This window comes from Burkholderia sp. BCC0405, assembly GCF_902833075.1.
GTDB lineage: Bacteria > Pseudomonadota > Gammaproteobacteria > Burkholderiales > Burkholderiaceae > Burkholderia.
This window is the reverse complement of the sequence record NZ_CADFEO010000008.1, coordinates 167656-225326: the sequence shown is the minus strand read 5'-3', so window position 1 is coordinate 225326 and position 57671 is coordinate 167656. Positions and strand designations below refer to the sequence as shown.

Annotated in this window: 48 protein-coding genes and 1 pseudogene (2 of these 49 only partly in view); 28 read left to right on the top strand and 21 right to left on the bottom strand. The window is 68.1% G+C overall.

The features are described from left to right. Together HWX36_RS16000 and HWX36_RS15995 are read right to left on the bottom strand one after the other, a co-directional pair. Positions 1–493 carry the start of a porin gene (locus HWX36_RS16000; RefSeq protein ID WP_175953014.1) on the bottom strand. The gene continues 590 nt to the left of window position 1, outside the view, so 493 of the gene's 1083 nt are visible here — the first part of the coding sequence; it begins with the start codon at positions 491–493; its stop codon lies off the left edge, out of view. Positions 494–693: 200 nt separating this feature from the next. Beyond that, positions 694–1584, bottom strand: coding sequence for a CoA ester lyase (locus tag HWX36_RS15995; RefSeq protein ID WP_175953013.1), 891 nt, complete (start codon positions 1582–1584; stop codon positions 694–696). Positions 1585–1817: 233 nt separating this feature from the next. On the opposite strand from HWX36_RS15995, the gene HWX36_RS15990 reads away from it, so the two are divergent. From HWX36_RS15990 to HWX36_RS15975, 4 genes are all read left to right on the top strand, one after another. Continuing rightward, a complete protein-coding gene (locus tag HWX36_RS15990) occupies positions 1818–2582 on the top strand; it encodes an IclR family transcriptional regulator (RefSeq protein ID WP_175953012.1) in 765 nt (254 codons plus the stop codon). A 59-nt stretch (positions 2583–2641) separates the two neighbouring features. Beyond that, positions 2642–3922, top strand: a complete 1281-nt coding sequence (locus HWX36_RS15985) for a CoA transferase (RefSeq protein WP_175953011.1) — start codon at positions 2642–2644, stop codon at positions 3920–3922. Positions 3923–3978: 56 nt separating this feature from the next. Then, positions 3979–4998 carry a cyclase family protein gene (locus HWX36_RS15980; RefSeq protein WP_175953010.1) on the top strand — a complete coding sequence of 340 codons (1020 nt, stop codon included), beginning with the start codon at positions 3979–3981 and terminating at the stop codon, positions 4996–4998. 75 nt (positions 4999–5073) lie between these two features. Beyond that, positions 5074–6525: an MFS transporter gene (locus HWX36_RS15975; RefSeq protein WP_175953009.1), complete on the top strand. Its 1452-nt coding sequence runs from the start codon at positions 5074–5076 to the stop codon at positions 6523–6525. Between the two features lie 22 nt (positions 6526–6547). Here HWX36_RS15975 and HWX36_RS15970 read toward each other — a convergent pair whose 3' ends face one another. The 5 genes from HWX36_RS15970 to iolC form a co-directional block, all read right to left on the bottom strand. Continuing rightward, positions 6548–7042 (bottom strand): heme-degrading domain-containing protein, encoded by a 495-nt coding sequence (locus HWX36_RS15970; protein ID WP_175953008.1) that lies wholly within the window; start codon positions 7040–7042, stop codon positions 6548–6550. 82 nt (positions 7043–7124) lie between these two features. After that, entirely contained in the window at positions 7125–7940 is an 816-nt protein-coding gene (gene iolB, locus HWX36_RS15965) for a 5-deoxy-glucuronate isomerase (RefSeq protein ID WP_175953007.1), read from the bottom strand. Positions 7941–7968: 28 nt separating this feature from the next. Next, on the bottom strand, positions 7969–8898 hold the full coding sequence (gene iolE / locus HWX36_RS15960) for a myo-inosose-2 dehydratase (RefSeq protein WP_175953006.1): 930 nt from the start codon (positions 8896–8898) through the stop codon (positions 7969–7971). 61 nt (positions 8899–8959) lie between these two features. Continuing rightward, positions 8960–10843 carry a 3D-(3,5/4)-trihydroxycyclohexane-1,2-dione acylhydrolase (decyclizing) gene (gene iolD / locus HWX36_RS15955; RefSeq protein ID WP_175953005.1) on the bottom strand — a complete coding sequence of 628 codons (1884 nt, stop codon included), beginning with the start codon at positions 10841–10843 and terminating at the stop codon, positions 8960–8962. A gap of 45 nt (positions 10844–10888) precedes the next feature. Then, entirely contained in the window at positions 10889–12847 is a 1959-nt protein-coding gene (gene iolC, locus HWX36_RS15950; RefSeq protein ID WP_175953004.1) for a 5-dehydro-2-deoxygluconokinase, read from the bottom strand. A 317-nt stretch (positions 12848–13164) separates the two neighbouring features. Between iolC and HWX36_RS15945 the strand changes: the two genes are divergently transcribed. The 8 genes and pseudogenes from HWX36_RS15945 to HWX36_RS15910 all read left to right on the top strand — a co-directional run bounded on the left by HWX36_RS15945 (position 13165) and on the right by HWX36_RS15910 (position 22187). After that, positions 13165–14091 (top strand): sugar ABC transporter substrate-binding protein, encoded by a 927-nt coding sequence (locus tag HWX36_RS15945; protein ID WP_175953003.1) that lies wholly within the window; start codon positions 13165–13167, stop codon positions 14089–14091. Between the two features lie 68 nt (positions 14092–14159). Further along, positions 14160–15743, top strand: a complete 1584-nt coding sequence (locus HWX36_RS15940) for a sugar ABC transporter ATP-binding protein (RefSeq protein WP_175953002.1) — start codon at positions 14160–14162, stop codon at positions 15741–15743. Positions 15744–15769: 26 nt separating this feature from the next. Then, positions 15770–16795, top strand: coding sequence for an ABC transporter permease (locus tag HWX36_RS15935; RefSeq protein WP_175953001.1), 1026 nt, complete (start codon positions 15770–15772; stop codon positions 16793–16795). A 76-nt stretch (positions 16796–16871) separates the two neighbouring features. Further along, positions 16872–17783 carry a sugar phosphate isomerase/epimerase gene (locus tag HWX36_RS15930; RefSeq protein ID WP_175953000.1) on the top strand — a complete coding sequence of 304 codons (912 nt, stop codon included), beginning with the start codon at positions 16872–16874 and terminating at the stop codon, positions 17781–17783. A 59-nt stretch (positions 17784–17842) separates the two neighbouring features. Beyond that, the gene (locus tag HWX36_RS15925) at positions 17843–18856 is read left to right on the top strand and encodes a Gfo/Idh/MocA family oxidoreductase (RefSeq protein ID WP_175952999.1); all 1014 of its coding nucleotides are present in this window, start codon (positions 17843–17845) and stop codon (positions 18854–18856) included. 32 nt (positions 18857–18888) lie between these two features. Beyond that, positions 18889–19825: pseudogene (locus HWX36_RS15920) on the top strand (TIM barrel protein). 32 nt (positions 19826–19857) lie between these two features. Further along, on the top strand, positions 19858–21030 hold the full coding sequence (locus HWX36_RS15915; protein ID WP_175952998.1) for a Gfo/Idh/MocA family oxidoreductase: 1173 nt from the start codon (positions 19858–19860) through the stop codon (positions 21028–21030). A gap of 272 nt (positions 21031–21302) precedes the next feature. After that, on the top strand, positions 21303–22187 hold the full coding sequence (locus HWX36_RS15910) for a MurR/RpiR family transcriptional regulator (protein WP_175952997.1): 885 nt from the start codon (positions 21303–21305) through the stop codon (positions 22185–22187). 59 nt (positions 22188–22246) lie between these two features. Here HWX36_RS15910 and HWX36_RS15905 read toward each other — a convergent pair whose 3' ends face one another. Further along, positions 22247–23767, bottom strand: a complete 1521-nt coding sequence (locus HWX36_RS15905; RefSeq protein ID WP_175952996.1) for a CoA-acylating methylmalonate-semialdehyde dehydrogenase — start codon at positions 23765–23767, stop codon at positions 22247–22249. A gap of 115 nt (positions 23768–23882) precedes the next feature. Here HWX36_RS15905 and HWX36_RS15900 point away from each other — a divergent pair, with 115 nt between their 5' ends. The 7 genes from HWX36_RS15900 (at position 23883) to HWX36_RS15870 (ending at position 31147) form a co-directional block, all read left to right on the top strand. Beyond that, entirely contained in the window at positions 23883–24818 is a 936-nt protein-coding gene (locus tag HWX36_RS15900; protein ID WP_175952995.1) for a LysR family transcriptional regulator, read from the top strand. Positions 24819–24935: 117 nt separating this feature from the next. Further along, entirely contained in the window at positions 24936–25163 is a 228-nt protein-coding gene (locus HWX36_RS15895; RefSeq protein WP_175952994.1) for a sulfurtransferase TusA family protein, read from the top strand. 192 nt (positions 25164–25355) lie between these two features. After that, complete coding sequence (locus HWX36_RS15890) at positions 25356–25769, top strand: peptidase (RefSeq protein ID WP_175952993.1); 414 nt, start codon at positions 25356–25358, stop codon at positions 25767–25769. A gap of 265 nt (positions 25770–26034) precedes the next feature. Then, positions 26035–26739: a response regulator transcription factor gene (locus HWX36_RS15885; RefSeq protein WP_006490421.1), complete on the top strand. Its 705-nt coding sequence runs from the start codon at positions 26035–26037 to the stop codon at positions 26737–26739. Continuing rightward, positions 26736–28097, top strand: coding sequence for a FecR domain-containing protein (locus HWX36_RS15880; RefSeq protein WP_175952992.1), 1362 nt, complete (start codon positions 26736–26738; stop codon positions 28095–28097). The genes HWX36_RS15885 and HWX36_RS15880 overlap by 4 nt, the downstream gene beginning before the upstream one ends. Before the next feature lie 10 nt (positions 28098–28107). After that, a complete protein-coding gene (locus tag HWX36_RS15875) occupies positions 28108–30495 on the top strand; it encodes a CHASE2 domain-containing protein (RefSeq protein WP_175952991.1) in 2388 nt (795 codons plus the stop codon). A 37-nt stretch (positions 30496–30532) separates the two neighbouring features. After that, entirely contained in the window at positions 30533–31147 is a 615-nt protein-coding gene (locus HWX36_RS15870; protein WP_175952990.1) for a DUF4136 domain-containing protein, read from the top strand. A 63-nt stretch (positions 31148–31210) separates the two neighbouring features. On the opposite strand, the gene galU is transcribed toward HWX36_RS15870, so the two are convergent. Both galU and HWX36_RS15860 read right to left on the bottom strand, forming a co-directional pair. After that, on the bottom strand, positions 31211–32095 hold the full coding sequence (galU, locus tag HWX36_RS15865; protein WP_175952989.1) for a UTP--glucose-1-phosphate uridylyltransferase GalU: 885 nt from the start codon (positions 32093–32095) through the stop codon (positions 31211–31213). 87 nt (positions 32096–32182) lie between these two features. After that, a complete protein-coding gene (locus HWX36_RS15860; RefSeq protein ID WP_175952988.1) occupies positions 32183–35050 on the bottom strand; it encodes a valine--tRNA ligase in 2868 nt (955 codons plus the stop codon). Between the two features lie 235 nt (positions 35051–35285). On the opposite strand from HWX36_RS15860, the gene HWX36_RS15855 reads away from it, so the two are divergent. Together HWX36_RS15855 and HWX36_RS15850 are read left to right on the top strand one after the other, a co-directional pair. Next, the gene (locus HWX36_RS15855; RefSeq protein WP_175952987.1) at positions 35286–37649 is read left to right on the top strand and encodes a UvrD-helicase domain-containing protein; all 2364 of its coding nucleotides are present in this window, start codon (positions 35286–35288) and stop codon (positions 37647–37649) included. Further along, on the top strand, positions 37646–38443 hold the full coding sequence (locus HWX36_RS15850; protein WP_175952986.1) for a 5'-methylthioadenosine/adenosylhomocysteine nucleosidase: 798 nt from the start codon (positions 37646–37648) through the stop codon (positions 38441–38443). Before HWX36_RS15855 ends, HWX36_RS15850 begins: the two co-directional genes overlap by 4 nt. A 73-nt stretch (positions 38444–38516) precedes the next feature. Here HWX36_RS15850 and HWX36_RS15845 read toward each other — a convergent pair whose 3' ends face one another. Beyond that, positions 38517–39755, bottom strand: coding sequence for an MFS transporter (locus HWX36_RS15845; RefSeq protein WP_175952985.1), 1239 nt, complete (start codon positions 39753–39755; stop codon positions 38517–38519). A gap of 407 nt (positions 39756–40162) precedes the next feature. On the opposite strand from HWX36_RS15845, the gene HWX36_RS15840 reads away from it, so the two are divergent. Beyond that, positions 40163–41836 (top strand): methyl-accepting chemotaxis protein, encoded by a 1674-nt coding sequence (locus HWX36_RS15840; protein ID WP_175952984.1) that lies wholly within the window; start codon positions 40163–40165, stop codon positions 41834–41836. A gap of 89 nt (positions 41837–41925) precedes the next feature. Here the strand turns inward: HWX36_RS15840 and HWX36_RS15835 are convergent, their stop codons facing one another. From HWX36_RS15835 to HWX36_RS15820, 4 genes are read right to left on the bottom strand one after another with little or no spacing between them, the layout of a single operon-like run. Continuing rightward, a complete protein-coding gene (locus tag HWX36_RS15835; RefSeq protein WP_175952983.1) occupies positions 41926–42801 on the bottom strand; it encodes an HlyD family secretion protein in 876 nt (291 codons plus the stop codon). 12 nt (positions 42802–42813) lie between these two features. Beyond that, complete coding sequence (locus tag HWX36_RS15830; RefSeq protein WP_011351756.1) at positions 42814–43017, bottom strand: DUF1656 domain-containing protein; 204 nt, start codon at positions 43015–43017, stop codon at positions 42814–42816. Beyond that, positions 43014–45215: an FUSC family protein gene (locus HWX36_RS15825; protein ID WP_175952982.1), complete on the bottom strand. Its 2202-nt coding sequence runs from the start codon at positions 45213–45215 to the stop codon at positions 43014–43016. The genes HWX36_RS15830 and HWX36_RS15825 overlap by 4 nt, the downstream gene beginning before the upstream one ends. 14 nt (positions 45216–45229) lie before the next feature. Continuing rightward, on the bottom strand, positions 45230–46822 hold the full coding sequence (locus tag HWX36_RS15820) for an efflux transporter outer membrane subunit (RefSeq protein ID WP_175952981.1): 1593 nt from the start codon (positions 46820–46822) through the stop codon (positions 45230–45232). Positions 46823–46979: 157 nt separating this feature from the next. Between HWX36_RS15820 and HWX36_RS15815 the strand changes: the two genes are divergently transcribed. Further along, positions 46980–47921: a LysR family transcriptional regulator gene (locus HWX36_RS15815; protein WP_175952980.1), complete on the top strand. Its 942-nt coding sequence runs from the start codon at positions 46980–46982 to the stop codon at positions 47919–47921. Positions 47922–48038: 117 nt separating this feature from the next. Continuing rightward, the gene (locus tag HWX36_RS15810) at positions 48039–48191 is read left to right on the top strand and encodes a hypothetical protein (protein WP_163008969.1); all 153 of its coding nucleotides are present in this window, start codon (positions 48039–48041) and stop codon (positions 48189–48191) included. 59 nt (positions 48192–48250) lie between these two features. On the opposite strand, the gene HWX36_RS15805 is transcribed toward HWX36_RS15810, so the two are convergent. From HWX36_RS15805 to wrbA, 4 genes are read right to left on the bottom strand one after another with little or no spacing between them, the layout of a single operon-like run. Further along, positions 48251–49081 carry a metallophosphoesterase gene (locus HWX36_RS15805; protein WP_175952979.1) on the bottom strand — a complete coding sequence of 277 codons (831 nt, stop codon included), beginning with the start codon at positions 49079–49081 and terminating at the stop codon, positions 48251–48253. A gap of 25 nt (positions 49082–49106) precedes the next feature. After that, positions 49107–50525, bottom strand: a complete 1419-nt coding sequence (locus tag HWX36_RS15800; RefSeq protein ID WP_175952978.1) for an FAD-binding oxidoreductase — start codon at positions 50523–50525, stop codon at positions 49107–49109. Positions 50526–50546: 21 nt separating this feature from the next. Beyond that, on the bottom strand, positions 50547–50939 hold the full coding sequence (locus HWX36_RS15795; protein ID WP_175952977.1) for a DUF2069 domain-containing protein: 393 nt from the start codon (positions 50937–50939) through the stop codon (positions 50547–50549). After that, positions 50936–51547 (bottom strand): NAD(P)H:quinone oxidoreductase, encoded by a 612-nt coding sequence (wrbA, locus tag HWX36_RS15790; protein WP_175952976.1) that lies wholly within the window; start codon positions 51545–51547, stop codon positions 50936–50938. Before wrbA ends, HWX36_RS15795 begins: the two co-directional genes overlap by 4 nt. A gap of 145 nt (positions 51548–51692) precedes the next feature. Here wrbA and HWX36_RS15785 point away from each other — a divergent pair, with 145 nt between their 5' ends. Next, the gene (locus HWX36_RS15785) at positions 51693–53024 is read left to right on the top strand and encodes a YihY family inner membrane protein (RefSeq protein ID WP_175952975.1); all 1332 of its coding nucleotides are present in this window, start codon (positions 51693–51695) and stop codon (positions 53022–53024) included. Positions 53025–53040: 16 nt separating this feature from the next. Here the strand turns inward: HWX36_RS15785 and HWX36_RS15780 are convergent, their stop codons facing one another. Next, the gene (locus tag HWX36_RS15780) at positions 53041–53358 is read right to left on the bottom strand and encodes an Mpo1-like protein (protein WP_175952974.1); all 318 of its coding nucleotides are present in this window, start codon (positions 53356–53358) and stop codon (positions 53041–53043) included. Positions 53359–53516: 158 nt separating this feature from the next. Here HWX36_RS15780 and HWX36_RS15775 point away from each other — a divergent pair, with 158 nt between their 5' ends. From HWX36_RS15775 to aroC, 3 genes are all read left to right on the top strand, one after another. Next, complete coding sequence (locus tag HWX36_RS15775; RefSeq protein ID WP_006488504.1) at positions 53517–53972, top strand: CBS domain-containing protein; 456 nt, start codon at positions 53517–53519, stop codon at positions 53970–53972. Positions 53973–54114: 142 nt separating this feature from the next. Continuing rightward, entirely contained in the window at positions 54115–56049 is a 1935-nt protein-coding gene (locus tag HWX36_RS15770; protein WP_175952973.1) for an MFS transporter, read from the top strand. 264 nt (positions 56050–56313) lie between these two features. Further along, positions 56314–57414, top strand: coding sequence for a chorismate synthase (aroC, locus tag HWX36_RS15765; RefSeq protein ID WP_175952972.1), 1101 nt, complete (start codon positions 56314–56316; stop codon positions 57412–57414). 136 nt (positions 57415–57550) lie between these two features. Here the strand turns inward: aroC and HWX36_RS15760 are convergent, their stop codons facing one another. Beyond that, positions 57551–57671: the 3' end of an electron transfer flavoprotein-ubiquinone oxidoreductase gene (locus HWX36_RS15760; protein WP_175952971.1), read on the bottom strand. It continues 1553 nt past the right edge of the window; only the last 121 of its 1674 coding nucleotides appear in the window; its start codon lies beyond the right edge, outside the window — the gene reads right to left on this strand; it ends in the stop codon at positions 57551–57553.

The window sequence follows — 57671 nt, the reverse complement described above, 5'->3', positions numbered from 1 at the left end:
CGAGCTTCGCCAGGTATTTGACGACGTTGTTCTCGCGATAGTTGATGCCGACGATCGCGCCGTCCGGCTCGTACAGCGTCGAATAGGCGCCCGTCGGCGAATAGCGCTCCATGATGTCGAACAGCGTCGTGTACTGGCGGCCGAGCCGCAGTGCGCCCCAGCGATCGTGCTGCAGCGCGACCCAGGCGGAGCGGTCGAAGCCACCCGAGCCGGCGCCGGTGCCGTTGGTCAGGTTGATGCTGCTCTCGACGCGCAGCGCGGCCTGCCAGCCGTCGCCGAGATCCTCGACGCCCTTCAGGCCCCAGCGCGAACCGCTCTTGCCGCCCGAGGCCATCCGCCCGAGCGACGCCGACGATTTGCCGTCCGGCGCGGCCTGGCCGGTGAGAAATTCGGTGTAGACGTCGGCGACGCCGTACAGCGTGAGGCTGGTCTGCGCGCAGGCGCCGGCCGATACGAGGCCCAGTCCGCACAATGCGGACATTCGCTTGCCCATGGGGCTGTCTCCTTGTTTTGGGTTGTTGTTCGCGATGTGCGCCGCGCGGGTCGAGGGGCGCGGCGCTGGCCCGCTATCCGGGGCGGAAGGCGAACGGGGCGTGCCGTGCCGGGCCGCTCGCCCGCGTCGTGCGGCGCGCGCGGGCGACGCCCGGCAGCGGGATCGGAGGATGGGGTGGGCGCATCGTCGGGTCGCGCGGGTCAGCGCGCGCGGGCTCGCACGGCCGCGTCGCGCGCGAGCACGCGCGCCGCTTGCGCGACGCCGGCGGCGTCGACCATCCGGCCGTCGACGCGCAGCGCGCCGCGACCGTTGGCGCGAGCGTCGTCGTATGCGGCGAGTACGGCGCGCGCGCTGCGCACCGCGTCGTCGTCGGGCCGGAACGCGCGGTTCAGCGCATCGACCTGCAGCGGATGGATGCAGGTGGCGCCCGCATAGCCGAGCGCCGCGGACGCGTGGGCGATGCGCTCGAACGCCTCGAGGTCGCGCAACTCGTCGAGACCGTCGATCAGGCCGAGCGGCAGGATGCCGGCCGCTCGCGCGGCGATGATCAGCAACTGCTTCGGCACGCGCAGCACGTCGGCGCCGGTGCCGCTTTCGCAGTTCAGCGCGAAGTCGCCGCCGCCGAGCATCATCGCGACGACGCGCGGCGATGCGCGCGCGATCCGGTCCATCGCCTGGAACGCGCGCGGCGTTTCGATGATCGCGACGATGCGCGTGCTGCCGGGCGCGGCGCCGGCTTCATCCTCGAGCGTGGCCAGCAGTTCGTCGATCGCCTCGACATGCGAGCCGCCGCGCACCTTCGGCAGCACGACGCCGTGCACGCCGGCCCGCACGGCCGCGCGCAGGTCGGGCACCAGCAGGTCGAGCGGGCCGTTGGCGCGGACCAGCACGTCGCGGCCGGCGGCGCGCAGCATCGGCACGGCGTCGGCGAGGCCGGCGCGGGCGTCGGGCTTGCAGGCGAACGGGACGCTGTCCTCGAGGTCGAGGATCAGCGCATCGGCCGTGCTGGCCGCGGCCTTCGCGACGAAGCGGGCGACGTGGGCGGGGACGTAGAGAAGCGAGCGCCAGACCGGTTGGGAAGAGGAATTCATCGTTGTTCTCGAAAAATGAAAGCTACTTTCATTTTTGTGATCGATTGGGGTATTCGTCAAGATTATCGTTAACGCCTATATTTGCGAGCAATTGAAAGAAGATGAACGCATGAGGTCATGCGAATTCATGTTGATGTCATCGTCTTCATGCGTATAATGAAAGTGACTTTCATTGTTTTGATGACCCTGGGCGATGCGGGTTGCGTCGTCGCCTGGCACGGTACGAGGCGGACATGAGCAAGGTGGAGACGAACAATCAGGCAGAAGGCGGCGTGGCCGCGGTCAATCGCGCGCTGACCGCGCTGCTCGCCTTCGCGGGCGCGCCTGGCGGGCTGATGCTCGCGCAGGTCAGCGATGCGACCGGGCTCAACATGAGCACGCTGTTGCGGATGTTCGAATCCCTCGAACAGTTCCGCTTCATCAAGCGCCTGCCCGACGGGCGCTACGTGCTGGGGCCGGCCGTCTTCCAGCTCGGCGTGATGTATCGCGAATCGTTCCAGCTGCGCGAGCACGTGATGCCGATCCTGTCGACGCTGTCGGCGCAGACCGGCGAAACCGCCGCGTTCTACGTGCGCGAGGGCGACCAGCGCGTCTGCCTGTTCCGCATCCAGGCACAGCGCTCGGTGCGCACGCATCTGCGCGAAGGCGACCGTTTTCCGCTCGACGCCGGCGCGGCGGGGCGCGTGCTGCTCGCGTTTTCCGGCACGCGCGGCGGCGAGTACGAGAAGACGGCCGAGCAGGGCTATGCCGTGTCGATTGCCGAGCGCGATCCGGAGAGCGCGGCGATCGCGTGCCCGGCGTTCGGCGTCGGCCGCGTGCTGAGCGGGGCGATCTCGCTCGGCGTGCCGCGCTATCGCTTCAACAAGAAAGTGCTGGCCGATTACCTGCCGTACGTGCAGGCCGCCGCTGCCGAGCTGACGCACGCGCTCGGCGGCGATCTGCACGCGGCGAGCGCGCCGTTCCCGGCGGCCGACCAGCTTGGCGCGCTGCTCGAATAGCGCAGGCGCGCGGCGCGCGCGTCGCTGATTCACCGACCCATACCAACCAGGAGACAGTCATGTCCGTACCCGACACGCAGGCCGCCCGCGCGGCCGGCGCGCATCGTCGCGCGTCCACCGGCCCGATCCGTCCGAAATCGTTCGACGCAGGCGCGCTCGGACCGCTGTCCGGCGTGCGCGTGGTCGACCTGTCGCGCCTGATGGCCGGCAACATGCTGAGCGTGCAGCTCGCCGACTTCGGCGCGGACGTCGTGAAGGTCGAAAGCGAGCGCGGCGATACGCTGCGCGCGGTCGGCGCGGGCGGAATCAGCACGAACTGGAAGGTGTACGGACGCAACAAGCGCAGCGTGTGCGTCGATCTGCGCACGCCGGAGGGCGTCGACATCGTGCGCCGGCTGGTGCGCGACGCGGATGTGTTCGTCGAGAGCTTCAAGCCGGGCGTCGCGGAGCGGATGGGGCTCGGCCCCGACGACCTGCTCGCGATCCGGCCGGAACTGGTGATCGCGCGGATCTCCGGCTGGGGGCAAACCGGCCCGTATCGCCACAAGCCGGGCTTCGGCACGCTCGCCGAAGGCTATGCGGGCTTCGCGGCGATCAACGGCTTCGCCGATCGCGAACCGGTGCTGCCGCCGATGTTTCTTGCCGACATGACGGCCGGGATGTCCGGTGCGCTCGCCGTGCTGGTCGCGCTGCATGCGCGCGGGTCGCAGCGTGCGGCGGGGCAGGTGATCGACGTGTCGCTGTTCGAGCCGCTGCTGTCGATCCTCGGGCCGGCCGCGGCGAACTACGTGATGACGGGCGAGATCAAGCCGCGCACCGGCAGCCGCTCGACCAACACCGCGCCGCGCAACGCGTATCGCACCCGCGACGGCAAATGGCTGTGCCTGTCGAGTTCGACGCAGGCGATGGCCGAACGGTTGTTCCGCGCGATCGGTCGCGCGGACCTGATCGACGATCCGCGCTATGCCACCAACGTGCTGCGCGTGCGGCATGCGGAAGCGCTCGATGCGATCGTCGGCGAATTCATCGGCGCACGCGATCTCGACGCCAATCTCGCGTTCTTCGAGGAAGCGGGCGTGACGGCCGGGCCGATCCAGGACATCGCGCAGATCGTCGCGGATCGCTACGTGATCGAACGCGAGGCGCTGGTCGAACTGCCCGACGACGATGTCGGCAGCCTGCCGATGCACAACGTCACGCCGCGGCTGTCGGGTACGCCCGGCGCGTTCCGCCGGCCCGCGCCCGCGCTCGGAGAACACAACCGCGAGATCCTGCAGCCGCTGCTCGGCGAGCACGAGTACGCGCGGCTCGCCGCGTTGGGCGTGATCCGTTCGCGGTAGGCGGCCCGCGTACCGACCAATACCGGATGCACCGGACATTGCATGGAGGAGACACCATGAATCCGCGTTGGACCCATCGGCCGCCGGGCTCGAACTGGGGCGATTTCGGCCCGGACGACCAGAAAGGGCGCCTGAACTGGCTGACCCCCGACGCCGTGTTGCGCGGCGTCGCGGAAGTGCGCGAAGGCCGCGTCTTTTCGCTGAGCCTGCCGCTCGACGTGCCGCGCGGCGGCGGATTGAACGCGCGGCGGCGCCCGCCGGCGATCATGCCGGCGCTGATGGGCGACACGCCGTACTTCGGCTATCGCGCGGACGAACAGGTTGCAAACGCAACCGATGTCGTGTGCGACGACGCATTCTGCGTGCATTCGCAGTTCTCGACGCAATGGGACGCGCTGTCGCACGTCGGTTCGCTGTTCGATCCGGCGGGCGATGGAGAAAAGACGCGCGTGTTCTACAACGGCTACCGGATGGACGAGCATATCCGCGTGCCGCAGGCCGGTGCGCCGGAAGGTGGCGCGCAGGCGCTCGGCATCGAGGTGATGGCGCGCACGGGCGTGCAGGGGCGCGGCGTGATGGTCGACCTGCGGCGTCACTTCGGCGACGCGCGGCGCAAGGTCGGTTTCGATGACTGGATGGCGGTGCTGCGCGCGGATGACGTGAGCGTCGAGCGCGGCGATATCGTGTGCGTGCACACCGGTTTCGCCGACCGGCTGCTGGAAGCGGCCGCGCGCGGCGAGACCGGAGCACCGCATGCCTGCTGTGTGCTGGACGGCGCCGACGAGCGCCTGCTGAACTGGATCGACGCGTCGGGGCTCGCGGCGCTCGCGGCCGACAACCACGCGGTCGAGGAGCGCCCGCGCGATGCGCAGCCGTTCGCGCAGCCGGGTGCGCTGATGCCGCTGCACGAGCTGTGCCTGTTCAAGCTCGGCATCCATCTCGGCGAACTGTGGCACCTGACGCCGCTCGCGGGCTGGCTGCATGGGCATCGCCGCAGCCGCTTCCTGCTGACCGCGCCGCCGCTGCATTTGCGCGGGCTCGTCGGCTCGCCGGTCAATCCGGTCGCCACCGTGTGATTGCCCGCCGCGCGGCCCGTGCCGCGCCATGACCGCCGTCCCGCGCGCCGCGCGGGCGACTACCGAGGACACGCCATGTCTGACTCCCTTGCGGCATCGCTCGCCGCGCGCATCGATCGCCTGCCGGCGACAGCCGGTATCTGGAAGCTCGTGCTGTTCCTGAGCATCGGCGGCTTTTTCGAGGTCTACGACCTGTTCCAGATGACCTATCTGCCGCCGGGGCTGATTCGCGACGGCATCTTTCACACCGGCGCACGCGGCGTGCTCGGCATGTCGGACCAGGGCGCGCTCGGCGCGGCGACGTTCATCGGGCTGTTCATCGGCGAAATGTTCGTGTCGCGTCTGGCGGATCGATACGGGCGCCGCGCGCTGTTTACCGGTGCGCTGCTGCTCTATACCGCGGCGAGTCTGATGATGTGCGTGCAGTCGAGCGCGCTCGGCGTGCTCGTGTGCCGCTTTGTCGCGGGCTGCGGCGTCGGCGCGGAGTTGATTACGATCGGCGCGTTCCTGACCGAGCTGGTGCCGAAGGCGGTACGTGGCCGGGCATTCGCCGTCTGCTTCGCCGTCGGCTACCTGGCCATGCCGGTGCTTGCGCTGGTGTCGTGGCTCTGGGTGCCGCGCGATCCGCTCGGCTGGTCCGGGTGGCGTTGGGTCGTGCTGCTCGGCGGAAGCGGCGCGGTGGTCGTCTGGTGGCTGCAGTCGCGCTTGCCGGAGTCGCCGCGCTGGCTGGTCGGCGCGGGCCGGGCGGCCGAAGCCGAGCGCATCGTGCAGCAACTCGAACGCATGGTGGAGCGCGAATCCGGTCGGCCGCTGCCCGCGGTCCGATTACCGGCTGCCGCCGTGCCGCCCGCGCGGCACGCACCGTCGATGTGGGGGGCGCGATACCGCGGCCGCACCGCGATGCTGATTGCGTTCAACGGGTTTTTGAGCATCGGCTTCTTCGGCTTCAGCCAATGGCTGCCGACGCTGCTGGCCGCTCAGGGCGCAACCGTCGCGAAGAGTCTCGGCTATGCGTTCGTGATCGCGTTCGCGTATCCGGTGTCGCCGCTCGTCGCCGGCCTGGTCGCGGACCGGATCGAGCGCAAGTGGCTGATCGTTGCGTCCGCGTTCGGCGTCGCGCTGTTCGGCAGCGCGTTCGCGATGTCCGCGCAAGCGTCGTTCGTGATTGCGTTCGGCCTGCTTGTCACGCTGTCGAGCACGGTGCTCGCGAGCAACGGCACCGCGTACCAGTCGGAACTGTTTCCGACCGCGATCCGCGGGCGCGCGCTCGGTTTCGTGCATTCGATCGGCCGCCTGACCGGGGCGGTCAGCAGTTTCATCGTCGCGCTGCTGCTCGAGCGGGCGGGCGTGTCGGCGGTGTTCGCGTTGATCGGCGGCAGCATGCTGATCGTGATGCTGTCGATCGGTGCGTTCGGGCCGCGCACCAACAACCGGTCGCTCGACGATATCCCGGACGAGGCGGCCGACGCCGCCGTGGCGAAACGGCCGGCGCGCACGCTCGACGCGCTGCCGACGCGCCGTTCGTGACGGCGTGACGGCGCAACGGCTGCTACGTGCTCATCGCCAGCGCGTTCGCGCCGACGTGCCACCGCAGACACTCGACGACGAGCGCATGATCGCGCGCGTCGTCGAGACCCGCGATCGTCATCGCGCCGACGATGCCGCTTCCGGCGAGCCGCAACGGCACGCCGCCGCCGTCGAGCGCATAGTCGTCGTCCGACAGCCCCTGCGACTGCAGCGACCAGCCGGCGCGGCGAAAGCGCTCGCCGACCGCGAGCGAACTCAGGCCGAAGCGCAATACCGTGTTCTGCCGCCTACGGATCGCGTCGCTGTCGCCGGCGTCGCTGCCGTCGAGCGCGCAGTAGAACAGCGGCGCCTGCTCGCCGACGATGCTCACCGCGATCGGCAGCCCGCGGCGCGCGGCAAGGTTGACTGCAATTTCACCGATCCGGCGCGCGATGGCCGCATCGAAGCGCGGCAGCGCCGGGTTCGACGCGTCGTCGTCGAAGGGATGGGGTTCGAGGCGAAAGAGGGTCGTCACCATGGCGGCTCCGTGGCGTCGCCGGCTCTGGGTGCGCGTGCCGGACGTCGCATCGTCACGGGCCGCGCGCGGGCCCGTCTTTCCATCAGCGCTTCGGTGCGTCGAGCATCCACTCGTGCGCGGGATCGTTCTTGAACGCCCACGCGCGGCTCGGCCCGGCCATCACGTTCAGGTAGTACAGGTTGTAGCCGTGCGGCGCGACGACCGGATGGTAGCCGCGCGGCACCATCACGACGTCGTGGTCTTCCACCGCGCATGCTTCGTCGAGGCTGCGGTCGTCCGTATACACCCGCTGGAACGCGAAACCCTGCGGCGGATCGATCCGGTGGTAATAGGTTTCCTCGAGCGACGTCTCGTCGGGCGCCGCGTCGCGGTCGTGCTTGTGCGGCGGATAGCTGCTCGAATGGCTGGCCGGCGTGACGACCTCGACCACGAGCAGCCGGTCGGCCGCCGGGTTGTCGCCCATCAGGATGTCGCATACGTAGCGCGTATTGGTGCCTTGCCCGCGTACCGAGCGGCGCATCCGCTCGCCGTCGAGGCGCTGCACGGGCTTGTCGCCGCTCGCATACGGCGCGGTGCACAGCGCGATTTCCGCATCGCGCGTCGCGACCAGCGTGACCGTCTTGCCGCCCGGCACGTACAGCGCGTCCGGCGACACGTCCTCGAATACGCTGTCGCGCTTGCCGAGCGCGTCGTAGGTCGTGCCGTCGACCTCCGCGCGCACCGTGCCGGTGAGCACGACGACGCACAGCTCGCGCGCGCCGGTGTCGAGCGTTTCGGTGTCGCCGGCCTTCAGGCGCAGCGCACGAAAGCCGACATGTTTCCAGCCGGCGGACTCGGGCGTGACGTTGCAGATTTCGCGGTCGGCAGAGGCTTTGACCAGCAGGGGAGAAATCGTCATGGGGTGGGGCTCCGCAATAGGGTAGGGCTCACGCGCTCAACCGGTCGACGATCGCGCGCAGCGATTCGTAGCCTTTCTTCGCATACGCATAGCTCGGCGCCACGGCCGGATCCTGCTCGGCCTCGACGACGAGCCAGCCTTCGTAGCCGGCGTCCTTCAGCGTGCGCAGCGTCGCCTCGTAGTCGAGCGCGCCGTCGCCCGGCACCGTGAAGGTGCCGTTGATCACGCCGTTCAGGAAGCTCCAGCCGTCGTTGCGCGCCTGCGTGACGACCTGCGGCCGCACGTCCTTGCAATGCACGTGAACGACGCGCGACACATGTTTCCTCAGCAGCGTCACCGGGTCGGCCGCGCCGCCGAAATACGCGTGGCCGGTATCGAACAGCAGGAACACCTTCGCCGGGTCGGTCAGCGCCATCAGCCGGTCGACGTCGTCGGGCGACTCGACGTACGCGCCCATGTGGTGATGGTAGGCGAGCTTGATGCCGTACGCGTCGAGCAGGTGCGCGCCGAACGCGTCGAGGCGTGCCGCGTAGCGCCGCCAGGCTTCGTCGTCGACGAAGCGCGGCCGCTTCGCGACCGGCGTGTCGATGTTGCCCTGGATCGTGCCCGCGCATTCGCCGTAGACCACCACCTTCACGGCGTTGTACTGCAGCTTCGTCATGTGCGCGCGGCAGCGCTCGATTTCCGCGGCGACCGCCTCCGCGTCGCTCATGCCCGGCCCGACCTCGGCGAGGAAGCCCGAATACCAGCCGGACACGCACACGAGCCCGAACTCGGCGAGCTTCGCCTTCAGCTCGGGGCCCGTCTTCGGGAACTTGTTGCCGAGCTCGAAGCCCGCGTAGCCGATTTCGGCGCCTTCCTTCAGCGCCGTTTCGAGCGGCGTCTCGCCGCCGAGCGACGGCAGGTCGTCGTTCATCCACGACAGGGGATTGATACCGATGCGGACGTTCCAGCTCATGACGTGCTTCCTTGGTTCGAATGGGTTTGTCGCGGGGAGGGGTGGTGGGCAGTGCGCGCGATCAGCGCCGCTGCCGGGTCTTCGCATCGAGATACGCGCGGTGCGCCGCGTCGACGCCTGCGCGCGCCGACACCTGCGGCAGCGCGACTTCCCACCATGCGCCGCCGTCGTCGGTCGTGCGCCGGTGCGTGGTGTCGATCACGAGCACCTGGCTCTTCTTCGCCGCGCGGGCGCGCTTCATCTCGCTGCGCAGCTCGCCGATGTCGCGCACGTGCACGGCTTCGGCGCCCATCGCGCGCGCATGCATCGCGAAATCGATCGTCGAGCGCTCGCCGCCTTCCGGCACGCAGTCGTCGAGCATGTTGTTGAAGCTCGCGCCGCCGCAATTCAGCTGCAGCCGCTCGATGCAGCCGTAGCCGCGGTTGTCGAGGATCACGACGATCAGCTTGCGGCCGAGCATCACGGACGTCGCGAGTTCCGCGTTGAGCATCATGTACGAGCCGTCGCCGACGATCACGATCACTTCGCGCTCGGGCCGCGCAAGCTTCGCGCCGAGGCCGCCCGCGACCTCGTAGCCCATGCACGAGTACGCATAGTCCATGTGGTAGTTGCCCGGCACGCCGCTGCGCCACAGCTTGTGCAGCTCGGCGGGCAGCGTGCCGGCCGCGCACACGACGAGGTCGTCGCGCGCGCTGTCGCGGCCCGCGTCCGCGGCGGAGTCGCGCACCGCGCCGATCACTTCCGCGTCATACGGGAGCGTGTCTGTCGGCACGCGCGTCGTCAGCTCGGTCACGCGCGCCTGCCATGCGGCGGCCTGGTCGCGGTTGCTTGCGGTCCAGGCCGGATCGGCGCGCCAGCCGGCCAGTGCGGCCGACAGCTGGCCGAGGCCCGTGCGCGCATCGGCCACCAGTTGATGGCTGCGTTTCTTGCCCGCGTCGAACGGCTGCACGTTCAGGCTCAAGAGCGTCGCGTTGCCATAGAGCGCGTGCGAGCCGGTCGTGAAGTCCTGCAGCCGCGTGCCGACCGCGAACACCACGTCGGCCTGCGCGGCCGCGCGGTTCGCGGCGGGCGAGCCCGTCACGCCGATCGAGCCGAGATTCAGCGGATGGTCCCACGCGAGGCTGCCCTTGCCGGCCTGCGATTCGGCGACCGGCACGCCATGCGTATCGGCGAACGCGCGTAGCGCATCCCATGCCTGGCTGTACAGCACGCCGCCGCCCGCGACGATCAGCGGCTTGTTCGCGGCCTTCAGCACGTCGAGCGCATCGGCGAGTTCGAGCGCGTCGGCCGGCGGCCGGCGCATCCGGATCACCGGCGGCGCGAAGAAATCCTCGGGCCAGTCGTACGCGAAGGTCTGCACGTCCTGCGGCAGCGCGAGGCACACCGGGCCGCACTGCGCGGGGTCGGTCATCACCTGGATCGCGCGCGGCAGCGCGACGAGCAACTGCTCGGGCGACGTGATCCGGTCGAAGTAGCGCGTCACCGGCCGGAAGCAGTCGTTCGCGCTGACGTCGCCCTGTTCGAAATCCTCGACCTGCTGCAGCACGGGGTCGGGCAGCCGCGACACGAACGCGTCGCCGGGCAGCAGCAGCAGCGGCAGCCGGCCGACATGCGCGAGCGCGGCCGACGTCAGCATGTTGGTCGCGCCGGGGCCGATGCTCGACGTCGCGGCCATCATCCGCTGGCGGAAATGCGCTTTCGCGAACGCGACGGCCGCATTGGCCATCCCTTGCTCGTTGTGGGCGCGGAAGGTCGGCAGGCGGTCGCGTTCCGCGTGCAGCGCCTCGCCGAGCCCAGCCACGTTGCCATGGCCGAAGATCGCGAACACGCCGCCGCAGTACGGCAGGATTTCGGTGCGGCCGTCGGGCTGGACGACTTCGGCGCGCAGGGCGGCCAGGTAGCGCACGAGCGCCTGGCTGACGGTCAGTCTTACGGTAGAGGTCATGTCGGTCGGTGAAGAGGGATCGGGTGGATCGTCGCGGGTGTCGCGTCAGGCCGCGGCGGCGCGGGCGGCCGCGGCACGGCGGCCGAGCCACGCGTCGACCAGCTGCGCGAAGTTGCCGGCGACTTCGTCGATCAGCACCTGGTCGTCGATCCGGCCGGCAAACCAGTTCAGCGATGCATCGGCCCACAGCGTGCGCCCGACCATGAAGCCCTTGACGATCGGGTTGGTCGCCGAGCGGAAGCTGTCGACGAGGTATTGCAACGGCTGGTTCAGCCCGAGGATCACCGCGCCGCGGCAATGCGGGTCGCGCTCGGCGATCAGCGCGGCGAGCCGCGCCCAGCCGTCGGCGCTCAGCGGCGTGAGCTTCCACCATTCGGGCATCACGCCGAGGTTGTAGAAGCGCGCGATCGTGCGCAGCACCGCGTCGTCCTCGGTGCCGGCCGGTGTGACCGCGCGCGGCGGAATCATTTCCAGCAGGAGTTCGTTGCCGCTCGCGCGCGTGGCTTCCCACAGCTCCAGCACGCGCTGCTCCTGTTCGACGCGCAGGCCGACCGGGTCGTCCGGGTGATAGTGAACCAGGCACTTCACGACCTGTTCGGTCGGCCAGTGCGTGAGCGACGAGCCGATCGAGCGCGTTGCGTCGAAACGCAGCGGCCGGGAGCCCGGCAACTCGACCGGGCGGCCGACCCACCAGCCGCGTCCGGTCGCCGACGCAAGCGCGTCGCTGCCGTAGCCGCCGCCGTCGATCAGCACGCCGACATGGCCTTCGATATGACGATCGCGCTCGACCTGTTCGACCGCGCGCACGAGCAGGCGCTTCAGCGTCTTGATCCGCGCTTCGTCCGCGCCGGCCTGCATCGCGAGTTCGTAGAACTGGCTGCGATGGTCGAACGCCATCACGCACAGGTCGTCCCATTCGCGGCGCGGCACCGTCACGCGATGCAGGTGCGCGAGCGTGTGGTCGGCGTCGACCACCGGATGGCGGCTGCCGTCGAACCAGTGCGCGAGTTCGGCCGGCGTCGGCATCGCCGCGGAGCACGCATGGCGCGACACGACGATCGCGCCGCACGCGTTCGCGATGCGCGTCGATTCGGCCCAGTCGCGGCCGCGCAGCAGCCCCGACAGCAGGCCCGACAGGAATGCGTCGCCCGCGCCGAGCACGTTGAGCACCTCGACGCGTTCGCCGAGGAAGGTCGGCGCATCGTCGATGCGGGCGGGAATGTCGCCCTCGATCACGCAGCAGCCGAGCGCGCCGCGCTTGACGACCAGCGTCGCATTCGTGATCTTGCGTACCGCCTGCAACGAGCCGATCAGGTCGTGCGGCACGCCGCCCGCGATCAGGAATTCCTCCTCGGTGCCGACCAGCAGGTCGAATTCGCCGAGCACCTGCTGCAGTTGCCGCGTCACCTGCGCGTCCGGCACGTAGCGGTTCTCGCCCGCGCCGCGCGCGGTCAGCCCCCACAGCACGGGCCGGTAGTCGATGTCGAGAATCCGCACGACGCCGTGGCGACGCGCATGACCGAGCGCGGTCAGCGACGCCTCGCGCGTGCCCGGCGTCGACAGATGCGTGCCGGTGATCGCGAGCGCGCGGCAGCCGGCGATGAAGTCCTCGCTGATCTCGTCGGCGCGCACCGCCATGTCCGCGCAGTTCTCGCGCATGAACAGCAGCGGGAACGTGTCGCGATCCTTCAGCCCGAGCAGCACCAGCGCGGTGAGGCGCTCGCGGTCGGTCTGCAGCTGGCTCGTGTCGCAGCCTTCGCGCTCGAGCGTCTCGCGCAGGAAGCGGCCCATCTGCTCGTCGCCGACGCGCGAGATCATCGCGGTCTTCAGCCCCAGACGGGCCACGCCGAACGCGACGTTGCCGGACGAGCCGCCGAGATACATCTGGAAGCTGCGCGCGTCCTCCAGGCGGCTGCCGTACTGCTGCGCATAGAGATCCACGGCCACGCGGCCGAGGCAGGCGAGATCGATGGGGCGGTCACTCGGAAAGTTCAGCAGGCTCATATCACGTGTCACGCTCGCAGCCGGCGGTCGGCGATGCCGGCGGATTAGGGGACCGATCTTCCGGCGACGATCCGCACCGTGTACTGCACGACGCGGGACTGCCTGCCGCAAGGAATCGGGCTACGGAACGGAGTCTAGACTTTTTGGAAATCCAGTTCCCTAGGTGAAATCACGTAGAAATAAATTTCCAAAATTTCGAGGAAGTGATCTACAGTTTCATCCGGATGCTTCAGTCCCGATCGGACCAGATCGGACTCGGCCCGGCGGCGCGCAACGCGCCGTCTTCCGCCCCCCGGAGATGAGGAGACAGATTGATCATGAAGACCAAGCTGATGGCCGTCGCGGCCGCCGCGATCCTGGCTGCGCCGCTCGCGCATGCCGAGAAGATCGGCGTGACGATGGCGTCGTTCGACGACACGTTCCTGACCATCCTGCGCAACAGCATCGCCGATTCGGCGAAGAAGGACGGCGCGACGGTGCAGATCGAGGACGGCGGCAACGACGTCGGCAAGCAGTTGAGCCAGGTCCAGAACATGATCGCGCAGAAGGTCGACGCGATCATCGTGAACGCGGTCGATACCGATGCGACGCCGAAGATCACCAAGATGGTGACGGCCGCGAAGATCCCGCTCGTGTACGTGAACCGCAAGCCGGTCGATTTCGACAAGCTGCCGGCCGGCGTCGCGGTCGTCGCGTCCGACGAGAAGCAGTCGGGCACGCTGCAGGCGCGCCAGGTGTGCAAGCTGCTCGGCGGCAAGGGCGACCTTCTCGTGCTGATGGGCGAGCTGTCCAACGAATCGGCGCGCGCCCGCACGAAAGACATCGAGGACGTGATCGCGACGAAGGATTGCGCGGGCATGAAGATCGTCGACAAGCGCGAAGGCAAATGGAGCCGCACGCAGGGCCAGGACATCACGATGAACTGGCTGAGCTCCGGCACGAAGTACGACGCGATCATCTCCAACAACGACGAGATGGCGATCGGCGCGATCAACGCGCTGAAGGCCGCGCGCAAGTGGACGCCGAAGACGATCGTCGCCGGCATCGACGCGACGCCGGACGGCCTCGCGTCGATGAAGAGCGGCGAGCTGAAGGTGTCGGTGTACCAGAACGCGGCCGGGCAGGGACAACAGGCCGTCGCGGCCGCGCTCAAGCTCGCGAAGAAACAGCCCGTGGACCGTTACGTGAACGTGCCGTTCGAGCTCGTGACGCCCGAGAACATGAACCAGTACGCGAAGCACTGACCGGTGATCCGTTGAACTGCGCGGGCCCGGCATGGCCGGGTTCGCGCGCGACTTGTCGAGGAACGTCCATGTTTACAGCCAGAGTCGCGCGCCCGATGGCCGGCGACGATGCGCCGGCCCCTTCGTCAGGCTCGACCGGCGCGTCGGCCCCGCCGGCTTCTTCCGCCGCCGACTGCGTGCTCGAAGTGCGCGGCGTCGGCAAGTCCTTTCCCGGCGTCGTCGCGCTCGACGGCGTGCAGTTCCGCGTGCGTCGCGGCACCGTCCATGCGCTGATGGGCGAGAACGGCGCGGGCAAGTCGACGCTGATGAAGATCATCGCCGGCGTCTACACGCCCGACCAGGGCGAGATCCTGATCAACGGCGAGCCCGTCGTGCTGAACGGCCCGCTCGATGCGCTCGAGCGCGGCATCGCGATGATTCATCAGGAACTCAACCTGATGCCGTACATGACGGTCGCGGAGAACATCTGGATCCGTCGCGAACCGAAGAACCGCTTCGGCCTGATCGATCACGCCGCGCTGCGCCGCCAGACGGCCGAGCTGTTCGAACGGCTGTCGATCGACATCGATCCGGAAACCGACGTGCGGACGCTGACGGTCGCGAGCCGCCAGATGGTCGAGATCGCGAAGGCCGTGTCGTTCGACTCCGACGTGCTGATCATGGACGAGCCGACCTCCGCGCTGACCGACAAGGAAGTCACGCACCTGTTCCGGATCATTCGCCAGCTGCGCGAGCAGGGCAAGGGCATCGTCTACATCACGCACAAGATGAACGAGCTGTTCGAGATCGCCGACGAGTTCTCGGTGTTCCGCGACGGCAAGTACATCGGCACGCATGCATCGAGCGACGTCACGCGCGACGACATCATCCGTATGATGGTCGGACGCGAGATCACGCAGATGTTCCCGAAGGAGGAAGTGCCGATCGGCGACGTCGTGCTGTCGGTGAAGAACCTCGGCGTCGAAGGCGTGTTCCGCGACGTGAGTTTCGAGCTGCACGCGGGCGAGATCCTCGGCGTGGCCGGCCTGGTCGGCTCGGGGCGCTCGAACGTCGCGGAGGCGCTGTTCGGCGTCGTGCCGGCCACGTCGGGCGAGATCCGGATCGACGGCAAGCCGGTGCGCATCGCGACGCCCGCGCAGGCGATGAAGCACGGGATGGCCTTCCTCACCGAAGACCGCAAGGACACCGGCTGTTTCCTGAATCTCGACCTGCTCGCGAACATGGAAGCCGCGGTGCTCAGACACCGCTACGTGAAGTTCAATTTCGTGCGGCAGGCGCAACTGAAACGCGACTGCGAGGAAATGAGCCGGATGCTGCGCGTGAAGTCGCCCGGGCTGCACGAGGAAATCCAGAACCTGTCGGGCGGCAACCAGCAGAAGGTGCTGATCGGCCGGTGGCTGCTCACGCAGCCGCGCATCCTGATCCTCGACGAACCGACGCGCGGCATCGACGTCGGCGCGAAGGCCGAGATTCACCGGCTCGTCAGCGCGCTTGCCGGCAAGGGCGTCGCGGTGCTGATGATCTCGTCGGAGATGCCGGAGGTGCTGGGAATGAGCGATCGCGTGATGGTGATGCACGAAGGGCGCATGACCGGCATCGTCGATCGCAAGGACGCCGACCAGGTCCGCATCATGGATCTCGCGTCGCGCTGAGCCGAAACAAGATTGGAGACATAGCAATGGGCAACCTGAACCCGGTCGCGGATGCGCAGACCATGACCGTCAAGACGCGGCACATGAAATGGCCGCCCGAGCTGAGCATCTTCCTGGTGCTCGTCGGCATCAGCCTGTTCTTCGAGATCGTCGGCTGGATCGTCGTCGGCCAGAGCTTCCTGTTCAACGCCGAGCGGCTCGAGATCATCGTGCTGCAGATGGCCGTGATCGGCATCATCGCGGTCGGCGTGAACCTCGTGATCATCACCAGCGGGATCGACCTGTCGTCGGGCTCGGTCGTGGCCGCCGCGGCGGTCGTCTCGGCGAGCCTCGCACAGGTGTCCGACTTCCCGCGCGCGGTGTTTCCGCACCTGACCGACCTGCCGATCATCTGGCCCGTGCTGGCCGGCGTATGCGTCGGGCTGCTGGTCGGCCTGCTGAACGGCTCGCTGATCGCGATGACGGGCATCCCGCCGTTCATCGCGACGCTCGGCACGATGGTGGCCGCGCGCGGCTTCGCGAAGTGGTTCACCAACGGGATGCCGGTGTCGATGCTGACCGACCCGTTCGCGGCCATCGGCGCGGGCGCCAACCCGGTGATCATCTTTCTCGTGATCGCCGCGATCTTCCACGTGGTGCTGCGCTACACGCGCTTCGGCAAGTACACCTACGCGATCGGCGCGAACCGTCACGCGGCCGTCGTGTCGGGCATCAACGTCACGCGCCACCTGATCTTCGTCTACGCGATCGCGGGCCTCCTGAGCGGGATCGCCGGCACCGTGACGGCCGCGCGGGCGATCTCGGGCCAGTCGGGCATGGGCGTGATGTACGAGCTCGACGCGATCGCGGCGGTCGTGATCGGCGGCACGTCGCTGTCGGGCGGCCTTGGCCGCGTGACGGGCACCGTGATCGGCGTGCTGATCCTCGGCGTGATGACGTCGGGCTTTACGTTCATCCGCATCGACGCGTATTACCAGGAGATGGTCAAGGGCGCGATCATCGTCGCGGCCGTGATCGCCGACCAGTACCGCAACAAGAAGAAGCGCCGCTGACCCTTCGTGCATTGCCGGACGAGGGCGGCACGTGCCGCCGCCTTCGTCCGGAACCCGCCACCGTCGAGGACTTTCGATGAAGATCGCGCTGGACCCGTACATGATTCGCCACCTGCCGCTCGACCGCCTGCCGCATGCGGTGGCCGAGCTCGGCTACGACCAGATCGAGCTGTCGCCGCGCAGCGACTTTCTCGACTGGTGGGTGATGCCGCGCGCGACCCGCGAGCGCATGGCCGCGTTCCGCCAGGCGATGCGCGCGAGCGGCGTCGGCCTCGCGTCGCTGCAGCCGATGTACCGCTGGGCGAGCCCGTTCGACGACGAGCGGCAATGGGCCGTGCGTTGCTGGAAGAAGGCGATCGAGGTGGCGGTCGAGATGGAGTGCGCGCTGATGGTGTCGGAGTTCGGGCGCGGCGCGTCGCCCGAGCGTTCGGTCGGCGAGCGGCCGGGGGCGAACCCGAAGGAGCTGTGCGAAGCCGCGTGGTTCCGCTCGATGGACGAATTGCTGCCGATTCTGGAGCGCGAACGCGTCGTGCTGTCGGTCGAGCCGCATCCGGAGGACTGGATCGAGCAGCTGCAGCCGGCGATCGACATCGTCACGAATATCGGCTCCCCGTCGCTGAAGCTGTCGTACATCGCGCCGCACACGTTCTACTACGGCGACGACATGGCCGCGATGATCGCGCAGGCTGCGCCGATCCTCGCACACGTGCGTGTGGCCGACACCTTCGACCACCGCAAGAGCAGCCAGCTGCGCTACATCGTGAACCCGCCGGGTTCGAACCAGATCCGCGTGCACCAGCATCTCGACATCGGGCAGGGCGAGATCGACTGGGACGTGTTTTTTCGCGCGCTCGGCGCGGCCGGCTTCGACGGCGTGATGTCGTCGTGCGTGTTCGCGTGGGAAGACCGTGCGGAAGCATCGTCGCGCTACATGCGCGACACGATCCAGCGCTACGTCGATCGTCATTTCGATCGTACGGCGCGCTGACGAATGGCTGACCGGTGCGGTGCGTGCCGCACCGCCAATGAACGAATGGAGACTATTAGATGACCTTGCAAATCGGCGTGATCGGCTGCGGCGCGATCGGCCAGGACCATATCCGCAGACTGACCCGCACGCTGTCCGGCGCGCGCGTCGTGGCCGTCAACGACATCGATCCGCGGCAGGCGCGCGACGCGGTGACGAAGTACGGGCTCGAAGCGGAGATCTACGGCGACGGCCACGAGGTGGTCGCGGCCGCCGACGTGCAGGCCGTGCTCGTCACGTCGTGGGGGCCGACGCACGAAGCGTTCGTGCTCGACGCGATCGCGCACGGCAAGCCGGTGTTCTGCGAGAAGCCGCTGGCCGTCACGGCCGACGGCTGCATGCGGATCGTCGAAGCCGAAGTCGCGCACGGCAAGCGGCTCGTGCAGGTCGGTTTCATGCGGCCGTACGACGAAGGCTACCGCGCGCTGAAGCGCGTGATCGACAGCGGCGAGATCGGCGCGCCGCTGATGCTGCATTGCGCGCACCGCAACCAGTCGGTCGGCGAGCGCTACACGACCGACATGGCGATCACCGACACGCTGATCCACGAACTCGACGTGCTGCGCTGGCTGCTCGGCGAGGACTATGTGAGTACGCAGGTCGTCTATCCGAAGAAGACGCGCCATGCGTCCTCGCATCTCGCCGATCCGCAGATCGTGCTGCTGGAAACCGCGAGCGGCGTGCGCATCGACGTCGAGATCTTCGTGAACTGCCAGTACGGCTATGACATCCAGTGCGAGGTGGTCGGCGAGCAGGGCATCGCGAAGCTGCCCGATCCGCCGGCCGTCGGGCTCAAGCATGCGGCACGGCAGTCGGTCGAGATCATGACCGACTGGAAGGAGCGTTTCATCGCGTCGTACGACGTCGAGCTGCAGGCGTTCATCGACGGTGTGCGGCAGGGCGCGCTGACCGGCCCGTCCGCGTGGGACGGCTACGCGGCGGCGGTCGCGGCCGATGCGTGCGTGCGCGCACAGAAGAGCGGCGCGGTCGAACCGATCGCGATGGCCGAACGCCCTGCGTTCTATCGCGGCTGAACTGCGGCCGCCTGTCTGCCGGACTGACCGACATGACGATGAAGATGGGTTGCGCACCGTGCTGCTGGGGTGTCGACGACGTGAAGAACCCGCATCTGCCGCCGTGGCGGCAGGTGCTCGCCGAGGCCGCGCAGGCCGGCTACTCGGGCATCGAGCTGGGGCCTTACGGCTACATCCCGCTCGAACTGGACGTGGTGAGCGCCGAGCTCGAGCGGCAACGCCTGAACATCACCGCGGGCACGATCTTCGACGATCTCGTGTCGCCGGAGAACCTGCCGAACCTGCTGCGCCAGACCCGCGACATCTGCACGCTGATCACGCGGCTGCCCAGGCTGCCGACGCAGGACGGCCAGCGCCATGCGGCGCCGTACCTGGTCGTGATGGACTGGGGCCACGAGGAGCGCGACGACGCGGCCGGCCACGGCGATCGTGCGCCGCGGCTGTCGGACGAGCGCTGGTCGACGATGGTCGACGATGGTCGACCATATCCGGCAGATCGCGACGATCGCGCGCGACGAGTTCGGCGTGCGCGCGGCGATTCATCCGCATGCGGGCGGCTACATCGAGTTCGCGGACGAAATCGACCGGATCGTCGCGGACATTCCGGCCGACACGGCCGGCCTCTGTCTCGACACGGGCCACCTGTACTACTCGGGCATGGACCCGGAAACGTGGCTGCGCCGTCACGCAGTGCGCGTCGACTACGTGCATTTCAAGGACATCGACGCGGCCGTGTACGACGCGGTGATGGGCGAGCACATCGCGTTCTTCGCCGCGTGCGCGCGCGGCGTGATGTGCCCGATCGGCACCGGCGTGCTCGACTACCGCGCGATCCGCCACGCGCTCGACGAGATCGGCTACGCCGGTTACATCACGATCGAGCAGGAGCGCGATCCGCGCAACGCCGGCACGAGCCTGCGCGACGTCGCCGCGAGCCGCGCGTTTCTCGCGTCGGCCGGTTTTGCATGATCTTGTGAACACGCACCAGGAACACCACCATCATGATTGACGGACAGATTCTCCTTGGACATTCGATTCGCTGGGGCATGGTCGGCGGCGGGCTCGGCAGCCAGATCGGCTACAGCCACCGGTCGGCCGCGTTGCGCGACGGCAGCTTCCAGCTGGTCGCCGGCGCGTTCGACCTCGACCCCGAACGCGGCCGCCAGTTCGGCGTGAAGCTCGGCGTCGCGGCCGAACGCTGCTATCCCGACTACGCGACGATGTTCGACGCGGAGGCGCGGCGCCCGGACGGGATCCGCGCGGTGTCGATCGCAACGCCGAACAACACCCACTTCGAGATCTGCCGCGCCGCGCTGAACGCGGGGCTGCACGTGGTCTGCGAGAAGCCGCTGTGCTTCACGACCGAGGAGGCCGAAGCGCTGCAGCGGCTGTCGGTCGAGAAGAACCGGATCGTCGGCGTCGCGTACGGGTATTCCGGATACCAGATGATCGAGCAGGCGCGCGAGATGATCGCGCGCGGCGATCTCGGCGAAATCCGCATCGTGCAGATGCAGTTCGCGCACGGCTTTCACAGCGAGGGCGTCGAGGCCGCGAGCGCGGCCGCGCGCTGGCGCGTCGACCCGAAGTTCGCGGGCCCGAGCTACGTGCTCGGCGACATCGGCACGCATCCGCTGTACCTCTCCGAAGTGATGGCGCCCGAGCTGAAGATCCGGCGGCTGATGTGTTCGCGGCAGAGCTTCGTGAAAAGCCGCGCGCCGCTGGAAGACAATGCGTTCACGATCATGGAATACGACACCGGCGCGGTCGGCTACGTGTGGTCGAGCGCGGTGAACGCGGGCTCGATGCACAGCCAGAAGGTGCGCGTGATCGGCTCGAAGGCGAGCGTCGAGTGGTGGGACGAGCATCCGAACCAGTTGCGCTACGAAGTGCAGGGGCAGCCCGCGCAGGTGCTCGATCGCGGGATGGGCTACCTGCATCCGGCGGCGTTGCGCGAGGATCGGATCGGCGCCGGGCATCCGGAAGGGCTGTTCGAGGCGTGGTCGAATCTCTACGCGCGCTTCGCGCTCGCGATGGATGCGGCCGATCGCGGCGACGCCGCCGCGTTGAAGACCATCCGCTATCCGGACGTCCATGCGGGCGTGGAGGGCGTGCGCTGGGTCGAGAACTGCGTGCGTTCCGCCGATGCGGGCGGCGTGTGGGTCGACTATCGCTGAGCAGGGCAGGCCGGTTGCGCCACGCGCTGCCGTGGCGGCCGGCCTTGGTAGACACCCTGATCTTTACGACGCCGCGAGAGCGTTGGACAATCGCTTACAGTATCGCCGTGGAGCGTAGGCAAGTGATGATCGAGCGCGTGGGAGCGAGCGTGCGGCGCGGGCCGGGCCGCAAACGTGATTAAATTCGCCCTTCATGCATGTATCCAGGTGAGCCCCGGGCCGCGCCCGCCCGCATCGCGCGCGCATCGGGGCCGTCAATTTCGCGCTATCCGATGAGTTCATCCGAGAAACCTCCCGCCACCGTCGAGCAGTTCCTGCAGCACCTGACGCAGGAGTACGACGGCCTCAGCAATCGCCTGAAGGTGATCGCACGCCACGTGGAAACGCATCGGGACCAGCTTGGGCTGGAAGGCATCCAGTCGCTCGCGGAGGCATGCGGCGTCCAGCCGTCGGCCGTCGTGCGCTTCGCGAAGCACTTCGGCTTTTCCGGCTTTTCCGAGATGCAGCGGCTGTTCCGCGAAGGGCTCGCGCAGCAGATCGCGCCGGGGCGGGCATACAACCTGCGGTTGCGCGACGTGATCGAAGCGGGCTCGTCGAGCCTGCAGCCTGAGCAGATCGCCGACGAATTCATCAAGGGCAGCATCGCCGGGATGCAGCAACTGCGGCAGACGCTCGATTCGCAGGCGCTCGCGCAGGCCGTCGACCTGCTCGCCGACACGCAGGCGATCTGGATCGCGGGCTCGCGGCGCGCGTTTCCGATCGCGGTGTACCTCGACTATGCGCTGCAGCACACCGACAAGCGCATCGGGCTGTTCAGCGCGCTCGGCAGCATGCATCTCGGGCAGATCCGCTCGGTGCGCGCGGGCGACGTGATGATCGTCATCTCGTTCATGCCGTATGCGGAGGAAACGGTGCAGGTCGCGCAGCAGGCCGTGCAGCGCGGCGCGCGGCTGATCGCGATCACCGACAGCCGGATGAGCCCGCTCGCGCGCGAGGCCGAGGTGACGCTGATGGTGCAGGACAGCGCGACGTTCGGCTTCCGCGCGCTGACCGCCACGATGGGCCTCGCGCAGAGCCTGTTCGTCGCGCTCGCGTACCGGCTCGAACTGTCGTACCTGCCGACCGCCGACGGCGCCCACGACACGAAGGCCGGCTGACGCATCCTGCCGCCGCGCCGCCCGCTCGACCGATCCGCGGGCGGTGTGCCGTCAGGCGGTTACTTCGCGGTCGGCATCGCGAATTCGGCCCCCTTGCCGATGCTCGACGACCAGCGCTGCATCACCGACTTCTGGCGCGTGTAGAAGCGCACGCCTTCCTCGCCGTACGCATGCATGTCGCCGAACAGGCTCTTCTTCCAGCCGCCGAAGCCATGCCACGCCATCGGCACCGGAATCGGCACGTTGATGCCGACCATCCCGACCTGGATGCGCCGCGAGAACTCGCGCGCGATGCCGCCATCGCTCGTGAAGCACGACACGCCGTTGCCGAATTCGTGCGCGTTGATCAGGTCGACCGCTTCGCCGAAATCCTTCACGCGCACGCAGCCGAGCACGGGCCCGAAGATTTCTTCCTTGTAGATGCGCATCTCGGGCGTCACGTGGTCGAACAGCGTGCCGCCGGTGAAGAAGCCTGCCTCGCGGCCCGGCACGCGCAGCCCGCGGCCGTCGACCACCAGTTGCGCGCCTTCGTTCACGCCTTGCTCGATGTAGCCTTCGATGCGCTTGAGTGCGTCGCCGGTGACGATCGGGCCCATCTCGACTTCCGGTTGCATGCCGTCGCCGATCACCAGCTTGCGCGCGCGCTCGGCTACCAGCGGCACGATCCTGTCCGCAATGTCGCCAACCAGCACCGCGACGCTGATCGCCATGCAGCGTTCGCCGGCCGAGCCGTACGCGGCGCCGATCAGCGCATCGACCGCCTGCTCGAGGTTCGCGTCGGGCATCACGACGAGGTGATTCTTCGCGCCGCCGAGCGCCTGCACACGCTTGCCGGATTGCACCGCGCGCTGCTGCACGTAGGCCGCGATCGGCGTCGAGCCGACGAAGCTGACGGCCTGCACGTCGGGGTGGTCGAGCAGCGCGTCGACCGCGCCCTTGTCGCCCTGCACGACGTTGAACACGCCGGCCGGCAGCCCGGCCTGCGTGAGCAGGTCGGCGATGAACAGGGCCGCCGACGGGTCTCGCTCGCTCGGCTTCAGCACGAAGGTGTTGCCCGTCGCGATCGCGACCGGGAACATCCAGCACGGCACCATGCACGGGAAGTTGAACGGCGTGATGCCCGCGACGACGCCGAGCGGCTGGCGCATCGTCCAGTTGTCGATGCCGGTGCTGACCTGGTCGGTGAAGTCGCCCTTCAGGAGCTGCGGCACGCCGCACGCGAATTCGACGATGTCGATGCCGCGGGCGACTTCGCCCTGCGCGTCGGAGAACACCTTGCCGTGCTCGGCCGTAATGATCGCCGCGAGTGCGTCGCGGTGCTCGTTCATCAGTTGCAGGAAGCGGTGCAGGATGCGTGCACGGCGGATCGGCGGCGTCGCGGCCCAGGCCGGGAACGCGGCGTGGGCCGACGCGACGGCCTGCTGCACTTCGCTGTTGTCGGCGAGCGCCACGCGGCGCACCGCGCGGCCGAGCGCGGGATTGAGGACGTCCTGGAAGCGGCCGCTGCGGCCGGCGACGGGCGCGCCGTCGACGTAGTGGCCGACGTCGGCGTCGGAGCTGTACGCGGGAACCGGATTCATCGTGTCTCCTGAGGTAATCGGGTGGGGGTGGACAGCCCCAAGTCTAGGCAAACGCGCGGGGCCGGAGAAGGCCGCGCAGCTTGATTCACTGTTCAGAATTCTGAATAATCACTGGATGAATCAGCAAAATGTCCAGGCGCTCTGGCCGCACATCCATTCGCTGACGGTACTGGCTGCGGCCGGCAGTTTCACGGCCGCCGCGCAGCGGCTCGGCATCAGCAAGGCCGCGATGAGCCAGCGCATCGCCGATCTCGAAAAGGCCGCCGCCGTGCCGCTCGTGCGTCGCACGACGCGCAGCGTGCGGCTTACCGACGCGGGCCAGACGCTCGTCGACAGCACGCGCGACGCGTTCGAATCGATCGGGCAGCACTTCGCGCGCGTGAAGGACCTGGCCGGGGAACCGCGCGGGCTGCTGCGCTTGACGGTGCCGGTCGCGCTCGGGCGCCAGCAGGTCGTGCCGCACCTGCCCGATTTCCTGCGGCAGCATCCGGGCGTGCAGATCGAGCTCGACCTGTCGGACCGTCTGCATTCGCTGACGCAGGAGGGTTTCGACCTCGCGATCCGCCATACCACCACGGCGCCGCAGACCCACGTCGCATGGAAGCTGTGCGACACGCGTTCGCTGCTCGTCGCGAGCCGCGACTACCTCGACGCGCGCGGGTCGCCGCGACACCCGGGCGAACTCGTCGAGCACAGCTGCCTGTGCTACCTGCGCGACAACGAGCCGGCCGCATGGAGCTTCGAGCCGCACGGCCGGCGGCGCGAGCGCGTGAGCGTGCCGGTGCGCGGCAGCTTCGCGGCGAACAACAGCGAGGCGATGCGCGAGGCCGCGCTCGGCGGGCTCGGCATCGCGCTGCTGCCGGATTTCAGCGCGCAGCGCGATCTCGACGCCGGCCGGCTGGTCGCGCTGCTCGATGGCTGGCGGCCGTCGGGCGCGTTCGGCGACCACATCTTCGCGATCCGCCCGTACAGCCCGGTCGTGCCGAGCGCGGTGCGCGCGCTCGTTCGGCACCTGCGCGAACGGCTCGCGGGCGGCTTTTCGGGCGCCTGAGTCCGGTGGCCGCGGGCGCCGGGCTGCCGGCGGCCCCGGCAGGCACGGCGGCGCTGCGGTAAAATCCCGGCTTCATTCCGCGCCTTGGATGGCGCGACATTCGAAGGTCGACAGCCGATGCAGATTCACAAGGAAGTGGACGCGCGCGGGCTCAATTGCCCGTTGCCGATCCTGCGTGCCAAGAAAGCGCTCGCCGACATGGAAAGCGGGCAAATCCTCAAGGTGCTCGCGACCGATCCCGGTTCGCAGCGCGATTTCGCCGCGTTCGCGAAGCAGACGGGCAACGAGATCGTCGAATCGATGACGCAGGACAAGACCTTCGTGTTCCTGATGCGCCGCCGCTGACGGCGCGCATCATGGCGCCGGCCGCACATCGCCGGCCACGCTTTTCTGACAATTCTTAAAACTCGCTTCGCGATCGGCTGCGTATACTGACCCGGCCGGTCGTCCGCTCCCAGCGGATGCGCCGGCCAGGTACGTCGTATGGCAGGCACGGGGGCCATGCCTGACGCTACCGTCGTACAACGGGGAGAGGACATGTCCTTCAGACCAGGGACCATTCGAAGTCCGTCCGGAGCGGGACGCAGCGTATCGGGACTGAGCCGTATCGAGCTTGACCCGCAACAGGACCGCCACGCGCGTGCCGCGCTGGAGGCCTACGCGGATTCGGCCGCGGCCGAGATGCCGTGGCTGGCCGAGTGGCTCGACGAACGGCTGCGCGATGCCGCGCAGGACGACGGCTCGGGCCTGACCTACTGCGGTGCGACGATCGAGCGCGTGTTCGATCTGGCGCAGGCGTGGGCGGCGAGCCAGCCGGACTATGCGGCTGCTGCGTGGGAGCGCGTGCGCGGCCAGCTGCAGCGGATGCTGGCACAAGCGGCGCGTCCGGAGCCGCTGTCGCATCGCGTGCCGGACGATGATGTTGCCGAGCAGGTGGCGGGCATCGATTAGGCGCTCGATTGCACGGCGGGAAGGATTATTCGAAGAAAAGACGGTAGTCCGCGCAATTTATTGGCGAATTTCATACTACTATGATGAAATCGCCGGTTCGTCCGTGCCCCGTTTTTGAGATATTTAGCCGGGGTCGCCGGTTTGCGCAGGTGGCGCGAGCGGCGAACGACGGCTCGCCGGCCGGTATCCGGAAGCCGCGCGTGTTGCGCGGCCGGGTAGGGCGGGGAGCTGAACTGGACGAATCGATTTCGATTTGCGGGGTGCTATGAGAATTGCTGTACTGGATGACGATCCGGCCCAGACGGATTTCGTCAGTCAAACGCTGACGGCCGTTGGCCATACGTGCTATGCGTTCAAGGAAGGCAAGGCCCTGAAGAAGCGTCTGCAGCGCGAGACCTTCGATCTGCTGGTGCTCGACTGGAACGTGCCCGACATGTCCGGCGAGGAAGTGCTGAAGTGGGTGCGCGCCAATCAGACCGAGCACAGCCTGCCGATCATCTTCATGACGAGCCGTGACGACGAGGCGGGGATCACGCAGATCCTCAACGCCGGCGCCGACGACTACGTGGTCAAGCCCGTGTCGGGCCCGATCCTGCGCGCACGCATCGGCTCGCTGCTGCGTCGCGCGTATCCGGTCAACGCCGAGGCAACCGTTCGCGAATTCGATCAATTCCGTTTCGACGTGAACCTGAAGCAGGCCTACGTCGGCGACAAGGCCGTGAGCCTCACGCAGAAGGAATTCGAACTCGCGCTGCTGCTGTTCCAGCACCTCGACCGGCCGCTGTCGCGCGCGCACATTCTCGATCTCGTGTGGAAGCAGGCGACCGACATCCCGTCGCGCACGATGGATACGCACATCTCGATGCTGCGCACCAAGCTCGGCCTGCGGCCCGAAAACGGCTATCGCCTCGCGCCGATCTACGGCTACGGCTACCGGCTCGAGCGGGTCGGCCAGGGAGAACCGGAGTGACCACGGGAATCATGCAGCGCACGGCGAACCTGCGCACGGTAGCGCTGCGCGCAGCGTGTGCGGTCGCGTTTGCGTTCGCCGCGCAGCATGCGGCTGCCCAGCCACCCGAGGCGGCGGGCAAGATGGCCGTCTACCGCACGCAGGCGGGCGACACGCTGTACGACGTCGCCACGCGCTACCTGCAGGGCGCGGATGACTGGCAACTGCTCCAGCGGATCAACGGCGTGCCCGCGCCGAAGCATCTGCAGCCCGGCATCGCGCTGAAGCTGCCGGTGGCGCGCCTGCGCAAGGAAAAGCTGACCGCGCGCGTCGTCGCGGTGCAGGGCTCGGCCGAACGTGCGTCCGGCGACGCTTATGCGCCGCTCGCGAACGACGCGACGCTCGCCGAAGGCGATCGCGTGCGCACGGGCCCGAACGGCTTCGTGACGCTCGAGCTCGCCGACGGCACGCACATGAGCCTGCCGCCCGACAGCCAGCTCGCCCTGAAGACGCTGCGCCGCACGGTGCTGACCGGCACGCTCGATCGTGAGTTCGAACTGACGCGTGGCTCGGTCGACAGCGAGGTCACCCATCTGAAGAAACGCGACGACCGCTTCCAGATCCGGTCGCCGTCGGTCGTGGCAGGCGTGCGCGGCACGCACTTTCGCGTGAACTACGACGCGGCCGGCAATGCGTCGACGCGCGTCGAAGTGCTCGACGGCACCGTCGGCGTGGCGGGCGACCGCCGGTTGGCCGATCCGACGCTCGTGCATGCGAATTTCGGCAGCGTCGCGACATCGTCCGGCGCGGTCGGCGCGCCCGTCGAGCTGTTGCCCGCGCCGGCGCTCGCGCATCCCGACAAGGTGCAGGACGAGCCCGATGTCGCATTCGACGTCGCGCCGCTCGACCAGGCGCATGCATATCGCGTCCAGCTCGCGCACGACGCCGGGCTGCTCGACCTGTTCCGCGAGACGCGCACCGATTCGCCGCGCGCGGTCTTCCACGATGTGCCGAACGGGAACTACTTCGTGCGGGTCGCCGCGATCGACGCGAACGGCCTCGAGGGCCGGCCGCGTACGTACGCGTTCGAACGCCGCGTGATGGGGCTCGACGCGAGCGCGTCGCCCGGCGCCGGCGGCTACGAGTTCCGCTGGTCGCCGAGCGGTGCGGGCAAGGGTGCGCGCTACCGGTTCGTGCTGTCGCGCTCGAAGGACCTGAGCGCGCCGGTCGTCGACCAGGTCGGCCTGCATACGCGCCAGATTACGGTCGCGCACCTGCCGCCGGGCGACTATTTCTGGGCCGTGACCGTCGAGGAGTTCGAAGGCGGCAAGTTCTACGAGAAGACCAGTCCGGTCGGCGCGTTCACGCTGTCGCGCTGATCCGCGGCGCATGAAACCCGATTCCGTTTCCCCGCGGCGGCACCTTGGCCGCCGCTTCCTGATCGAATGGATCGCGATCGGCTGCCTCGGGATCGCGGTGATCCTCGCGTGCGCGCTCGGCCGGCTGTCGGCGAGCGTCGACGGGCTGCTCTACGACCGGCTGCTGATGCTGCGCAGCCTGCCGTTGTCACCCGACGTGGTCGTCGTCGACATCGACAACCAGAGCGTGTCCGCGCTTGGCCGCTGGCCGTGGTCGCGCGACGTGCATGCGCGGCTGCTCGACACGCTGGCGCGCGCGCAACCGGCCGCCGTCGTCTACGATGTCCTGTTCACCGAACCGTCGCCGGAAGATCGCGCGTTCGCGGACGCGATGAGCCGCGTGCCGACCTTCCTGCCCGTGCTGCTGAGCCCCGAGCAACCGGACGGCACGCGCACCGTCGATCCGCCGGTGGCGCCGCTCGCCGCGCGCGCGATGGGGCTCGGCCACATCAATCTCGAAGTCGATCCCGACGGCATCGTGCGCAGCGTCGCGCTGTTCGAAAGCGACGGCCGGGTGCGCTGGCCGCAACTGATGGTGCCCGTGTACCGGGCGATCCAGGCCGGCCGGCTGCATCCGGTCGGCGGCGCGCCGGGCGCGGACGCGCACGACCTGTCGCGCGACGCGGCCGGCGAGGGCCGCTACCTGATCCCGTTCAGCCGCAATACGCCCGCGTATCCGACGCTGTCGTTCGACGACGTGCTCGAAGGGCGCGTGAAGCCCGATGCGCTGCGCGGCAAGATCGTCGTCGTCGGCGTGACGGCGTCGGGGCTGTACGACCGGTTCGCCACGCCCGTGTCCGGCGAATTCGGGCCGCTCGCCGGCGTGTATATCCACGCCAACGTGCTCGACATGCTGGCGACCGGCAGTGCGATCTCGCCGGTGTCGCGTGCCGGGCTGTTCGCCGCGTCGCTGCTGCCGCTCGCCGCGCTGCTGGGCGGCTTCCTGATGCTGTCGCCGTGGCGCGCGCTGCTGCTGACGCTGAGCCTTGCCGCGCTCTCGGTCGTCGCGAGCATGGCGCTGCTGTTCGAGGCGCGCATCTGGCTGTCGCCGGCGCCCGCGATCTTCGGGCTGATCGCCGTCTACCCGATCTGGAACTGGCGGCGCCTCGAAATGACGATGTCGTACCTGCGCCGCGAACTGCAGCGGCTCGCCGACGAGCCGCACTTGCTGCCCGAGGCGCCGCGCACGCGCGACGTCGGCGGCGACGTGCTCGAGCGGCAGATGGCGCTGATGGCGCAAGCCGCGCAGCGCGTGCAGGACATGAAGCGCTTCGTGTGGGACAGCCTCGACAGCATGCCCGAGCCGATCTTCGTGACCGACCTGGCCGGTACCGTGCTGATCGCGAACCATGCGGCGAAGCGCTACGGGTCGCGGCTCGCGCTGCCGCTGCCGGAAGGGCGGCCGCTGCGCACCGCGCTCGGCGAGCTGACGTTCATGAAGACCGTCGACGGCAACGCGGAACACGATGCGGCGATCCGCGAGCACTGGCCGGCCGTGCTCGACCCGACGCTCGAGGCCGAGCATGACGCGATGGCGCGCGGCATCGAGGTGCGCGACCGCGACGGGCTCGACCATCTGCTACGCTACGCCGCATGCACGAACGCGCAGGGCCGCGTGACGGGCTGGATTGCCGGCCTCGTCGACGTGACCGAACTGCACGCGGCCGAGCGGCATCGCGAGGAAGCGCTGCACCTGCTGTCGCACGACATGCGCTCGCCGCAGTCGTCGATTCTCGCGCTCGTCGAGATCGAGCGCGACCGCGTCGAGACCGACGCGATGCGCGGGCTGCTTGCGCGGATCGAGCGCTACGCGCACCGCGCGCTGTCGCTCGCCGACGAGTTCGTGCAGTTGGCGCGCGCGGAGTCGCAGGCGTACCAGCTCGAGGTGACGAGCCTTGTCGACGTGCTGATCGATGCGAGCGACGAGGTGTGGCCGCAGGCGCAAGCGAAGCACATCCGCATCGACACCGAGGTTGGCACCGACATGTGCTGGGTGCGCGCGGATCGCTCGCTGATCACGCGCGCCTTCGTGAACCTGTTGAACAATGCAGTCAAATACAGTCCGTCTGATACCGTGATCACGTGTACGCTGGCGGTCGAGCACGCGTCGAAACGGATGTTCTGTACGATTCGCGATCAGGGTTACGGGATTGCGCCGGAAGATCAGCGGCATCTGTTCGAGCGTTTCAAGCGATTCCATGCCGGCGAGCGGCCCGAAATCTCGGGTTCCGGGCTCGGCATGGCATTCGTGAAGACGGTCGTCACGCGCCATGGGGGCAGCGTGTCGGTCGACAGCGTGGTGGGTGTCGGCACCGCGGTGACGGTGTCGCTGCCCGCGATCGACGAGCCGTCCGCCTGACAGGGCCGGGCGCGACGGCAGGCATTTGGGGAAAGCCATGAGAAAGGAATGGGCAGCGACCGCGCTGGCGGCGTCGCTGTTGACGGGTTGCGCCGGCGTGACGAGCGGCGTGAGTGCGGTCGGGCAGCCGAACGCGTTCGCATCCGATGCGCACAGCTACGATTTCGTGCGAACGGCCGCGCAGGCCAATGATGCCGAATACCGGCAGATCGAGACGCTTGTGCGCGACGAACTCGCGCACCGCGGCTTCGATGCGAGGCCGCTCGCGGCCGCGCGCTACCGGTTGTCGATCGCGTATGCGACGCAGCCGGCCTCGGTCGCGGCGCGCGCCGACGGGTGCGGCGCCGCGAGCAGCGCATGCGTGACGGTCGACGGGCCGGCGCCGTTTGCGCTGCCGTTCATGGGCCGCGTGTATCGCCATGTGCTGACGCTGCGCTTCGTCGACGCGAAATCGGGCGTCGACGTCTACCGCGTATCGGCCGCGCTGCGCGATCGCGATCCCGGCACGCAGCAGGCCGCGCCGGCGCTCGTGAAGAGCGCGCTCGCGAAGGTGCCGTTCGGCGACGGCGGTGGCTGGCTCGTCAAGACGAAAAAAGACGACGCGGGCGCGATGCCGGGCGTCGTCTCGGTGAAACCGGCCGACGCGCGCTGAGCGTCGGCGGCCGATGAGGTGAGGGCGGGCTCGCCGGAGTGAGCCCTCGTGCCCTTGCCGCGTTCAGTCGGCCGGGTGTGCGCCACCGCGCGTGCGGAGGTACGCGTCGAACTCCGCGCCGACTTCCGCGTGCCGCAGCGCGAACTCGACCGTCGCCTTCAGGTAGCCGAGCTTGCTGCCGCAGTCGTAGCGCGTGCCCTGGTACTTGTAGGCCAGCACTTGCTCGTCGGCGAGCAGCGCCTGGATCGCGTCGGTGAGCTGCAGCTCGCCGCCCGCGCCGGGCTTCAGCGCGCGCAGGTGCTCGAAGATCCGCGGCTTCAGGATGTAGCGGCCGACCACGCCGAGGTTCGACGGCGCGACTTCCGGCGCCGGCTTCTCGATGATCGCCGACATCTTGACGATCGACTCTTCCCACTCCTTGCCGTCGACGATCCCGTACGACTTCGTCTCCGACGGCGGGATCTCTTCGACGCCGATCACCGAGCTGTGATAGTGGTCGAACACGTCGACCATCTGCTTCATCACGGGCGGGTTGCCGTCGAGCAGGTCGTCGGCGAGGATCACCGCGAACGGGTTGTCGGCCACGAGCTTTTCCGCGCACAGCACCGCATGACCGAGGCCGAGCGCTTCCGGCTGGCGCACGTAGAAGCAATCGACATGGCTCGGCTTGATGCTGCGCACGAGTTCGAGCAGCTTTGCCTTGCCGCGCGCCTCGAGTTCGGCCTCGACTTCGTACGACTTGTCGAAGTGGTCCTCGATCGCGCGCTTGCTGCGCCCGGTGACGAAGATCATCTCGGTGATGCCGGCGGCGATCGCTTCCTCCACTGCGTACTGGATCAGCGGCTTGTCGACGACCGGCAGCATTTCCTTCGGGCTTGCCTTCGTTGCCGGGAGGAACCGTGTGCCGAGACCGGCAACGGGGAACACCGCCTTGGTAACTTTCAACATGATCGAACCTTTATTCCTGTAATCGACTTGTCAGACGGTCTATGTTCACGTTGCAATTATAGTGAACGCAAACGACCTTACGGTTTGTTACGCAGGCAACCGATCGACCTGCGCGCGCAGTTTCTCGAGCGTGCTCTGGAATTCCGCGACGCGCTTTTGCTCCTGTTCGACCACGGCTGGCGGTGCTTTCGCGACGAATGCCTCGTTGCCGAGCTTCGCATTGCACTTTGCGATCTCGCCCGTCAGGCGCGTGATCTCCTTCGACAGGCGCTCGCGTTCGGCCGCGACGTCGATCTCGACCTTCAGCACCAGCTTGTTCGGGCCGACGATCGCGATCGGCGCACCGTGCGCTTCCTTGTCGAGCGTCGCTTCGTCCGCGAGGATCTGCACTTCCGACAGGCGCGCGAGGGCCTGGACGTACGGCGCGAACGAGCGCAGGCGCTCGGCATCGCCGGCCGCGAGCAGCGGCACCTTGGTGGCCGGCGACAGGTTCATCTCGCCGCGCAGGTTGCGGCACGCGTCGACGATCGCCTTCAGGTCGGCCGCCCATTGCTCCGACGCTTCGTCGATCTTCTGCAGGTTCGCGATCGGGTACGCCTGCGTCATCAGCGACGCTTCGCCCTCGGCCTTGCCCTGCGGATAGCGGCCCGCGAGCGGCGCGACCTTTTGCCAGAGCGCTTCGGTGATGAACGGGATGATCGGGTGCGCGAGGCGCAGCACCGTCTCGAGCACGCGCAGCAGCGTGCGGCGCGTCGCGCGCTGCTGTTCCGGCGTGCCGTTCTGGATCTGCACCTTCGCGAGTTCGAGATACCAGTCGCAGTACTCGTCCCACACGAACTTATAGATGCTGCTTGCGATGTTGTCGAAGCGGTAATCGGCGAAGCCCTTCGCGATGTCGGCCTCCGTGCGCTGCAGCAGCGACACGATCCAGCGGTCGGCCGCCGAGAAGTCGAGGTAGCCGCCCGGGCCGCAATCGCCCGCGCCGCAGACTTCCGGCTTGTCGCTACCGCAGTCGTGACCTTCGCAGTTCATCAGCACGAAGCGCGTGGCGTTCCACAGCTTGTTGCAGAAGTTGCGATAGCCTTCGCAGCGTGCGAGGTCGAAGTTCACGTTGCGGCCGAGCGTCGCCATCGATGCCATCGTGAAGCGCAGCGCGTCGGTGCCGAACGCGGGGATGCCGTCCGGGAATTCCTTGCGCGTCTTCTTCTCGATCGTCGCGGCCTGCTTCGGGTTCATCAGGCCCGTCGTGCGCTTCGCGACCAGCGTGTCGAGGTCGATGCCGTCGACGATGTCGATCGGGTCGAGCGTGTTGCCCTTGCTCTTCGACATCTTCTGGCCTTCCGCGTCGCGCACGAGGCCGTGCACGTAGACGGTGTGGAACGGCACCTTGCCCGTGAAGTGCGTGGTCATCATCACCATCCGGGCGACCCAGAAGAAGATGATGTCGAAGCCCGTGACGAGCACCGACGACGGCAGGAAGTGCTTCAGTTCAGGCGTTTCGTTCGGCCAGCCGAGCGACGAGAACGGCACGAGCGCCGACGAGAACCACGTGTCGAGCACGTCTTCGTCGCGCTTCAGCGCACCCGTGTAACCCTTCGCGGCAGCCTGCGCGCGCGCCTCTTCCTCGTGGCGCGCGACGAACACCTCGCCGTTCTCGCCGTACCACGCGGGAATCTGGTGGCCCCACCACAGCTGGCGCGAGATGCACCAGTCCTGGATGTTCTCGAGCCACTGGTAATAGGTGGTCGTCCAGTTTTCCGGGACGAACTTGATCTGGCCGCTGCGCACGACGTCGAGCGACGTTTCCGTGATCGACTTGCCGGGATTGAACGTGCCTTCCGGCGCCGGCTTCGTCATCGCGACGAACCACTGGTCGGTCAGCATCGGCTCGATCACGACGCCCGTGCGGTCGCCGCGCGGCACCATCAGCTTGTGCGGCTTCACCGAGTCGAGGAAGCCCTGCGCATCGAGGTCGGCGACGATCGCCTTGCGTGCGTCGAAGCGGTCGAGGCCGCGGTACTGCTCGGGGCCGTTGTCGTTGATCTTCGCGTCGAGCGTCAGGATCTCGATCGGCGCGAGCTTGTGGCGCTGGCCGACCTGGTAGTCGTTGAAGTCGTGCGCCGGCGTGACCTTCACGACGCCCGTGCCGAACGCGCGGTCGACGTAGTCGTCGGCGATCACCGGGATCTCGCGGCCCGTCAGCGGCAGCGTGACGAGCTTGCCGATCAGGTGTGCGTAGCGCTCGTCTTCCGGGTGGACCATCAGCGCGACGTCGCCGAGCATCGTTTCCGGGCGCGTCGTTGCAACGGTCAGCGAACCCGAGCCATCGACGAGCGGGTAACGGATGTGCCACAGGTGGCCGTTTTCCTCTTCGCTCACGACTTCGAGGTCCGACACGGCGGTCAGCAGCACCGGATCCCAGTTGACGAGGCGCTTGCCGCGATAGATCAGGCCCTGTTCATAGAGCGTGACGAACACGTCGCGCACGGCGGCCGACATCTTGTCGTCCATCGTGAAGTATTCGCGCGACCAGTCGGGCGACGCGCCGAGGCGGCGCACCTGGCCGGTGATCGTCGAACCGGATTTTTCCTTCCATTCCCACACGCGCTCGACGAACTTCTCGCGGCCGAGGTCGTGGCGCGACACGCCCTGTGCGTCGAGCTGGCGCTCGACGACGATCTGGGTCGCGATCCCCGCGTGGTCGGTGCCGGGCACCCACAGGGTGTTCTCGCCGAGCATCCGGTGGTAGCGGGTGAGGCCGTCCATGATCGTCTGGTTGAACGCGTGGCCCATGTGCAGCGTGCCCGTCACGTTCGGCGGCGGCAACTGGATCGAGAAATCGGGGCGGGCCGGATCGAAGGCCGGGGCCGCGTAGCCGCGCTTTTCCCACTCCGGCCCCCATTGGGATTCGATGGTGTGGGGCTCGAAGCTCTTCGCAAGCGTGTTGTCGCTCATGTTGGAAATCTGCCGAAAAATGCGTGAATTGGATGCCGAATCTGACAATTATAAATGCATCTATATAGATGGTCGGTCGCTGATATGGGCGTATCCATACTGGCCGGCCATTGCGTGCCCTGCGTGTCGGCGTTCCGCGGCCTTCGCAGCATGCCTGCACGATAGCGAACGGCAAGCTTCGCGGCCGACTTATAATGTCGGGTCCGCATTTTCCTCGCCCGTTCGCTGCCGCTCCATGCCCGACCTGCTCGCCAATCTGAACCCCGAACAACTCGCCGCCGTCACGTTGCCGAACGAACCGGCGCTGATCCTCGCCGGGGCGGGCAGCGGCAAGACCCGCGTGCTGATCACCCGCATCGCGTGGCTGATCCAGCAGGGCTACGCATCGCCGCCCACCGTGCTCGCCGTGACCTTCACGAACAAGGCCGCGCGCGAGATGATGGCGCGCCTGTCGGCGATGATGCCGATCGACACGCGCGGAATGTGGATCGGCACGTTCCACGGCCTGTGCAACCGGATGCTGCGCACGCACTGGCGCGACGCCGGCCTGCCGCAGACCTTCCAGATCCTCGATACGGCCGACCAGCTGTCCGCGATCAAGCGGCTGATGAAGGCGGCGAACGTCGACGACGAGAAGTACCCGCCGAAGAACGTGCAGTACTTCATCAACAACGCGAAGGAGCAGGGGCTGCGTCCCGACAAGGTCGACGCGTCCGACAACTTCAACCGCAAGTTCGTCGAGCTGTACCAGGCTTACGACCAGCAGTGCCAGCGCGAGGGCGTCGTCGATTTCCCCGAGCTGCTGCTGCGCTGCTACGAACTGCTCGCGTACAACGCGCCGCTGCGCGCGCACTACCAGGCGCGCTTCAAGCACATCCTCGTCGACGAGTTCCAGGACACCAACAAGCTGCAGTACGCGTGGCTCAAGATGCTCGCGGGCGGCCAGAACGCGATCTTCGCGGTCGGCGACGACGACCAGTCGATCTACGCGTTCCGCGGCGCGAACGTCGGCAACATGCGCGACTTCGAAGACGAATTCCGCGTGCGCAACCTGATCAAGCTCGAGCAGAACTACCGGTCGCACGGCAACATCCTCGACGCGGCGAACCAGCTGATCTCGAACAACGCGCACCGCCTCGGCAAGAACCTGCGCACCGATGCGGGCCACGGCGAGCCCGTGCGCGTGTACGAGGCGAGCACCGATTCGCAGGAAGCCGGCTGGATCGTCGAGGAGATCCGCTCGCTGATCAACACCGGGATGGCGCGCAGCGAAGTGGCCGTCCTGTACCGCAGCAACGCGCAGTCGCGCTCGATCGAGCACACGCTGATGTCGTCGGGCATCCCGTATCGCGTGTACGGCGGCCTGCGCTTCTTCGAGCGCCAGGAAGTGAAGCACGCGCTCGCGTACCTGCGCCTGATCGACAACCCGAACGACGACACCGCGTTCGTGCGCGTCGTGAATTTCCCGACCCGCGGCATCGGTGCGCGCTCGATCGAGCAGCTGGCCGACGCCGCGCGCCTGTACGGCTGCTCGATGGCTGCCGCGATTCCGTACGTGACGGGCAAGGCCGGCACGAGCCTCGGCGGGTTCGCAAACCTGGTCGCGAAGATGCGCGCCGATACGCAGCACATGAACCTGCCCGATACCGTCGAGCACATCGTGCGCGCCAGCGGTCTTGCCGATTTCTACCAGGGCGAGCGCGAAGGCCAGGACCGTCTCGAGAACTTGCAGGAACTGGTGAACGCGGCCACCGCGTTCATTGCCGAGGAAGGCTACGGGCTCGACACGCCGGCCCGCTCGATCCCGCTGCGCGCAGGTGCGATCGCGGCGCCGGCGCTCGGCACCGCGACGGACGATCCGGCGCTCGACGTGCTCGATCCGGTATCGCCCGCGGACCCGGCACAGAACCCCGACACGATGACGCCGCTCGCCGGCTTCCTGTCGCATGCGTCACTGGAGGCCGGCGACAACCAGGCCCAGGCCGGGCAGGACGCCGTGCAACTGATGACGGTGCACGCGGCGAAGGGGCTCGAATTCTCGGCCGTGTTCATCACGGGTCTCGAGGAAGGGCTGTTCCCGCACGAGAACAGCGTGCTCGAATCGGACGGCCTCGAGGAAGAGCGCCGGCTGATGTACGTTGCGATCACGCGCGCGAAGGAGCGGCTCTACCTGTCGTTCGCACAGAGCCGGATGCTGCACGGCCAGACGCGCTACAACGTGCGCTCGCGCTTCTTCGACGAGCTGCCCGAACACGTGCTCAAGTGGCTGACGCCGAAGGTCGAGGCCGGTTCGCGCTGGGGCGGCCGGTCGGACAACGCCGGGTACGGGCGCGACTGGTTCGCGCGGCCGGGCGGCGGCAGTCGCGAGCAGATCGTCGACCCGGCCGTGTCCGCACCGCTGCCCGCGTTCGCGGACAAGCAGCGCGCGGCCGATGCCGGTTTCCGGGTCGGCCAGCAGGTGTTCCACACCAAGTTCGGCGAAGGCACGGTCACCGCGCTCGAGGGCAACGGCACCGATGCGAAGGCGCAGGTGAAATTCAAGCGGCACGGCGAGAAGTGGCTCGCGCTCGCGGTCACGAAACTGCAGGCGGTGGAATGATGGGCATCGATAACTTTGCGACGCCCGTGGCTCGTCCGCTCGGCATTCTGGCCGCGTTGCCCGAGGAACTCGGCGACCTGATCGCCGCGATGCGCGCCGACGGCGCGATGAAGACGGTCACGCTCGGCCGTCGCGATTATCACGTCGGCACCGTGCATGGCGCGGCCTGCGTCGTGACGCTCGCACGGGTCGGCAAGGTCGCGGCCGCCGCGACGGTCAGCGCGCTGATCCACGTGTTCGGCGTGGCGGGCGTCGTGTTCACCGGCGTCGCGGGCGGCGTGTCGCGCACGGTGCGCGTCGGCGATGTCGTCGTGGCCGATACGCTGCTGCAGCACGATCTCGATGCGTCGCCGCTCTTTCCGCGCTACGAGGTGCCGTTGCTCGGCATTACGCGTTTCGCGACCGACGCGGCGCTGACGGCAAGCCTGCGGGCCGCGTGCGCGCAATTCGTCGAGGAAGAGGGCGCGCAGTTCGCCGCGCGCTTCGGCCTGGCCGGTGCGAAGCAGCATGCGGGGCTCATCATCAGCGGCGACCGCTTCGTGTCGAGCGAGCGCGAGGTCGTCGCGCTGCGTGACGCGCTGCCGGATGCGCTCGCGGTCGAAATGGAAGGGGCCGCGATCGCGCAGGTGTGTGCGGAGCACGACGTGCCGTTCGCGCTCGTACGGACGATTTCCGATACGGCCGACGATCATGCAACGCAGTCGTTCTCGCACTTCCTGTCGGCGATCGCGAGCAGCTATTCGTCCGGCATCCTCAAGCGTTTCCTGACGCTGCATGCGACGACGGCGGCCTGAAGCCGCCGTCGTTTTCTTCACTCCTTCTTCAAGCCATTCGACCGGCCGCGGCGCGCACGCCACGGCCGCCTCGTCACGCTTTCTTGCGCCGGCTGCTTTCGAGGTTCGGCAGGAACACCGTCAGCACGCCGATCAGCGGCAGGAACGAGCACACCTTGTAGACGAACGCGATGCTCGTCGCGTCGGCGAGCTGGCCGAGCACGGCCGCGCCGACCCCGCCGAGGCCGAACGCGAAGCCGAAGAACAGGCCCGCGACCATCCCGACCTTGCCGGGCATCAGTTCCGTCGCGTAGACGAGGATCGCGGCGAACGCCGATGCGAGCACGATGCCGATGATCACGGTCAGCACGCTCGTCCAGAACAGGTTCGCGTACGGCAGCAGCAGCGTGAACGGCGCGACGCCGAGGATCGATACCCAGATCACGTACTTGCGGCCGATCCGGTCGCCCACCGGCCCGCCGATCAGCGTGCCGGCCGCCACGGCCGCGAGGAACACGAACAGGTGGATCTGCGCGGCCTGCACCGACAGGTGGAACTTGTCGATCAGGTAGAACGTGAAATAGCTGTTGATGCTCGCGAGGTAGAAGTACTTCGAGAACACGAGCAGCACCAGCACGCCGATCGCGCCCATCACGCGGCCGCGCGACAGCGTCGGGTGGCCGGCCGCCGCGGCCTTCTTCTTCATCGACGGATGCTTCTTGTACCAGTGGCCGATCTGCGTGAGCACGATCATCGCGACGAGCGCGGCCGCCGAGAACCACGCGATGCTGTGCTGGCCGTGCGGAATGATCACGAGTGCGGCAAGCAGCGGCCCGAGCGCGGAACCCGCATTGCCGCCGACCTGGAACACCGACTGCGCGAGCCCGTGCTGGCCGCCCGACGCCATCCGCGCGACGCGCGACGATTCGGGATGGAACACCGACGAGCCGCAGCCGACGAGCGCCGCGGCGACCAGCAGCATCGGGAAATTCGGCGCGACCGACATCAGCAGCAGCCCCGCGAGCGTGAAGCCCATGCCGACCGGCAGCGAATACGGTTTCGGGCGCTTGTCGGTATAGAGGCCGATGAGCGGCTGCAGCAGCGATGCGGTGATCTGGTAGGTGAGCGTGATCAGGCCGATCTGCGCGAACGACAGCGCGAACTGGCTCTTGAGCATCGGATAGATCGCGAGGATCAACGACTGGATCATGTCGTTGAGCATGTGCGAGAAGCTGATCGCGCCGAGCACCGGGTACACGGTGCGGGAGACGGGGGGCGCGGACGGCTGGGTGGCGGCTGCGCCGGCGGAGCCGGTGTCGAAGCTGGTTTCCATGTGAGAGCTGAACGAGTTGAGGTGGCGGGCGCGCTCTGCTGGGGATGGGCGCGTCTTGAATCGTTGCTGCGTCAAAGAAGTGTAATGTGGCGTATCGAGAATGTCCGGACAAGTTTTGTCGTGAATCGGACATTCATCCGATGGATCGGCCGGTGCCCGCTTTTTGGCCGGGTATAACGCTGGCGGCGCGCCTGCCCGTCAGCGGGGCCGCGCCCGGGGCCGGGTGCGTGGTTTCCCGGACTCAAGAAACGGCGGTGGCGGCCGTAGAACGACCCAATGACAACAGGCGCGCCGCGCCCGGCGCCGGCTATCCGCCGGTGCGGGCGCAGGACGCGCGGCATGGCCAGCCATCGCGGGAATGCCGGGACCGACCTTTCCGGCTGCGTGATCAATACGGGGATAGTTCGATGAAAGCAGCATCTTTGCATCCACAGCCAGGTGCGGCGCCCGCCGCCCCCGACGTTGCCGCCGGTCGCGCCGCCCGGCGCCTGCGGGCGGCGCGTCGCGAGCGCCGGCCGTGGACCGTCAAGGCGACGTTGCGCGCCGCATTCGCGATCCTGCTCGCCGGCACGCTGGCGATCGGCATGTTTTCACTGTGGCAGATCAGCCGGCTGAATGCGTCGATCGCGTCGGTCTACGAGCAGGGTCACGTCGCGAGCCGCGCGGCCGAGGAGGTCCGGGCCGAAATGCTGCGCGCGAGCCGTGCCCAGAAGATGCTGCTGACTGCGACCACCGCGAAGGAGCGCGACGAACTGGGCGCCGAGGTGGGCGCGGGGCTCGCGTCGATCGGCCAGGCGCTCGGCACGCTGCAGCGCTACGCGGATCCCGCCGATGCCGACGATTCGGCGCGGCTGCGCGCATTCTCGACGGCGGTCGGCACATGGCGTGCGCACCTGCGCGATTTCGTCGAACTCGTGCGCGCGCAGCCGCTCGACCTGTCGCAGATGAACTGGCAGGTCGGCACGCAGGACGTGTCGCTGCTGGTCGAAACCGGCAAGCTCGAGAAACTCGTCGCCGAACTCGTGAAGACGCGCGGGGCGAATTCGAAGGCGACGCTCGATGCGTCCGCCACCATTTTCTCGTCGTCGTTCGCGATGATCGCGGCGATGACGGTTGCGCTGATCGTGCTCGCGATCGTGATCGCCGAGCGCGTCGTGCGCCGTCTCGCGTCGCAGCTCGGCGGCGAGCCCGCGCACGCGAAGGCGATCGCCGCGGACATCGCGCGCGGCGACCTGACGCGACCCATCGAGCTGGGCCGGCACGACCGCGACAGCATGGTGCGGGCACTGGCCGAGATGCAGACGGGGCTCGCGGCGACGGTCGGCGAGATCGCGGTCAGCGCCGAGGCGATCGCGGCCGCGTCGGGCGAGATCTCCACCGGCAATCTCGATCTGTCGAAACGCACCGAGCAGCAGGCCGTCGCGCTCGAACGCACCGCGGCCAGCATGGAGCAGCTCACGTCGACCGTCCGGCAGAACGCCGAGAACGCGCGGCAGGCGAGCGCGCTCGCGGCCAATGCATCGGCCGTCGCGGAGACGGGTGGGGAAGTCGTCGGGCGGGTGGTGGCGACGATGAGCGAGATCGACGACAGCGCGAAGAACATTCGCGACATCATCGGTACGATCGAGGGGATCGCGTTCCAGACCAACATTCTCGCGTTGAACGCGGCGGTCGAGGCCGCCCGTGCCGGCGAGCAGGGGCGCGGCTTCTCGGTGGTTGCGGGCGAGGTTCGCCTGCTCGCGCAGCGCTCGGCCACCGCGGCGAAGGAGATCCGCGCGTTGATCGGCGCGTCGGTCGAGCGTGTCGCGAACGGTGCGGCGCTCGCGCACGATGCGGGCCGCACGATGGGTGACGTCGTGCGCGCGGTCAAGCGCGTGACCGACATCATCGGTGAAATTTCAGCCGCTTCGGACGAGCAGAGCACCGGGATCGACGAGATCGGCCGCGCGGTCACGCAGATGGACGCCGGCACGCAGCAGAATGCGGCGCTCGTCGAACAGGCGGCTGCCGCCGCGAACGCGCTCGACGAACAGGCGCAGGCGTTGAAGTCGCTGGTCGGGCGTTTTCGCATCGCGGCCTGAGCGCGCCCGGCAGCGGGCCGGCTGGCCGTGACGCGCGCACCGGCGGGTTGCCGGCTGTTCCGGGAAGGACGCGCCCGGGCGTGCCGCGCTTACGACTTCTTCTGCTTGTCGGGATCGATGATGACCGTGCAGGTCGTGCCTGCCGACAGCACCACGTCGGCCGGCACGTCGTCGATCTTGATGCGCACCGGCACGCGCTGCGCGAGGCGCACCCAGTTGAAGGTCGGGTTCACGTCCGCGACGAGGTCGCGGCTCTGCGGGTTGTCGCGATCGTAGATGCCGCGCGAGATGCTTTCGACGTGGCCCTTCATCACGCCGCCGCTCATCAGCCGCATCTCGGCCGGCGCGCCGACCTTCACGCGCGGCAGCTTGGTTTCCTCGAAGTAGCCGTAGACCCAGAACGAGTGGCTGTCGACGATCGCGAGCTTCGCCTGGCCGGCCACCGCGTAGTTGCCCTTGAACGTCTGCAGGTTCGTGATGTAGCCGTCGACCGGCGCGACGACCCGCGTGCGTTCGAGATTGAGCTTCGCGGCATCGAGCGCGGCGACCGCCTGCTGGTACTGCGCATCGGCGCTCGACGCGCTGTGCGCGGCGTTCTCGCGGTTTTCCTTCGACACGACGAGCGCGTCGAGATCCGCGCGGCGGGCCGCGTCGTCACGGCGCATCTGCAGTTCCGCGCGACGGGCGGCGACGGCTGCTTGCGCCTGCTCGACCGCGATCTGGTAGTGCGACGGGTCGATCTGCATGATCAGGTCGCCCTTTTTCACGAGCTGGTTGTCATGCACGGGCAATTCGACGATCGCGCCCGACACGTCCGGCGCGACGTTGACGATCTCGGCGCGCACGCGCCCGTCGCGCGTCCACGGATCGTCCATGTAGTGCACCCACAGCGAGCGCCCGATCAGGATCGCGACGAGAAGAATGACGGCGGTCGCGACGAAGCCGAAGAGTTTTCTGAGAATCATGATGGTTCGGAATCAACGGTAAACGGCAAGACTCAGTCCGCCGCAAATGCAGACGAGAAGGCAGGCCCGGAACAGCGACGGGTGCCAGACGAGACGGTAGAGGCCCGTATAGGCGAGCAGGCGGTCGACGGCCCAGGTCGCGAGCGCGCCGAGGACGAACATCAGCACCACCGTGGGCATGTAGGCATCGAGAATGGCGATTTCACGCGGCATCATGACGAGGCTCCTGGTTGGGGACGCACGGGGCGGTTGCGGTTGAGCGCGGCGAGCGGCGATTCGGGATCGAGCAGTGCCGTGCGCACGAAATGCAGGTGGCTCAGGATGCGCTGCAGCCGGTGACGTTCCTCGCGCGTCGGCGTGAACGCGTCGAGTGTCTGCCGGGTCGCGTCGATCGCATCGTTGACCGCGGCGAGCGTGGCGTCGAAGCGTTCGGCGTCCGGCCGGGTGAACAGCGACGCCAGCGCGGCGCGCATCGTCTCGATCGCGCGCCGCCACGGCGTCGCCGGCGCATAGCGCGGGTCCGGCGGCAGCGTCGCCAGCTCGTGGCGCAGGTCGATGGCCGCGTTGCCGGTCTCGAGCACCGCGAACATCCAGCGCAGCGCGTCGCGCTGCACGTCGGGCTGGTCGGCCGACAGCGTGTGCGCCTGGTACATCAGGTCGCGCGCGCCGCTCTCGAAGCGCGTGCGCAATCCGGCGAGCCGCGCATGACAAGCCGCGACCGCCTGGTGACGCAGGTCGGCGAACAGCCGCTTCTTGAGCCACGGCGCGGTCGGCGGGAACAGCACGGCGAACGCGATCGCCGATACCAGCATCGACAGCAGCAGCGCGAGCGCGTCGTTCATGAAGCTGGTGGGATCGTAGTGCGTGATGCTGTCGGGGCCGGCGAGGAAGCAGAAGAAGATCAGGTAGCCCATTCCGTAGCCCGCGAGCTTCGGCTTCAGCGTCATGTAGATGCCGATCGCGAGTAACGGCGCGAGCGCCGCGCACAGCAGGACGAAGCCGTCGATCCGCGGGTAGATGCCGAACATCAGCAGGAAGCCGGTGCAAACGGCCAGCGCCGTGCCCATCCCCATCTGCGCGGCCATCGCGGTCGGGCGCGGCGCCGACGACGCCAGCGCGCAGGTCGCCGCGGCGTTCAGCACCAGCATCACGCCGCTCGGCCACGCGGTCTCGATCCAGAACCAGCCCAGCGCGAGAATCACCGTCGCGGTGCGAATCCCCGCGATCGTCGCGGCCGTCCGGTTGGTGCGCGGCTCGTAGCGTTCGATCCAGCGTTCACGCTCGTGCGTCGCGGTCGCGAGCGACGCATAGGTCGCCGCGTATTCCTGCAGGTCGGTGATGAAGCGGTACAGCAGTTCGGCGGCCGTGTCGAAGTCGAGCAGCGGGAAGTCGGGCTGCGTCTCGAGTTCCGCGCGCGTCGCGCGGATGCGGCGCGGCAGCGCGTCGCGCCACGCGAGCAGTTGCTCGGCCGAGTGCGCGGCGTCGATCGACGTGCGCACGGGTTCGCCATCGCGCGTGAGTAGCGGCGCGATTTCGCGGAAATACGGTTCGATCGCATCGATCGCGGCCTGCGCACCGGCTGCGTGCAGCCGGTTCATCAACTGATGCAGCGCGTGAAAGCGGCTCGACGCGCTCATGAACTCGCTGTTCAGTCGCGCGAGGCGGCCGCTGCGCATGCGCGTGTCCGGGTTCTCGAACACGGCCATGCTGCGCGCGGCCTCGAAGCCGACCACGTCGGCGACGAAGCGCGTATGGATGGTCTCGATGTGCGCGCGGTCGAGCTGGCCCGACAGCGCCGACGCGACGTAGTCGACGAAGCTGCCGAAGCGCTTGCGCACCGTCGTGCGCATCTGCTCGCCCGTGTACTGCGGAAACACGAGCGCGCTGACGACGCCGGCCGACACGATCCCGATGATGACTTCCGAGACGCGCGTCATCGCGCTCATGAATGCACCGTCAGGGTGTTGCGACGCGGGCAGGCCGATCAACGCGGTCGTATAGCCGGCGAGCAGGAAACCGTAGCTGCGGAAGTTGCGGTTGCGCGCGGCGCCGGCGGTGCACAGCGCGATCCACAGCGCGATGGCCAGCAGGAACAGCTGCGGTTGCTGCGGGAACAGCCCGACGAACGTGAGCGTCGCGATGAGCCCGAAGATCGTGCCGGCGACCCGGTAGAAGCTTTTCGCGAGCACGGCGCCGCTTTGCGGCTGCATCACGATGAAGACGGTCGTCATCGCCGTCTTCGGTGCCGGCAGGTCGAGCCGCATCGACACGCCGAGCGCGATGAAGGTCGCGAGCAGCGCCTTGAACAGGTAGAGCCACGCGGCGCCGTCGGTGCGGGCCCAGTCGCCGAACGCGGCGCTCCAGGCAGAGAACGGACCGCCGGCGGGCGTGGAAGCGGGGGAGAGGGTTGACATGGCGTCGCTCCGCGTTACCGTGCGGCCGGCACGCCGGACGCACCGGCGGCGGCCACCTGCGCGGGCCGGGCGGCTGCGGCCACGGGCTTGGCACCCGGCGCGGCGGCAGGCGCGGCTGCGCCCGCGGCGGATTCGTCATGCGCCGGATGGCCGCCCTGCTGGTCCGTGCCCGTCTCGACGCCGCCGCCGAGCGCGGCCATCAACTGAGCGTGTGCGGCGAGGCGTTCCGCATCGATGCGGGCGGCCGTCTCCTGCGCGCGCAGCAACTGCTGCTGCGCGACCAGCACGTTCACGTAGTCGGTCAGCCCGCGGCGGAACCCTTCGCGCGACAGCTGATAGCTGCGGTCGTTGGCGGCCACCGAGCGTGCGGCGTCCTTCTTCTGCGCATCGAGCGAACGAATCCGCACGACCTGGTCGGCGATATCCTTGAGCGCGCCGACGATCGTCTGGTTGTAGCGCTCGACCGCCTGGTCATAGCCGGCGTTGGCCGCGCCGAGCTGCGCGCGCAGCCGGCCGCCTTCGAAGATCGGCAGCGACAGCGCGGGGCCGGCCGTCCAGCCGCCGTTCATCGCGCGCAGGAAGTCGGCAAACGGCGCGGTCACGCCGAAGCCGCCGACCGTCGCGAGCAGGTCGATGTTCGGGTAGAACGACGCCTTCGCGACGTCGATGCCGCGCGCCTGCGCGTCGACTGTCCAGCGCGCCGCGACGACGTCGGGGCGGCGGCCGAGGAGGTCGGCCGGCATCGCCGACGGCAGGCCGGCAGGCGCGTCGAGCGACAGCTGCGGCCGCTTGATCGCGTCGCCCGCGCCCGGGCCCTTGCCGGCCAGCGCGGCAAGCTGGTGCCGCGCGAGCTGGATCGCTTCCTCGTAGCTGTCGATCTGGCGCTCATAGTCGGGCAGTGTCGATTCCGCCTGGCTCACCTCGAGCTGCGTGCCGAGGCCGGCCTGCAGCCGCTTGCGCGCGAGATCGGCGAGCGAGTGCTGGCGTTCGAACGTCTGGTGCGCGAGATCGAGCAGCGCATAGTTCATCGACATCTGGACATACGCGCGCACGACGTTGACCTCGAGCTCGAGCTTTGCCGCACGCGCATCGGCGGCGCTCGCATGCGCCGTGTCGAGCGCGCGCTCGGTCGCGTTCTTGTCCTTGCCCCACAGGTCGAGGTGGTACGACAGGCCGAGCGTGCCGGTGTTGTTCCAGGTATCGGCGTTCGCGAGCGGCCCCGGGCCGTAGTACACGTTGTCCGGCCAGTGCTCGCGCATCAGCGAGAGGCTGCCGTTGATCTGCGGCAATTCGGCCGAGCGGGCCACGCGCGCCATCGCCTGCGCTTCGCGCACCCGGGCCTCGGCGGCCGCGAGCGTCGGGTTGCCGGCCTGGGCGGCAGCAATCCAGGCGTCGAGCTGCGGATCGCGGTAGGCGCGCCACCAGTCGGCCGAGGGCCAGCCCGCGTCACGGTCGGCCGCACGGATCGCGGCGCCGGCGTCGAGCGCGTTCGCCTCGATGCGGGCTGACTGCGGCTTGTTGTCGCCCATGCTCGCGCATCCGGCCATTATTAATGAGACTGCAAGAACCGCCAGTGCAAGCGTCCCTTTTGTTGCCGGAGACTGCACGATTTTCTCCCTTTCGGATATAGATAAGTCGGATGCGATTATATTTTTCAGTGATTCCTGAATAAATGGACAAGGGTGCAAGTCATTTTTACGAATCCTGAGACAATACTTGTTCGCCTCTGTGCAACAATCCGTCCGGATTCAAATGGGCAATGGGATGGATACGTTACAAAACATGCGGGTATTCGTCCGCGTGGTCGACGCGGGAAGCTTTACCGCGGCCGCCCAGCAGATGAATTCGACCACCGCCTACGCGTCGCGCGCGGTTTCCGATCTCGAGGCGCACCTGCGCACGCGCCTCCTGAACCGCACGACGCGCCGGATCGCGCTGACCGAAGCCGGCGAGCGCTACCTGCAGCGCTGCGAGCAGATCCTCGCGTATGTCGACCAGGCCGAAGCCGAGGCGGGCGACGCGCATGCGCGCCCGTCGGGCAAGCTGAAGGTTCATTGCTTCACGAGCCTCGGCCAGCACTACCTGGTGCCGGCCATCGCGCGCTATCGCGAGCGCTACCCGGACGTGCAAGTCGAGCTGACGCTTGCGCAACGGATGCCTGACCTGCTCGACGAGGGGTATGACGTCGCGATCGTCGTCGGCCGCGACCTGCCGGATTCGGGGCTCGTGTCGCAGCGGCTCGGCGAGAGCTACAGCGTGGTGTGCGCGTCGCGCGGCTATGTCGAGGCCCATGGCGTGCCGCAGCGGCCGGCGGATCTCGCGCAGCACGTCTGCCTCGGGATGGTCGCGCCGGGCTTCCAGTTCGACGAATGGGCGCTGGCGGGGCCGAACGGCGACGAGGTCGTCCCGATCACGGCGCCGCCATTTCGCGTCAACGTCGCCGAGGCGCTCGCGGTGGCCGTGCGGGAAGGGATGGGGATCGGCGGTCTGCCGCTCTATTCGGCGATCGGCTGGTTGCGCAGCGGGCACATCGTGCGCGTGATGCCCGAATACCGGTCGCACGTGATGAACATCTACGCGCTGTATCCGTCGCGCCAGTACCTCGACGCGAAAATTCGCACCTGGGTCGATTTCCTGCGCGACGAACTGCCTGCTACGCTCGCAGCCGACGAAGCCGCGCTCGAGCAGTACACGCGTGCGGCATGACAGCGCGGTTGACTGCGATCTGACGAGATTTGTCCTTCACGCAACATTTTTTTACGAACGCGTGTCAGACAGTTTGATACTGTGGGAATTAACGAGATACGCAACCCCGGAGTAGCAATGGATACGCACCTGATGATCGGCCTTGGAGTCCTGCTGGGCGCGGCCGCGGCCGCCGCGGCGACCCGCGACCTGCTGCGCGCGATGAAGGCGAAGGCGCAGATGAAGCCGGTGCCGGTGCGGGTGCGCGAGCAACGTCGCCCCGGCCGCTGATCCCGCTGTCACGTTCCGGGTCGAACAAGGCCGCGCAACGCGGCCGGGCGGGCCGGCATTCAGCCGAGCTCGACGACCTTGTCCCACGCGAACGCGGTATTTTCCCGTTCGCCGGTACGCCGGTGGATGTAGCCGCGCGGGTTGCACACCACGCGTGTGCCGCCGTCCGCCACATAGTCGAATGACGTATGCGTGTGGCCGTGGAGCCACAGATTGACCGGCGGCTGCACGAGTGCCGCCATGTCAGTCACGAATCCCGCCGACGCAAGATCTTCCGCATAGCGCTCCGCCAGCGAGCGCCGGTGCGGCGCGTGGTGGGTCACGACGATCGTCTGGCCCGCGAACGGCGTCGCGAGCTGTGCTTCGAGCCACGCGCGGCTGCGTCGATGCAGCGCGATGGCGTCGGCCGGCGAGAAATCCCGTTCCGGCGTGCCCGGCACCGTATGCAGCGCCGCGTCGTGCGGCCAGGTCACCTGGATCAATCCCTTGAAATCGAGCATCACGCGCAGCCCGGCCTCGATCGATCGGGCCAGGCTGGCTTCGTCGGCGCCGAACAGCGAAAAATCGCTCCAGAGCGTCGTGCCGAGCACGCGAAAACGCTGCCCGGGATCGACGTAGACGTCGTTGTTCAGGTAATGCACGTTGTCGAGCGCCTGCGCCGCATCGCGCATCGCCGCCTCCAGCGCGCCGAATTCCCCGTCGTAGTACTCGTGGTTGCCCGGCACGTAGATCACCGGCACCGCGGGATCGAACGTTTCGGCGGCCCAGCGCAGGCCTTCCGCGTGGTTGTGGATGTCGCCGGCCAGCACGACGAGATCCGCGTCGGCATGCGGGATCGCGTCGGGCAGGTTGCTTTCGAGATGCAGGTCGGACAGGACGCGGACTTTCACGGACGTGGCTCCGGAGTGGGTGGCTTCAGCGCAGGACCTTGCCGGGATTCATCAGGCCGCGCGGATCGAGCGCGGTCTTCAGCGTGCGCATCAGCGTCGTTTCCACCGGCGACTTGTAACGCTGCGCGTCGTCGATTTTCAACTGGCCGATGCCGTGCTCCGCGCTGATCGTGCCGCGGTGGCGGTGCACGTTGTCGTAGACGATCCGGTTGATCGGCGCCTGGAATGCGGCCAGGAACGCTTTCGGGTCGCCGCCTTCGGGCATCTGCACGTTGTAGTGGAGATTGCCGTCGCCGAGGTGGCCGAACGTGACCATCCGCGCGCCCGGCGCGGCTTGCTGGATCGCCGCGTCGGTCTCGTCGATGAAGCGCGCGATCGACGAGATCGGCACCGCGATGTCGTGCTTGATGTTGAGCCCCTCGTCGGCCTGCGCGAGCGGGATGTGTTCGCGCAGGTTCCAGAACGCGCGCGACTGCGCGAGATTTTCCGCGACCACCGCGTCGACCACGAGCCCCGCCTCGAACGCTTCCTCCATCAGTTTCTCGAACAGCGCGCGCGCATGCGCTTCGCTTTCGTTGTCGGACAGTTCGAGCAGCACGGTCTGCGCATGCGTCTGCGCGAACGGGTAGCGCAGTTGCGGGTAGTGCTTGCCGACGAGCTGCATGCAGAAGTCCGACATCAGCTCGAAGCCGGTCAGCAGCGGCCCGGCCGCGCGCTGCGCGAGCGCGAGGAAATCGAGCGCCGCGTGCGGCGAATCGAGCGCGGCGAGTGCCGTGACCTGCGCGGCAGGCAGCGGATGCAGCTTCATCACGGCCGCCGTGATGATCCCGAGCGTGCCTTCCGCGCCGATGAACAGGTCGCGCAGGTCGTAGCCGGTGTTGTCCTTGCGCAGTCCGCGCAGGCCGTCCCAGATTTCACCCTGGGGCGTCACGACCTCGAGCCCCAGGCACAGCTCGCGCGCGTTGCCGTAGCGCAGCACCGCGGTGCCGCCGGCATTGGTCGACAGGTTGCCGCCGATCGTGCAACTGCCTTCCGCCGCCAGGCTCAGCGCGAACAGCCGGCCGCCTTCGCGGGCGCGCGCCTGCACGTCGGCGAGGATCACGCCGGCTTCGACGGTGATCGTGTTGTTGTGCGGATCGAGCGCACGCACGCGGTTCAGCCGCGCGACGCTCAGCACGGCCTGGCTGCCGCTCGCGTCGGGCGTGGCGCCGCCGGCCAGGCCCGTATTGCCGCCTTGCGGCACGAGTGCGATGCCGTGTGCATTGGCCAGCTTGACGAGCGCGGCGACTTCGGCGGTGTTCGCGGGCTTCAGCACCGCGCACGCGGCACCCTTGTAGCGGCGGCGCCAGTCGGTCAGGAACGGTTCGGTATCGTGCGGGTCGGTCAGCACATGATCGGCGCCGATCGCGTCGCGGCACGCGGAAACGAAAGCTTCGGAGGACATCTTCACCTTGTCGCGTAAGGGTCAGGACGCAGCGCGCGACTTTTTCGCCGCGCGCTTGAACGGCGCGACGTACGCCAGCGCCGCCACGAAGAAGACGACGGCAAGCGCGGTCTCGCACCAGCCGAGCGTCGCGGACAGTCCGCGATCGGACATGCCGCGCACGACGCCTTCGGCGAAATAGACGAGTATCAGCATGCTCGCCCACTGCATCGTATAGATGTTACGCCGCCAGACGCCCGGCAGCGCGAGCGCGAGCGGGATGGCCTTGAGCATCAGCGCGGAGCCGCCCGGGCGCAGCGGCGCGAGCCACAGCTCCCACGCGAGCGACAGCGCGATCAGCGCGACGAGGCACGCGGTGGCGACCCGCGCTGATCGCGGCCGGGCCGCGACGGCGGGGCGGGCGGGGGCGTTCATGAGGCCTCGGCGCTGGAGAGGGCGGCCGCCGCGCGCGCGAGCCGCACGCCGAGCGCAGCCGCGAGCGCCTTTTCGTCGGCCGATAGCCCGGCGGCTGCCGAGCGATCGTGCTGCGCGACGTGCGACGCGCCGTACGGCGTGCCGCCGGTGCGCGTCGTGGTGAGCGCGGATTCCGTGTACGGGATCCCGACGATCATCATCCCGTGATGGAGCAGCGGCAGCATCATCGACAGCAACGTCGATTCCTGGCCGCCGTGCAGGCTGCCCGTCGACGTGAACACGCTGGCCGGCTTGCCGGTCAGCGCGCCCGACAGCCATTGCGGTGTGGTGCCGTCGAGGAAATACTTGAGCGAGGCGGCCATGTTGCCGAAACGGGTCGGCGAGCCGAGCGCGAGGCCCGCGCATTCCTCGAGATCCCGCAGTTCCGCGTATGGCGGGCCGTCGGCGGGGATGTCGGGGGCGGTGGCTTCGCAGACGGCCGACACGGGCGGCACGGTGCGGATGCGGGCCTGCATGCCTGGCACGCTGTCGATGCCGTTCGCGATCGCGAGCGCGAGATCGCGCGTGGCGCCGTGACGGCTGTAATAGAGGACGAGAATGTCTTTCATGGGCGACGGAGCCGCGTGCGGCCGCGCGCGCGCCCGGTGCAGTCGGCCCCTGCTGGAATCGAGCGGCTATTATAGGGGCTGAAGCCGTCGCGCAGCGCGGCGGCGGCGCGCCGTCGGGCGCGCGGAATCAGGAAGGAGAAGCCGTTTGCCGAAGTTGAGCGTCGATCTCGACACCATCAAGCGCCTGGCGCAGTTCGCGGCCCGGCGCAGCGCCGAGGATCGCATCCCGCAAGTGGCGGGCAGTCTGACGTTTACGACGATGCTGGCGCTCGTGCCGCTCGTGACGGTCGCGTTCGCGCTGTTCACCGCTTTCCCGATGTTCTCGTCGTTCCAGATCTCGCTGCAGGGGTTCCTCGCGGATCACCTGATGCCTGCGCAGTTCAACATCCAGATCTTCAAGTACCTGAATCAGTTCGCGTCGAAGGCGAAGGGGCTGACGACGGCCGGCCTGATCGTGCTCGTCGTCACGTCGGTGATGACGATGATGACGATCGAGTCGGCCTTCAACCTGATCTGGCGCGTGCGCAAGCCGCGGCCGTTCGCGCAGCGCGTGCTCGCGTATTGGGCGCTGATTACGCTCGGCCCGCTGCTGTTTGGCGTGAGCCTGTCGATCTCGTCGTACCTGTTCACGCAGTCGCTGGCGTTTACGGGGGCGGCGCCGTCGACGTCGATCGTCGAATGGCTGCTCGCGCTCGTGTCGCTGCCGTTGACGGTGCTCGCGTTCACGCTGCTGTACGTGTACCTGCCGAACTGCACGGTTGCATGGCGCGACGCGGTGATCGGCGGGCTGTTCGCCGCCGTCGCGTTCGAGCTCGCGAAGCGCGGCTTCGGCTACTACGTGCGGCGCATTCCGACCTATACGGCCGTCTATGGCGCGTTCGCGGCGTTGCCCGTGTTCCTGTTATGGGTGTACCTGAGCTGGTTCATCGCGCTGCTCGGCGCGATGGTGGCCTCTGCGCTGCCGGCGATCCGCGTCGGCCAGTTCCACCGTATCCACTATCCGGGCAGCGATCTGCTTGACGCGCTGGAAATGCTCGCGCGGCTGGCCGACGCGCGCACGGCCGGCAAGCGCGGCTACACGGCGATGCGGCTCGCGACCCTGCTGCGCTGCGACATGGAAACCGCGCAGCGCCTGCTGACGACGATGGAGGAGCGCGAATGGATTGCGCGGCTCGACGGCGGCGGTGAGGCCACGCCGCGCTACATCCTGCTCGCGAACCCCGAGCAGCTGACGCTTGCGCAACTGTTCGACGTGCTGGTGATCGACCGCACGGAGCTTACCTACCAGCTGCAGCGGCGCCGCAGCCACGTCGATGGCGCCGCGCTGCTCGCGGTGCTGTCGAGCGACCGGTTCGACGTGTCGCTCGCGTCGCTGATCGCCGCGCACCGGCTTGCGGGCGCGCAGCCAGCGGCAAGCCCGGGGCAGGCGCCGGGCACCGTGTCCGACCCGCATGCGCGGCCGCCGCGGCCGGCGTGAGCGGGGCGCTCGGCAGTTACAGCGGGATCTTGCCGGTGCAGATGTCCTTGAACATCACCCAGTCGCCCATCAGGCTGTAGATCGGGTGCCGGAACGTGGCCGGGCGGTTCTTCTCGAAGAAGAAGTGTCCGATCCACGCGAACCCGTAGCCGCACACGATGGCGGCCGGCAGCCACAGCCAGTTGCCGGTCGCGATCGCCATCGCGACGCAGCCGATCACGCCGAGCGAGCCGATGAAGTGCAGCCGCCGCGACGTCAGGTTCTGGTGTTCGTTCAGGTAATACGGGTAGAAATCGGCGAAGCTGGCGAATTGCTCCGAATGGGTATGCGCCATGGACGTCTCCTCTGGCCGCTGTTCATGGGGCCATTGTGCTGCCGGCGGACCGCTTCCGCAAGCGGGTCACGGCCCGCCGCGCGGGCCCGAGCTTTCCTTTTGACAGGCTTTCCGATAGGATCGAAAGAGGTTTTGCATTCAAGCATGAGGGGACTACGATGCGCGTTAGCGATATTCTGAAAGTGAAGGGCAACACGCTGTTTACGGTGACGCCCGATAAGCCGCTGCGCGAAGCGGTCGATACGATGGCCGAGCACGACATCGGTTCGCTCGTCGTGATGGAGTACGGCGATCTCGTCGGGATGCTGACGTTCCGCGAGATCATCCTGCGCCTGCACGTGAATGGCGGCGCGATCGGCGACGTGCAGGTGCGCAAGGTGATGGACGAGCCGCTCACGTGCACGCCGGAAACGGACGTCAACGAAGTGCGCCGGATGATGCTCGAGCGCCATGCGCGCTACATGCCGGTGCTCGACAAGAAGGTGCTGATGGGCGTCATTTCGTTCTACGACGTCGCAAAGACGGTCGTCGAGGCGCAGAGCTTCGAGAACCGGATGCTGAAGGCGTACATCCGCGACTGGCCGGAGTCGGAAGCCGAAGCGCACAAGCCGTGAACCGCGCCGCGCCCTGCGCCCTGACGCGCGGGCGTCGCCATCCGGCACGCGGCGGCGCAGGTTGGTCCTGCGCCGCCGTTTTTTCAACGACAACACGACAAGGCCCGCGCAGCTTCGCCAAGACGACGCGCGCGTATTCCGCATGAGCGATCAAACGCAAGCCACATCCGGGCAGCGCGACGAACGGCGCGCCCACGCGTCGCAGTTCGACCTGCTGCGCGAGCGTCGTTTCGCACCGTTCTTCACGACCCAGTTCCTCGGCGCGCTGAACGACAACGTCTTCAAGATCGGCTTCACGTCGCTGGTCACCTATCACACCGCGCGGTTCGCCGGGGTCGATGCGAAGACGGCGGCTTTCCTGATTTCCGCGATCTTCATTTTGCCGTTCGTGCTGTTCTCGGCGACGTCCGGCCAGATCGCCGACAAGTACGACAAGGCGACCCTCACGCGCTTCGTGAAGACCTTCGAGATCGTGCTGATGCTGGTCGGCGCGGCGGGTTTCGTCACGCACAGCGCAATCCTGCTGTATCTGTGCACGTTCATGATGGGGATGCACTCGACGCTGTTCGGGCCCGTCAAGTATTCGTACCTGCCGCAGCATCTCGGCGAGCATGAGCTGGTGGGCGGCAACGGCCTCGTCGAGATGGGCACGTTCATCGCGATCCTGATCGGCACGATCATCGGCGGCGCGGCCGCGGGCATCGAAGGCAGCGGCGAGCGCGTGCTCGCGGTGAGCGTCGTCGTCATCGCGCTCGCGGGCCGGTTCGTCGCGCAGCGCGTGCCGTCCACGCCGGCGCCGCAGCCCGATCTCGTGATCAACTGGAATCCGTTCAGCGAGACCTGGCGCAACCTCGGGCTCGCACGCCAGAACCGCACCGTGTTCCTGAGCCTGCTCGGCATCTCGTGGCTGTGGTTCGTCGGCGCGACGTTCCTCACGTCGTTCTTCAATTTCGCGAAGGACGTGCTGTCCGCGAGCCCTGACGTCGTCACGATCCTGCTCGCGACGTTCTCGGTCGGCATCGGCCTCGGCTCGCTGCTGTGCGAACGCCTGTCGCAGCGGCGCGTCGAGATCGGCCTCGTGCCGCTCGGCTCGATCGGCATCAGCGTGTTCGCGATCGAGCTGTATTTCGCGAGCCATGCGCTGCCGTCGCCCGGCTATCTGCTGTCGGTTGGCGAGTTCCTGGCCGGCGCGCGCCACTGGCGCATCCTGGCCGACCTGTTCCTGCTCGCGATGTTCGGCGGCTTCTACAGCGTGCCGCTGTACGCGCTGATCCAGAGCCGCAGCGCGCCGACGCACCGCGCGCGGATCATCGCCGCGAACAACATCCTGAACGCGCTGTTCATGATCCTGTCGGCCGTGATGGCGATGGGGTTGACCAAGGCCGGCGTCGATATCCCGGGGCTGTTCCTCGTCACCGCGCTGCTTAACGTGATCGTCGCCGCGTATATCTATCTGCTCGTGCCCGAGTTCCTCCTGCGCTTCGTTGCGTGGGTACTCGTACACACTTTCTACCGGATTCGCCTCGTGCATGCGGAGCGGATTCCGGCAGAAGGGGCCGCCGTGCTCGTGTGCAACCACGTCAGCTACGTCGACGCGCTCGTGCTGGCCGCCGCGAGCCCGCGTCCGATCCGTTTCGTGATGGATCACCGGATCTTCAAGACGCGCTTCGCGAGCTGGGTGTTCCGGCATGCGAAGGCGATCCCGATCGCGCCGCGCCACGAGGATCCCGCGATGCTCGCGCGCGCGTACGACGCATGCGAGGCTGCGCTGAAGGAAGGCGAACTCGTGTGCATCTTCCCGGAAGGCAAGCTGACGAAGACGGGCGACATCAACACGTTCCACCACGGCATCACGGAGATCCTGACCCGCACGCCGGCGCCGGTGATTCCGATGGCGCTGCGCGGGCTGTGGGGCAGCTATTTTTCGCGGCATTCCGATGCGCGGATGCCGCGGCCCATCAAGCGCGGCGTGATGAGCCGGCTGACGCTGGCGGTCGGTGAGCCGATCCCGGCGTCGGTTGCGACGCCCGAGTCGCTGCAGGCCGCGGTGACCGAACTGCGCGGCGCGCGGAAGTAAGCGGGGCGGGCCCGGCGGCATCGCCCCGGGCCGTAATGACCGCCGCGAACCGGCCCGTTCGACCGGAACGGCGCGGGTCGGCGATCGTCGCACCGGCCCGTTCCCGTGGCTGGCCAGTGTGGTCTGAACGGTTCACACGGCCCGCAGGCACGGGACGGCTGGCATAATAGCGACTTACCTCTTTTTCTCGACCGGCAAACGATCGGCCTGCCTGCGGCCTCGGCAGCGCATCGGTTTGCCCATTTCTCTTTGGGCGGTTCCATCATGTCCGGCAATACCCTCGGCACGCTTTTCACTGTCACGACCTTCGGCGAATCGCACGGTCCCGCGATCGGCTGCGTGATCGACGGCTGCCCGCCGGGAATGGGGCTGACCGAAGACGACATCCAGGTCGAGCTCGATCGCCGCAAGCCCGGCACGTCACGTCACGTCACGCAACGGCAGGAGGCCGACAAGGTCGAGATCCTGTCGGGCGTGTTCGAAGGCGTGACGACCGGTACGCCGATCGCGCTGCTGATCCGCAACACCGACCAGCGCAGCAAGGATTACGGCAACATCGTCGAGACGTTCCGTCCCGGCCACGCTGACTACACCTATTGGCAGAAGTACGGCATCCGCGACTACCGCGGCGGCGGCCGCTCGTCGGCGCGCCTGACCGCGCCGATCGTCGGCGCGGGGGCGGTTGCGAAGAAGTGGCTGCGCGAGCGCTTCGGCGTCGAAGTGCGCGGCTACATGAGCGGCCTCGGCGAGATCGACGTGCCGTTCGTCGACTGGTCGCACGTGCACGAAAATCCGTTCTTCTCGCCGAATGCGGCGGTCGTGCCGGAGCTCGAGGCGTACATGGATGCGCTGCGCAAGGACGGCGATTCGATCGGCGCGCGCATCGACGTCGTTGCGTCGGGCGTGCCGGTCGGCTGGGGCGAGCCGGTGTTCGACCGTCTCGATGCGGACATCGCAAAGGCGATGATGAGCATCAACGCGGTGAAGGGTGTCGAGATCGGCGCGGGCTTCGAAAGCGTCGCGCAGCGTGGCTCGATGCATGGCGACGAGCTGACGCCGGACGGTTTCGTCGGCAACCATGCGGGCGGCGTGCTCGGCGGAATTTCGACGGGTCAGGACATCACGGTGTCGATCGCGATCAAGCCGACGTCGAGCATCCGCACGCCGCGCCGTTCGATCACGAAGGCCGGCGACGAGGCGACGGTGGAAACGTTCGGTCGTCACGATCCGTGCGTCGGCATCCGTGCGACGCCGATCGCCGAGTCGATGCTCGCGCTGGTACTGATCGACCATGCGCTGCGCCATCGCGCGCAGTGCGGGGACGTCGAGACGCCGACGCCGAAGATTGCGGGCAGCGCGACCTGACGCAAGCGGGCAGGGCGCTGCACGTCTCGCCCGGCCGTTGCGCGGAGCATGCAAAACGGGGCGCTGCTTCAGGCAGCGCCCCGTTTTGTTTGCGGCGTCTGATCAACGCGCCGTTCGTGGCGGCGCGTTCCGGCAATTACATGTTCGGGTAATTCGGCCCGCCGCCGCCTTCCGGCGTGACCCACACGATGTTCTGCGTCGGGTCCTTGATGTCGCAGGTCTTGCAGTGCACGCAGTTCTGCGCGTTGATCACCAGC

Bases quoted from the DNA above. Each gene is read 5' to 3' on its own strand.
- HWX36_RS15995 (WP_175953013.1), bottom strand. From the start codon at position 1,584: ATGAATTCCTCTTCCCAACCGGTCTGGCGCTCGCTTCTCTACGTCCCC.
- HWX36_RS15990 (WP_175953012.1), top strand. From the start codon at position 1,818: ATGAGCAAGGTGGAGACGAACAATCAGGCAGAAGGCGGCGTGGCCGCG.
- HWX36_RS15985 (WP_175953011.1), top strand. From the start codon at position 2,642: ATGTCCGTACCCGACACGCAGGCCGCCCGCGCGGCCGGCGCGCATCGT.
- HWX36_RS15980 (WP_175953010.1), top strand. From the start codon at position 3,979: ATGAATCCGCGTTGGACCCATCGGCCGCCGGGCTCGAACTGGGGCGAT.
- HWX36_RS15975 (WP_175953009.1), top strand. From the start codon at position 5,074: ATGTCTGACTCCCTTGCGGCATCGCTCGCCGCGCGCATCGATCGCCTG.
- HWX36_RS15970 (WP_175953008.1), bottom strand. From the start codon at position 7,042: ATGGTGACGACCCTCTTTCGCCTCGAACCCCATCCCTTCGACGACGAC.
- iolB (WP_175953007.1), bottom strand. From the start codon at position 7,940: ATGACGATTTCTCCCCTGCTGGTCAAAGCCTCTGCCGACCGCGAAATC.
- iolE (WP_175953006.1), bottom strand. From the start codon at position 8,898: ATGAGCTGGAACGTCCGCATCGGTATCAATCCCCTGTCGTGGATGAAC.
- iolD (WP_175953005.1), bottom strand. From the start codon at position 10,843: ATGACCTCTACCGTAAGACTGACCGTCAGCCAGGCGCTCGTGCGCTAC.
- iolC (WP_175953004.1), bottom strand. From the start codon at position 12,847: ATGAGCCTGCTGAACTTTCCGAGTGACCGCCCCATCGATCTCGCCTGC.
- HWX36_RS15945 (WP_175953003.1), top strand. From the start codon at position 13,165: ATGAAGACCAAGCTGATGGCCGTCGCGGCCGCCGCGATCCTGGCTGCG.
- HWX36_RS15940 (WP_175953002.1), top strand. From the start codon at position 14,160: ATGTTTACAGCCAGAGTCGCGCGCCCGATGGCCGGCGACGATGCGCCG.
- HWX36_RS15935 (WP_175953001.1), top strand. From the start codon at position 15,770: ATGGGCAACCTGAACCCGGTCGCGGATGCGCAGACCATGACCGTCAAG.
- HWX36_RS15930 (WP_175953000.1), top strand. From the start codon at position 16,872: ATGAAGATCGCGCTGGACCCGTACATGATTCGCCACCTGCCGCTCGAC.
- HWX36_RS15925 (WP_175952999.1), top strand. From the start codon at position 17,843: ATGACCTTGCAAATCGGCGTGATCGGCTGCGGCGCGATCGGCCAGGAC.
- HWX36_RS15915 (WP_175952998.1), top strand. From the start codon at position 19,858: ATGATTGACGGACAGATTCTCCTTGGACATTCGATTCGCTGGGGCATG.
- HWX36_RS15910 (WP_175952997.1), top strand. From the start codon at position 21,303: ATGAGTTCATCCGAGAAACCTCCCGCCACCGTCGAGCAGTTCCTGCAG.
- HWX36_RS15905 (WP_175952996.1), bottom strand. From the start codon at position 23,767: ATGAATCCGGTTCCCGCGTACAGCTCCGACGCCGACGTCGGCCACTAC.
- HWX36_RS15900 (WP_175952995.1), top strand. From the start codon at position 23,883: ATGAATCAGCAAAATGTCCAGGCGCTCTGGCCGCACATCCATTCGCTG.
- HWX36_RS15895 (WP_175952994.1), top strand. From the start codon at position 24,936: ATGCAGATTCACAAGGAAGTGGACGCGCGCGGGCTCAATTGCCCGTTG.
- HWX36_RS15890 (WP_175952993.1), top strand. From the start codon at position 25,356: ATGTCCTTCAGACCAGGGACCATTCGAAGTCCGTCCGGAGCGGGACGC.
- HWX36_RS15885 (WP_006490421.1), top strand. From the start codon at position 26,035: ATGAGAATTGCTGTACTGGATGACGATCCGGCCCAGACGGATTTCGTC.
- HWX36_RS15875 (WP_175952991.1), top strand. From the start codon at position 28,108: ATGAAACCCGATTCCGTTTCCCCGCGGCGGCACCTTGGCCGCCGCTTC.
- HWX36_RS15870 (WP_175952990.1), top strand. From the start codon at position 30,533: ATGAGAAAGGAATGGGCAGCGACCGCGCTGGCGGCGTCGCTGTTGACG.
- galU (WP_175952989.1), bottom strand. From the start codon at position 32,095: ATGTTGAAAGTTACCAAGGCGGTGTTCCCCGTTGCCGGTCTCGGCACA.
- HWX36_RS15860 (WP_175952988.1), bottom strand. From the start codon at position 35,050: ATGAGCGACAACACGCTTGCGAAGAGCTTCGAGCCCCACACCATCGAA.
- HWX36_RS15855 (WP_175952987.1), top strand. From the start codon at position 35,286: ATGCCCGACCTGCTCGCCAATCTGAACCCCGAACAACTCGCCGCCGTC.
- HWX36_RS15850 (WP_175952986.1), top strand. From the start codon at position 37,646: ATGATGGGCATCGATAACTTTGCGACGCCCGTGGCTCGTCCGCTCGGC.
- HWX36_RS15845 (WP_175952985.1), bottom strand. From the start codon at position 39,755: ATGGAAACCAGCTTCGACACCGGCTCCGCCGGCGCAGCCGCCACCCAG.
- HWX36_RS15840 (WP_175952984.1), top strand. From the start codon at position 40,163: ATGAAAGCAGCATCTTTGCATCCACAGCCAGGTGCGGCGCCCGCCGCC.
- HWX36_RS15835 (WP_175952983.1), bottom strand. From the start codon at position 42,801: ATGATTCTCAGAAAACTCTTCGGCTTCGTCGCGACCGCCGTCATTCTT.
- HWX36_RS15830 (WP_011351756.1), bottom strand. From the start codon at position 43,017: ATGATGCCGCGTGAAATCGCCATTCTCGATGCCTACATGCCCACGGTG.
- HWX36_RS15825 (WP_175952982.1), bottom strand. From the start codon at position 45,215: ATGTCAACCCTCTCCCCCGCTTCCACGCCCGCCGGCGGTCCGTTCTCT.
- HWX36_RS15815 (WP_175952980.1), top strand. From the start codon at position 46,980: ATGGATACGTTACAAAACATGCGGGTATTCGTCCGCGTGGTCGACGCG.
- HWX36_RS15810 (WP_163008969.1), top strand. From the start codon at position 48,039: ATGGATACGCACCTGATGATCGGCCTTGGAGTCCTGCTGGGCGCGGCC.
- HWX36_RS15800 (WP_175952978.1), bottom strand. From the start codon at position 50,525: ATGTCCTCCGAAGCTTTCGTTTCCGCGTGCCGCGACGCGATCGGCGCC.
- HWX36_RS15795 (WP_175952977.1), bottom strand. From the start codon at position 50,939: ATGAACGCCCCCGCCCGCCCCGCCGTCGCGGCCCGGCCGCGATCAGCG.
- wrbA (WP_175952976.1), bottom strand. From the start codon at position 51,547: ATGAAAGACATTCTCGTCCTCTATTACAGCCGTCACGGCGCCACGCGC.
- HWX36_RS15780 (WP_175952974.1), bottom strand. From the start codon at position 53,358: ATGGCGCATACCCATTCGGAGCAATTCGCCAGCTTCGCCGATTTCTAC.
- HWX36_RS15775 (WP_006488504.1), top strand. From the start codon at position 53,517: ATGCGCGTTAGCGATATTCTGAAAGTGAAGGGCAACACGCTGTTTACG.
- HWX36_RS15770 (WP_175952973.1), top strand. From the start codon at position 54,115: ATGAGCGATCAAACGCAAGCCACATCCGGGCAGCGCGACGAACGGCGC.
- aroC (WP_175952972.1), top strand. From the start codon at position 56,314: ATGTCCGGCAATACCCTCGGCACGCTTTTCACTGTCACGACCTTCGGC.